Source organism: Vibrio sp. 1151_11 (assembly GCF_029478525.1).
Lineage (GTDB): Bacteria > Pseudomonadota > Gammaproteobacteria > Enterobacterales > Vibrionaceae > Vibrio > Vibrio anguillarum.
On record NZ_SHMN01000020.1, the window covers coordinates 1 to 57,671 of the forward strand.

Below are 57,671 nucleotides of genomic sequence, written 5' to 3' on the forward strand. Positions count from 1 at the left end.
CATTAATTATGTTTAGAGCTTGAGAAACATCCATAAAAAAATCCAAGTGCATTAAATACACTTGGATTTTGACAGCTCTGAAGGATCGTTCAACCGATCACTTTGGCCTTAACTGATCGGCATTACCACTACTGTGTGCCCTAAATACTATTGTGTACTCTAAATACTATTGTGTACTCTAAATAAACTTGTGTGCTCTAAATTAAATAAAGTGGGTTTGAATTAATGGACGGGGGTATCCGTTTCTGTAAAGAATTGTCCAAAATGCTTTTCCAGCACTTCTGGCGTCAGCTTGCCTTCCGCTTCTAGCTGCTTAAGCTCAGCCACAATCGCTTTTTGCTCTTCCAACGAAGGCAGTTTCACTTCAGGTTCACCCGCCACCTGTTGCGACAATTGTGCTAACTCTTTTTCGAAATCACTCATTTTACTTACCTAAACATAAACGTAATGGGGGAAGTGTACCGATTTCCCCCTCATGATTCTAGAGCTTAAAGCTACCCACCATTTTATCTAAACGGCCAGACAGATCACGCAGCTCTTGGCTCGCTTCTGCCAACTCTTCTGCGGTGCTGGTGGTCACTTCATTGATGGCGTTGATCTCTTCAATATTTTGATTGATTGTGTGCACCACCGTTGATTGCTCTTCAGTTGCCGTGGCAACCTGCGTGTTGCGATCGGAAATATCGTGGATCCGCTCTGAAATATTCACTAAAACGTTCACCGCTTCATCGGAAGCGTCAACCCCTTCCTGTGTAACAGCCTTACCAGAAGACATCGCCGAGACCGCATCTTTTACATCGTTTTGTAATTGATTGATCATCTTTTGAATTTCTTCCGTTGAAGAGGCCGTGCGGCTGGCCAAATTGCGCACTTCGTCTGCCACCACAGCAAAACCTCGACCTTGCTCTCCAGCTCTCGCCGCTTCAATTGCAGCGTTTAATGCCAGCAAGTTGGTTTGTTCAGAAATACCACGGATAACACCTAAAATAGAGCCAATATCTTGAGTGGTCGATGCTAGCTGCTCCACCACTTTACCCGTATTTTCGATATCCGCGGCTAAACGACTGATGGCATCTTTGGCTTTGCTTACCACTTCACGTCCTACTTCAGTGTTATCAGCCGCGTGATTTGCTGTTTCAGCTGCCGTCGCCGCGTTAGAAGCAATTTCACTGATAGTCGCCCCCATTTGATTGATCGCCGCCACCACTTGTATAGTTTGGTCACGCTGTTCTTGGCTATTGTCATGAGTTCGCGTCGATTTTTCCGACACCCGACCCGCCGCCGACTGCAATGCATGACTGGTAGAAGCAACTTCTTTCATCGATTGATGAATCTTCTCAATAAAACCGTTGAAGCCCGCTGATAATTGAGCGATTTCATCGCGGCCCAATACCTCAATCCGTTGCGATAAATCACCATCGCCTTTACCTAAATCGGTAAAGCGTTGTGCAATCTGTTTAATTGGGTTGGCAATACTATTAGCGAGAAAAAGACCCATCAAAATAAATAAACCCGCCACAGCTAAGGTTGTGAACAACATTTTTTGCGCAACGGCATTTAATTCTGCGAAGACTTCCGACACAGGTACTGAACCAATCACAAACCAGTCCATCGATTTCACGTAGACACTAGCGACAAAAACATCTTGGTTTTGATAGGTTGTCGAAATCAGGTTGAAGCGGCTTTTATTCAATAGTTGGTTTGCGTTTGAGCCGTACAATTGTGTTAATGAGGCTTTAGCTTTCTCTTTTTGGCGATGGATTTGCACTTCCCCTTTCGAGTTGGTCAAAAAGACAAAACCTGTATCCTCGATTTTAAATCCATTGAGCAGGTTCACCATGTCATCCATTGATTTCGACAAACCAGACATCGTATCGCCACTGACATTTTGGTAGTTGGCAAACATTTTTACTTCGCCACTTGCCTCTTGGAACATACTGACCATGGTCTTTTGTCCCGATTGCGTAAAACCAAAAAACCAGCCATCTTGCTGTTGATTAAGCTGACGCAGAAAACCATTTTGGTTCCAGTAATACGCCGTTTTTCGGTTAGCCACAGAAGCATCATTTAACGAATATTGATCGCGTACATTATTGAGCTGCTTAACCAACATCGCCTCAGCGTCAGCATTAATATCGGTCGTCTGAACGGCTTGCTTGATGAATTCATTATTGGCTAGTTGCTCAGCAGAAAAGAGCAATTGCGATACTTCTCGATCTATCTGGCTACTGATTTGATCAAGTAACGAGGGAAGTTCGATATCAATTAATCGGTGCTCCAGTACCTCTCGAGCTTGACGCTGCGCCATTACACCAACGATAACCGTCGAAGCGAGTACCGCGAACGTAATTCCTAATACAACCTTTTGCTTAATACTCATCGAATTAAGTTTGAACATTATTTGCGCTCTTTATTATTGGCTTGTCATGAATAACTTTTTTGTATCGGCAACAAACCCTCTCTCTTGAGAAATTTATCGATAGAATCGATTTATCTTCACGTAGAATGTGATCACGGCCAACAATGGTTGTTCCTAAGCATAGTCGAGTATGGTGACCAAACATTCTTTCGTTTCGCCAAATGGATAATAATTCGCCAATCAGTTGATGCATCACACTTTTCATGGAACTTTTCGAATCAATAAATTACTAATTCAGCAAAACAGCAGGAGACCCATTCAATGCCATCGCACGCATTTCAATCGCTACAACACTATTTAAATCAGCAAGTCATAGGCCAGACAGGTTTGGTTAAACAGTTATTAGTTGCACTTCTTGCTGATGGGCACATTTTGGTCGAGGGGCCTCCTGGCCTTGCAAAAACCCGTGCCGTGAAATCACTCGCCGATTGCATAGAAGGTGATTTTCATCGAATCCAATTTACGCCTGATCTGCTCCCCGCCGATTTAACCGGTACCGATATCTTCCGCCCTGAAACAGGTGAGTTCACTTTTCAAGCGGGCCCGATTTTTAACTCATTAGTATTGGCTGATGAAATCAACCGCGCTCCAGCCAAAGTACAAGCTGCGATGCTCGAGGCGATGGCTGAAAAACAGATCACGGCAGGTCGAAAAACCTACCCGTTACCTGAACTTTTTTTAGTGATGGCTACCCAAAACCCGATCGAGCAAGAGGGTACTTATCCTCTACCCGAAGCGCAGTTGGATCGTTTTTTATTGCATTTAAATGTTGATTATCCAGACGCTGAAAATGAACTCGCCATTTTACGTTTGAACCGCGGGGAAGCGCAGGGAATTGAGAAAGTCTCTCCGCCAACATTAAGCCAAAGCGATATTTTTAGTGCTCGGCAAGCGGTGCTGAACATTCACATGGCCGAACCTATTGAGCAATATATTATTCGCCTGATCATGGCAACGCGTAAACCCGCAGACTACGATGCCACGTTAGCACAATGGCTAGAGATGGGCGTCAGCCCGCGAGCAACCATCGCGCTTGATCGATGCGCTCGCGCTCATGCATGGCTCAGTGGGCGTGATTTTGTCAGCCCTGAAGATGTTCAAGCGATGGTATTTCCGGTTTTGCGCCACCGTCTATTATTGAGCTACCAAGCACAGGCTGAGGGCGTACATCCCAACCAAGTTATCACTCACTTACTGTCACTGGTTGGTAGTGCTTAGCACTAAGACTAAGGTTTACTATGCAAGAGTCACTTCCACCGTTTAGTACGGGTGTCACACTTTCATTGGCTGAACTGTTGCCTTACAAGCAGCACGCTATTCGCTGGCTGCCACCGGCTAAAAGTTTATGGGCGCAAGTATTGGGGCAGCATCAGAGCAAGCAACTCGGCCGAGGAATGGACTTTGCTGAGGTCAGGCAATACCAAGCAGGAGATGATATTCGCACCATCGACTGGCGCGTTACTGCGCGTACGGGAAAGCCTCATACCAAACTGTTCAGTGAAGAACGAGAAAAACCCGTCATTCTTTACGTTGATCTGAGCCGCTCTATGCAGTTTGGATCGCAGTTAATGCTCAAATCAGTGCAAGCGGCGCACATGGCAAGCTTGCTCAGTTGGTTAAGCATTGCCAACAAGGACCGAGTGGGCGCGGTGATTGATACTGGTTCGACACTGGTTGAGTTAAAACCGACTAGCCGCCAAAAAGGGCCATTACAGCTGTTGCAACAGTTGGTGACACTACAAAACCAACATCTGCTGGAGCTTGATAAAACGAAATCACACAGCATGCAGCGCGGCCTAACTGCGTTGAATCGTTTGTGCCCTAAAGGCAGTGAAGTGATTTTGATCAGTGACTTCGTCCATTTCAATGCCACATTACAACCAATACTCAACCAATTGCATAGACATAATCGTGTAAAAATTGTGCACATTTACGATCCATTAGAGCAAGGAGATACCCAATTTCGCGGTGTAGAACGCGTAACCGATGACCAACAGACGAGCTGGCTCAACTTTTCGGAAAATAGTACGCGCTTAGGGTTAAAAAAAGCCTTTGAATCTCAAAAAGAAAAACTAAAATCATTGAGTCAAACTATGGCAATTTCTTATACCTCACTCTCTAGTGAGAAACCTTTGTTGCAACAACTATCCGGATATAAAGAATGAAGGAATCATCAATAGCTACACTTTTAGATTTAAGCGCGATGCAACTGCCTGAGCTACCCTCTTGGTTTCCCTTGGCTTGGGGATGGTGGGCAAGCGCGGCGGGCATACTGCTCTGTCTGCTGATTCTGGTGTTAGCCATTCGTTGGCGTCGTAAACGCTTAGCCCCGAAAAAAACGGCGCTGCGTTTACTCAACCCCCAATTTGGGCATTTAACTCCTTCTTCAGCGATTGAGCTACTTCGTCAAGCCGCGCTTTGTTACTACCCTCGTATGGAAATCGCACATCTTACCGGCAAAGAGTGGTACACCTTTTTAGATTCACAAATTTCTTACCCTCTTTTTGTTCCCAATGAAACATTGTGGCAGCAAGCGTTATACCAAAAGCAGAAAACAGAAAACAGTCAAGAGTTGATTAATCACTGCTATCAATGGGTTAATGATGCTTTGCCGCCTAAAAAACGGAGATAGCTAGGCTTTGGCAAATATAGAGTTATTGTGGTGGTGGATGCTATGCCTGCTGCCACTCCCGCTGGTCGTTTATCGATTCTTACCACCAGCAAAAGAAAGGGCAGCGATTCACCTGCCCTACCTTCCTAAAGATAATCAGCGTCAAGCACCAAACCAGATCATCGCTAAAATCATTGCAAGCGTTATTTGGTGCTTAGTATTGATCGCCGCAGCCCGTCCAGTGTGGTTTGGCGACCCGGTTATTGCTCAGCCCAAACACCGAGATCTGATGCTGGTGGTTGACCTCTCTTACTCCATGAGCCAAGAAGATATGCTGCTTGACGATCAGTACATTGATCGTTTGAGCGCCGTTAAAAATGTGCTCTCTGATTTTATTGACAAGCGCGAAGGTGATCGCCTTGGGTTAGTCTTATTTGCCGATCACGCCTATCTACAAACGCCTCTGACTCTGGATAGAAACACCATTCGCCAGCAGCTTAATCAAGCCGTCCTTAAGCTGATTGGCACCCAAACCGCTATTGGTGAAGGGATTGGGCTTGCAACCAAAACGTTTATCGATAGTGATGCCCCACAGCGGGTGATGATTTTACTCAGCGATGGCAGCAATACCGCTGGCGTGCTCGACCCAATCGAAGCGGCGAAAATTGCCCAAAAATACAATGCCACCATTTACACAGTCGGTGTTGGCGCGGGCGAAATGATGGTCAAAGAGTTTTTTATGACTCGAAAAATCAATACCGCGGAAGATTTAGATGAGAAGACGTTAACACAAATAGCGACCATGACTGGCGGCCAATATTTTCGCGCACGAAATAGCCAAGATCTGGCCAAAATATACGACACCATTAATCAATTAGAACCCATAAGCCAAGCAAGCCAAACTTGGCGTCCACAAAGCGAATGGTTTGGTTATCCGTTGGCGATGGCGCTCGTGCTATCTATGCTCTTAGCGCTACTAAGGAGAAATCATGTCTGAGTTTGTTTTTCTTACACCTTGGTGGTTAACCGCACTATTCCCCTTAGCACTACTGCTGGGCTGGTTCACTCTGCGTGCCAAACGACACTCTTTGATAGCACCTCATCTGGCTAAGGCGATGGGTTTGAGCGATAAAAAGCATAACGCGGCCATTGTGATCATCAGCATCAGTTGGCTGCTCGCAGTACTGGCGCTGGCTGGTCCGAGTTTTGAATCTCAAACACGCCCCAGTTACAGCAATAGTAACGCGCGCGTATTAGTGATGGACATGTCACTATCGATGTACGCTACTGATATAAAACCCAACCGCTTAACGCAAGCGCGTTATAAAGCGCTCGACTTACTCACGCAATGGCAAGAAGGTAGCACAGGGCTTGTCGCCTATGCTGGTGATGCCTATACCGTTAGCCCATTAACCACCGACACCGCAACCCTAAGCAACTTAGTGCCCAATCTATCGCCCGATATTATGCCCTACCCCGGCGCAGATGCAGCTCGCGCGGTTCAATTAGCCATCGACATGATGAAAAATGCCGGCCTTGCACAAGGTGACATTGTGTTATTGACCGATGACATCGACTCACAAGAGCAAGCTCAGATTGAAACACAGCTTACCAATACGCGTTGGAAATTAGTGATCTTAGGCATTGGTACACAAGCGGGCGCGCCTATTACACTCAGCGATGGCAGCTTACTGAAAAATGCACAAGGGCAGACCGTAGTGGCCAAGACCAACTTTGCCAATATGCAGTCGCTCGCGCAGAATATAAATGGATTATTTACGCCAATCAGCTTAGACAATAGCGATGTCGCAATGATCGCTAAGCTAGACCAAAACGAACAACCACACAGTACAACCAAGAGTCAACAAATGGTGAAAGAGCGCGTTAACAATGGCTATTGGTTAGTGCTGCTCCTCATTATCCCGTGTTTGCTTTTGTTTCGCCGTGGCGTCATTTTTTCTTTATTACTGCTCTTCATCCCTTCACTGCACAGCAATAGTGTACAGGCTTCTCCTTGGCTAAATAGCAATCAACAAGCCAAAAAAGCGTTTGATGCAAAGGAGTATCAAGCGGCCAGTGAACAATTTACAGACTTAGAATGGAAAGGCATCGCTCAATATCAGGCTGGAGAATATCAGGCAGCGGTGGAGACCCTCTCTCAACTGCCACAAGACAGTGTGCGAGTGCAATACAACTTGGCCAACGCCTACGCGCAAAATGGAGAATTGGAAAAGGCCCAAACCTTGTATGAAGAGGTGTTAAAGCGCGACCCAAACCATAAAGATGCTCAGCATAATTTGGAAATCGCAAAAAAAGCGCAGCAACAGCAACAGCAACAGCAACAGCAACAGCAACAGCAACAGCAACAGCAACAGCAACAGCAACAGCAACAGCAACAGCAACAGTCTGGTGAGCCTTCCGATCCAAATCAAGATCAAAATCGGTCGGAAAATAAAAATAATGAACAGAATAAAAACGATGCACAACAACAAGATGGCGAACAAACAGAAGATAAATCTGACGACCAAAGCGATGGCTCACCGCAGAACGACGGCTCTCAGTCTTCGCCTCAATCGGCACAAAGTAAAAATGAGCAAAGTGAGCGCTCCAAGGTCAACACGGCGGATGAATCGCCTGCCTCTCAACAGCCGACTGAAGCGACTCAAACAAATGGATCAATGAACAACGAAGATGAGGTCAGTGACAAAGAAGCCTCTGAGCAGCAAACACAGAAGCAATCGCAACAGCAAAGCGATAGCCAAACTGTTGACCCGCAACTTCGCAAGCTAGAACAAGTCGAAAGTGCACGAGATCCTAGTGGCTTACTCAAAGCACAATTGTTGCTACAAGCAAGACAACGGCAAGAAGACCAAGCACAACCTCCACAAAACAACAGCAAGAAGTGGTAAGTATGAAATCGATCAAGCGTTCATTTTGGGCTGCGATTATCAGCCTAGTTTCTGTTGCTCTACTGAGCTCGGCAGCTAACGCGGCTGCACTTTACGCCAGCGTCAGTAAAAATAAGATCGCGAAAAATGAAGTATTCCAATTACGAATTGTCGCCGATGAAAAAGTATCGACCGATGCGATCGACTTTAAGGTGTTAGAAGGCGATTTTTTTCTCGGCCGCCCAAGTTTTGGTACTTCGGTGAACATCATCAATGGCGATCGCAGCACGCGCAGTGAATGGAATGTATCGTTGGCAGCCAACAAACTTGGCATATTGACCATTCCTAGTTTTAGCGTCAATGGGGCAACGACTCAACCGATCGCAATTCAAGTTATCGCTGATGGTGAATCGCCCAAGCAATCTGACCTTGTTGAAATACAAGCCGATCTAGAACGTAGCAAACTCTACCCGAGTGAAAGCACTTTTCTCAATGCTCGCCTAATCATCAAAGCTGATCCAAGAAGGCTGCAAAATCCACAAATTACACCACCCGCTGTACAAGGATTAGAACTGACGACCGAGGGAGAAGCTAACCAGTACCAAAGCTTATTGGATGGGGTTGAAGTCACCGTTGTAGACCAAAAATTTAGAGTCACGGCCCAAGAGGCAGGAACTTTCACGTTATCCGGCCCTGCGTTTAAAGCTGGCCTCATCTATGGTAACAACCAAACGGGCAGCACCCGCTTGCTGCAAGTCGATATTCCGGCCAAAACCTTTTCGCTCACCGTACTGCCGAAACCAGATAGCTATCAAGGCACTTGGCTACCTACACCAAAACTAACACTCAACCAAACGTGGCGAGATGCCACAGGGCAGATCATCACCGCCGAGAGCTTTAAAACCAAAGTAGGTGAATCGTTGACTCGTGAATGGATTCTGACAGTGAAAGGCCTTACGCAGACGCAGTTGCCTAACCTCTCAGTACAATATCCAGACTCAATTCGGCTCTATGCTGAAAAGCCTCAGTTTAAAAGCTTAGATAATGGCGATGTGCAAATGACGCTAAAACAAGTACTCATCCCAAAAACCGTCGGTAAGGTTGATCTAGCGGATCTCACCGTCAGTTGGTGGGACACCAAAAACGAATCTCAGCAAAGCGCGCAAGCCAAAGGATTAAAGCTAGAGGTTTCGCCAGGTGAATTACTCAACCCATCCACCTCTGTGCTGACACCACCAACAGTACAAACCGTCACCGTTAAAGATGCAGGATACTGGCCCTACTTTACCGCATTTTTTGCACTGTTATGGATGGCGACTATGGTAGTCGCTTGGTCATTTCGTAACGCACCACAAACAGCAACACAGGAAACCAACGCTCATCATCAACCGCTTGAAGGCCACCCATATCAACAGTTAAAAGAAGCGGTACAAAGCCAAGATGGTGCCAAAATAAGCTATTACTTCACCCTCTGGCGCGATTCTGTCGTATTAAGTGACGAAGAGAAAACCGCACTAGATGCACAAGTCAACCAGCAACTTAAAACTTTGTACGCACCTCAGAAAAGTGATTGGGATGGCTCAGCGTTAATCTCTATGATTGATGCCATTCAAAAAAAGCAAACTAAGCGCCAGCATAAAAAGTTAGAATCTCTGGCAAAACTCTAACCGAAAATAGCTGTCGAAATCACAATATCAAATCTAAGGTGTGTTGTTATATCCAAACGACTCACCGCTGTGACTTCAAGTCATTTTGGGACTGTTGCCAACAAAAGGAAAACAAGGCATGCAAATAAAAAGTAGCGCTTCATTGATCATCGGTTTGAGTTTAATACTCGGGCTCGCAACCCTCGGTTACTTTGTGCAGCAAACGGCTGTGAAATATAAAGAGTATGAGCGCGTGGTGACCGTTAAAGGATTATCAGAGCGAGAATATCCCGCCGACACAGTTGTTTGGCCGATCCAATTTAGTGTGGCCGATAATGATTTACCCACCATGTTCAACACGATTGAAAAGCAGAGCCAACTGGTGACCGCATTTTTAGCTCAACAAGGCATTGATGAAAAAAGTGTCTCGCTATCATCGCCAGCGGTGATCGACAAAAAAGCACAGCAGTATGGTGGAGAAAATTTAGTCGAGTTTCGTTATTTAGCGAACCAAACCATTACGGTGTACAGCAATCAAGTTGACCTAGTGCGCGAGGCCATTAATAAGCTCGGCAATTTAGGAAAACAAGGCATCGTTTTTAATCAAGATCCTTACAACAACCGCGTTGATTATTCATTCTCTGGACTGAATGAAATCAAGCCCGACATGATTGAAGAAGCGACCAAACAAGCAAGAGAAGTCGCAGAGAAATTTGCCAAAGATTCGCAAAGCTCACTTGGCAAGATTAAACGTGCTTCACAGGGACAATTTAGTATTGTGGATCGTGATAACAATACTCCTTACATCAAAAAAGTACGCGTCGTTTCAACGGTTGAATATTACCTCTCAGACTGAATAATCTGCTGTTTTCATTATCCTTGCCATGACTCGCCGCGCCAACACTATGAATTTGGCGCGGCGACTTTATCACTTCGAGTATGGTGTTTTTGCTCAGAGTAACCAACGACTTGGTTTCTACCATTATCTTTTGCTTGGTAAAGTGCCTTATCTGCTTTGCTGTACATCTCCTCAAACTTAAGTTCACTGGGAAGGTACTGGGCAATAGTGTAACCAATCGAGACACTTAAGCAGTCACCATCAGGGTTCTCACTATGTTCAATCTGCTCTCGTTCAATACTAAAGCGTATGCTTTCAGCCAACGCTTTCACTTCTGCTGCATCGCGGTTGGCCACCAACAATATAAATTCTTCACCACCAATTCGGCAAAAGAGTTCATTCTCTGCCTGAGCATGTTGGTTGAGAATATGGCCAATACGAATCAAAGCAATATCCCCTTCCAAGTGACCGTAGTAATTATTAAATAAACCAAAGTGATCAATATCAAGCAAAATTAAACCATAACTTACGGTCTCATTTTGTACTCTCGAACCGATGCGTTCCAATAAATGAGCTAACATCCGACGATTTCCAAGGCGAGTTAATGGATCCATTTTGGCCATTAAGTCCAGTTTGTCGTTCACTTTTTGTAACTCATAGGTACGGTTACGCACCTCAATTTCTAAATTCTCATTCAGTTCACTGATCGCCTGCTGAGCACTGGTGCGCATCAATACTTCGGTTAAATTAGAGGCGAACATGCGGATCACTTCTCGCAGTTGTGAGGTCAGTGGTGAGCGGCGGATCAAATTGTCCGCAGCAATAAAAGCAATAGGTTCGCCATTGTTGGTAAGCATGGTCATGGCTGTCCAGCCAAAACCAACAATGTTGCTGTCATGATAAATAGGGACTGACTCTTCAAACACCACCTCATTGGGGTTGGCTTTGGCCATATCAACAATCATATTATTGGTGGTCCCAGAACGAAAATACGATTCATTCACAATGTTGCCTTGGATATCGGTTCCCCACGTTCCCTGAATGTACGAGCAGTGTTTATCGGTCAAAAATACTGCCATCCGATCAATGCCCATGCGGTTAATCGCAAAACTGACCGCCGATTTGCACACGTCACTCACCGTCATACAACGTGACAGTTCAACCATGCTCGCATGCAACATGCGAACATTTTGCTCCTGACGCTTGCGAATATAAATTTGCGCAAGCAATGAACCAAAAGATTCCAACATCTGCTTTTGGTATTCAGTTATGGGCTGTCGATTAATGTAGTTATCAATCGCGATCCAACCAATGGTTTCATTACCATCACGTAGAATTAACATCCCATTCCACCCTTGTCCCACCACATTTCCCGCCGTGTATAGAGGGGCATCGTCGATCAGCACCAAACTTTTAGTATCATCAGAAAGACCGCTTAAATAACTTTCTTCTAGCTGGTGCAAATCGTATTGGGTATGGTGTTCGCTCACCGTTTCTCCGCTTTCATCCGTACCATAAGTTCCGCTAAAACAACGTTTTTTCATATCAAGAACTAAAAAAGCGGCTCGATCAAACCCTAAGCGTGTTTTCGTTACATCAACGGCCGCTCTGTGCAGCGCATCTAAATTGTCTGGGTTAGCCAGTTCAATCGCTAATTGATGAACCAACTTCATGTTATCAATGAACATTTCGCGCTGTTTAATTTCATCCAAATACTTTGCTTCGCGGATATCTCTATTTTTAAACTCCTTTGCCGCTTCAGATTCCGCGCGAAGACATTGCCAACGAGCCGCAATCAGTTGCAAACAATCGAGCTCTCCGGATTCTGTTTTCGCATGAATGTTGACGTTATCAATTGCCTCAAGCAGCAAATAGGTTCTTAAATCAGGGTGGTTATCTAACATAAAAAGATAAGACTCACCGCCCATCACACTACGGTAGTCCCAATTGCAGGTGTTGATCGCTAGTGGAATTAGACCATCAGAGGTGTCAAATTGTGCGGCCCAATTCCAAAAGGTATTTGGATAATTTTGCAGAGCTGTCGGTAAGTTGTACTCAAATAATGGCTCATGGCGCTTGTTTAATGTTGGTGCATGAAAGATCCGCATTGATTTGGGAGAAATGAAACTTTGAAGAAAATCAAACGTTGCTTCCGCGAGCATACGATGGTTGCGAGCAGAAGAAATCTGTTTGAGTAAAGTACGAGAGAACATATGAGCGGCCTGACATTTTAATAATTTTCATTGCAAAATTAGACAAAAGATCATGTGCAATCAAACTCTTAAAAAGGTCGCTGTTAAGTCGGCCGCAAATTTGCACTCTATGTTTTTACATCCTAGAGTTAACCTACATTTTTGAGATTCTGTTTCCATTTATTACATGGTTAGCCCTATTATTTTTAGCATTGTCTTATTTGCAAGACAATATTGACAACTAGCCACGTTCATTCTTCCGCTGCATAATGTCTCTCTATTTGCCACCTTATCAGTACTGACACTCTCTTATGACCCGATACTTTAAGCTACTTTTGTTTCTATGTTTTTCACTCAACAGCGCAGCGGCTGAGATTGATCTGGTCAAAGTGGATAAATCTAAGCGTCGCATGTACTTGATCTCGGGACAGCAGATCATTCAAGAGTATCGAATTGCCTTGGGTAAAGAACCCAAAGGACATAAACAGCAAGAAGGCGATCAACGTACTCCAGAAGGTCGATACTATCTTGAAGCTATCAGTAATGATTCTGGCTATTATCGTTCGATTCATATCAGTTACCCGAATCATCAAGATGAAGTGCATGCACAGCGCTTAAACATCAATCCCGGTGGTGATATAAAAATCCATGGTCTAAAAAATGGCGACAAGCAACGACCAGAATATGTGCAAAGTTTTGATTGGACTAATGGTTGTATTGCACTGACTAACTCAGAAATGGATGAATTTTTGAGCCTAGTCAAAGAAGGCACGCCGATTGAGATTGAGTGGTAAAAGTGACACTTACGCTAAGGTGTGAGGACGTGCATTAAAATAAATCACACAAACTTTGATTAGCGCAGATTTTTGGTTTTTAATATCGAAAAAGTATTTTTAATCAATGGTTGGAATTAACATGTCGTCAGATTTTTATGGTTCAAGTGCCAATTATGCTCGTAAAGAGAGCGGTTACCGAGAAAAAGCACTTAAACTTTACCCTTGGGTGTGTGGCAATTGCGCGCGTGAATTCGTTTATTCAAATTTACGGGAATTAACTGTACACCACAAAGATCACGATCACACCAATAACCCTGAAGATGGCAGTAACTGGGAGCTTTTATGCCTCTATTGTCACGATCATGAGCACTCTAAATATTCAGACCACGACCGATTTGGCGCTGAGCCTGTTGCGAGATTAGACGATCATCAAAGCGCGACCTATAACCCCTTTGCCGATCTCGCCAAACTGATGAAAAAATAACGCGGTTAGCCACTAGATCACATACGCTTTAGTGGCTTAACCACGCTATCCAATCCTTCAATTTTCAACGCTAAGCAAAGTTGCAGCAAACGCCCGAGCTCCCCTTCAGGGAAGCCCTTCTTATCAAACCATAGCAAATACTCTTCTGGTAAGTCGATAAGCGCTCGCCCTGCATACTTACCAAACGGCATTGGCATACGCGCAAGTTTAATCAGGTTCTCTTTTTCTAACATTTTGTGCCTTACAAACTGGCTAAACTTGTTTAAGTCCAACCAGTTTATGTTTCTCAGCCACTTTTGGGTACTGATTTATCGCATAACACTGTAGGTGGATAAAAATATAATCAATATGAATCAGATGCGGTGTAGTAGTTTTCTTTAAACGCTAAGCTTCCCCACATAGCATTGGCATGAGCACGTTTAACCACTTCTGGATCCAACTCTTTTTCTGTCAGGGTATCTGATTTAAAATCATATTGATAAGTAGAAATACCTTGCTCAGGCCGAATAACAACCAGTTGGTTGTCTGCTGTCATATAGCCATAGTTTTTATCTCGTTGCATCATTACTCGCTGCTTTTCTGCAGGAACATCATGAGTTAAATCGAACCCAATCATTGGGTTTTGGCTACTGATACCGGCCAAAGAAAGCAGTGTGGGTGCAAGGTCAATTTGACTAACTAGACGATCGTCAATGCGGTGTTCAATGCCGCCACCAAAAATCACCGCTGGAATTCGAAAGTAATCGACTGGTACAGGCTGATTACCCTGTGTTCTAGCATCATGATCTGCCACAGCAACAAACACCGTGTTATCCCAATATGGTGACTTTTTCGCTTTTTCAATGAACTGTCCAAGCGCATAGTCTGCATATTTCACCGCATTTTCCACCGTTTGCTTTGGCTCATTATACGGTTCAATCACGTTATCAGGGTATTCAAATGGGCTGTGGTTCGATGAGCTAAAAACTAAGCTAAAGAACGGTTTACCTTCACGACTCATCTTCGTAAATTGCTGATCTGCCTTATTGTAGAGATCTCCATCTGACGCGCCCCATGAACCAACATATTTAGGCGACTCAAAAGTTGGGAAATCTTGCATATCGACAAAACCGTTACCTAAGAAGAAACTCTTCATATTGTCAAAGTGGCTTTCACCACCGTAAATAAATTGTGTGTGGTAATTTCGAGACTTTAATAAATCCGCAATTGAAAAGAAATTCGTTTGGCTTTTACCTAACTTGACCACCGAACGTGCAGGAGTCGGAGAAAACCCAGTGGTCACCGCTTCAATACCACGAACAGAACGCGTTCCCGTTGCGTACAAACGGGTGAATGCCCACCCCTCATCAATCAGTTTATCGATATTGGGTGACGCATCGATACCACCAAGACGGCTAACATAACGTGCACCGTGACTTTCAAGCAGAAGGATTACGATATTTTTAGGCTGGCCTTGATAGGTCGCTTGGTGCATTGCCATGCTAGGTTGTTGTGCAGAGACAAAGTCTTTATTGTCGACATTCATGGATGCACGAATTTCTTGGACGATCTCCTCCTTATCTATTTTCGGGTAAAACTCGAAAGCACTCGCTTCAGATTTCATCTGTTTGGCAGCAAAAATCGCTGAAAATGAGGAGTTTAACGTTAAATCATTCACCAAAGGGTCACTAGAAAAAGCCACCATCGCCGGATTTAATGGACGGTGTCCCAGTGAAGAACGCGCCCCCAAAATACCAATAGCCACAACCAAAATAGCAATCAGCGGACGCCAATACCATTTAGGAAAGCTTAAGTTCGAAACAAGCTGCTTGCTCCATTTCCAACCGACAAAAAGTGTGAACGTGGAAACTACGGCACCAAGGAAAAGTTCAAATTTATAGCCACTCCAAAGCATACTGAAAACTTCTTTGGGATAAATGAGATATTCGATAAAAATTCGATTAGGTCGCAGATCGTACTCAATAATAAATGGCGGTGTTGCTGCTTCCATGTAAACAATCAACCACAAACCGCCGGTAATCCACACACGTAAAAACCAATGCCAAACCCGACCGACAGCATGATCGCCAGACAGTAGACTAGATAACAACGCTGGTAAAATGAGCAAATAGCAAAGAGAAACAATATCAACTCGCAGACCACTTAAGAAAATGGTCAGCCATCCACCAGCATCACTCACCCGTTCAAAATGCCAGATAGCCAGTCCTAAACGAGAGACAAAAAAGATAACTAGCCCCACCACGAATACGGCAGCAATCGGATAGAGAGGCCCTAAGTAGGGTTTGATTTTATTGAGCATAAATTTCAACAACTATTAAGATTAAATGAATGATTAGATAATACGTTAAGGCATTGATAAAAGAAATAAGTTCCATTTCATTTTGTAAAACGAAAAACTATCGCCTATTTTATCTTCATGCGTTAAATGTCTTAAGTTTTTCTTAAGATTAATATGGCAAATTCCTTTATCGAACACTGACAGAATTAAGAGTGGCGGGATTTATTTAGATTAATTAAACGACAGAAATCCATTTCAATCTTGATAATATAAACAAAATAGAGGAACGCTAAAATGCCTAAAACTTACAAATGGGATCTATTTGTTCGCTTGACACATTGGATTGTGGCGGGATCTTTCTTAACCAATTACCTCATAACAGAAGAAGGTAGTAAAACACACCAATGGATTGGCTATCTACTGATGATCACGATATGCCTTCGTCTCATTTGGGGTCTTATTGTCCATTCCCCTGCTCGCTTGTCTGCCTTTAAGCCTTCAATACACAATGCGTTTATTCACATAAAGCAAGTAATAGAAACAAAAGAAGATCACCATGAAGGGCACAACCCAGCTGGAGCTGTTATGGTCTGGATCTTGTGGTCTGGCCTCCTCATAACAAGACTTAGCGGCTGGGCAACACAACTGGATATGTTATGGGCAAATGACTGGCTCAGCGAATTGCATGGAGCGCTCGCAAATCTAACGATGCTGGCAACGATAAGCCATATAGCCGCCATTGTGATAATGAGCCACTGGACTGACCACAATTATTTAAAAAATATGCTGTTACATAAAAAATAGAAATATGTTCATTGAACCTGAGTGCTTAGGTTCATCAGGTTTAATCGACTAAGTAACAGGGGTGTCTTTACAAAAAGATCCGTATTTAATGCTCTATTTAACTTTTAATTAGTATTCATGACTGAAGAGGCCGTCTAAATTTTAATCATTACTATGGCGATTTTTGTTAATAGGGATAACATCAACTTTGTATTATTTCAAAAAAGTGACATGGCAATGAATTTTCATATAGAAAAATAATAGATAGATACAGTATGCTACATCCGATAGCACTTTTTAATAAGATGAGAGTCAACTCAAGCTATCGACATTTTTATTATCTCATTATTAACTATTAGGTTACTCACTTTATGAAACCAGGCCGTACAGGAATGAGTCGTTTATTTTACGCTACAGGTTATTCAATGAAAGGCCTTCAGGCTGCATGGAAAAATGAAGCCGCCTTTAGGCAAGAAATCGTCGCTTCTATCATTCTAATTGTGATCACTTTTTTCTTGCCAGTCAATGAATTAGAACAGTTAATGATGATCGGTAGCTTAGTACTGATTGTCATCGTTGAGCTTATGAATTCAGCCGTGGAAGCTGTAGTTGATCGCGTAGGTAGTGAGTGGCATGAGCTCAGTGGCCGTGCGAAGGATATAGGATCAGCTGCGGTTTTGATTGCACTACTTTTTGCTGCATTTACATGGATTTTTATTTTGGTACGCTAAATGAAGTGAGCGTTTGAAAATTATTCGTTTTCTTACGTCGGTATTAGTTTTCTCCTAGCGCTATATTTTGCCACCGCCGTTAACTTGCTTGTTTATTCTGTAGTCGCGGAGTAAATGCTGTTCAAAAAAAGCGCCCCAACCGGAGCGCTTCAACTTCAATATTCGATTATTCCCAATCAAGGATAACTTTGCCAGAAAGCCCGCTGCGCATAGCATCGAAGCCCGTTTGGAAGTCATCAATTTTGTAATGGTGAGTGATGATCGGCGTTAGATCGAGGCCAGATTGGATGAGGCTCGCCATTTTATACCAAGTTTCGAACATTTCACGGCCATAGATACCTTTGATCACCAAACCTTTGAAGATCACTTGGTTCCAATCGATCGCCATATCTGAAGGTGGAATACCTAATAAAGCAATACGACCACCGTGATTCATGGTTTTCAGCATAGAACTAAAGGCACTCGGTACGCCTGACATTTCAAGGCCGACGTCAAAACCTTCTGTCATGCCAAGTTCACTCATGACCTCTTCTAACTTTTGTTCCGCAACATTCACGGCGCGTGTCACGCCCATTTTGCGTGCAAGCTCAAGGCGGTATTCGTTGACATCGGTGATCACCACATGGCGAGCACCAACGTGTTTCGCCACTGCGGCCGCCATGATACCGATTGGACCAGCACCAGTGATCAGCACATCTTCGCCGACTAAATCAAATGACAATGCGGTGTGTACCGCGTTACCAAATGGGTCAAAAATCGAGGCTAGATCATCGGAAATACCATCTGGGATCTTGAAAGCATTAAACGCAGGGATAACTAAGTATTCAGAAAATGCACCAGTGCGGTTCACACCAACACCCACAGTATTACGGCATAAGTGAGTACGACCACCGCGGCAATTTCGACAATGGCCGCAAGTAATATGACCTTCGCCAGACACGCGATCACCTAATTCAAAACCGCGAACTTCTTGACCAATGCCAACCACTTCACCGACGTATTCATGGCCAACCACCATTGGCACTGGGATGGTTTTTTGTGACCACTCATCCCAGTTATAGATGTGAACATCGGTGCCACAAATTGCGGTTTTCTTAATTTTAATCAGCAGATCGTTGTGACCAAGTTCAGGCATTGGCACTTCGGTCATCCAAATGCCTTGCTCTGGTTTGAGTTTGGATAATGCTTTAATTTTCATTTAATGAGCCCCATTTCTTGGCCAACAGCAATAAACGCATCAATGGCGTGGTCGAGTTGCTCGCGGCTATGCGCGGCTGACATTTGTGTACGAATACGAGCTTGGCCTTTGGGCACAACAGGGAACGAGAAACCCACAACATAAATGCCCTTAGCTAATGCTCGTTCTGCAAACTCTGCTGCAACGATGGCATCGCCGAGCATAATCGGGATGATGGCGTGATCCGCGCCACCCATAGTGAACCCCGCGCCTTCCATACGAGTACGGAAATGCGCGGCGTTATCCCAAAGTTGGTCGCGAAGCGCGGCGCTTTCTGCCAGTAAATCCAGCACGCGAATCGATGCTGCAACAATCGCTGGCGCAACCGAATTAGAGAATAAATAAGGACGTGAACGTTGACGAAGCCAATCAATCACCTCTTTTTTACCGGAAGTGTAGCCACCTGAAGCACCACCCATCGCTTTACCAAGGGTACCGGTGATGATATCAATACGGTCAATCACATCATGGTATTCATGCGTGCCACGGCCATTTGCACCCATAAATCCAACCGCGTGTGAATCATCCACCATAACGAGCGCGTTGTATTGATCCGCTAAATCACAAATCGCGGGCAAGTTTGCGACTACGCCATCCATTGAGAATACACCATCCGTTACGATGAGCTTATTACGAGCGCCCGCCGCATCGGCTGCGATCAACTGCTGTTCCAACTCTTGCATGTTATTGTTGGAGTAACGAAAACGCATCGCTTTACATAAACGCACACCATCAATGATTGAGGCATGGTTCAACGCGTCAGAGATAATCGCGTCTTCTTTATCTAAAATAGTTTCAAATAAACCGGTGTTTGCATCAAAACATGAGGTGTAAAGAATCGTATCTTCTTTACCTAAGAATTGAGAGAGCTTCTGTTCCAGTTGCTTATGTATATCTTGCGTACCACAGATGAAACGTACCGAAGCCATACCAAAGCCGTGACTGTCCATGCCTTGCTTCGCCGCTTCAACCAGCGCAGGGTGATTGGCCAAACCAAGGTAGTTGTTGGCACAGAAGTTCAACACTTCTTCACCAGTAGAAATCTCGACCGCCGCTTGTTGTTGCGAAATGATCACACGTTCAGATTTATACAGACCTTCCGCTTTGATTTCCTCAAGCTGGTTTTGGATCTGTTGATAAAATGCAGAAGACATTGCTACGTCCTTATTTTTATATAGCGCAATAGCTATGGTGTAGGGCAGCCTAAACGAAAATAGATCCTTCATTTACACTGTAAAATCGCTTAATGGTATTTTAGTTGATCCCATTTACGACTATTATCCCATGACATGGAAAACCATTCGTGAACTTCAGGCACAAATACAATTATGATCACGCATCGTCTTATCGCCCTGCTGCCTGATTTAGCGGCTTTCATTCTCGTCGTCAATGAAGGTAGCTTTACGGCAGCCGCTCAAAAGCTAGGGGTAACACCTTCGGCATTAAGTAAATTGATTACCCGTTTAGAACAAGCGCTATCAGTGAAGTTATTTGAGCGAACCACGCGCCAACTCTTAATCACTCAGGCAGGAAAGCGCGTTTATGATCAAAGTCTGTTGATGGTCAACGCTGCGCAGCAAGCGGTTGAGCTTTCCACCTCTGACCACACCGAACCTGCAGGCGCACTCACTGTTGCGGCACCTGAAGCATTTTTGAACTCAGTTCTGCAACCCCTTGTGCTTCCTTTTCTAACTCAATACCCTGAAATTCAACTTAAGCTGAGAGCTGCAGATGGTGCGATCGATTTATTCAAACACAATATTGATGTGGCGTTTAAACTGACTGATAAGCCAGATGAAAACTTGGTACTGCGTGAAATTGGCAAAACCCACTTAGTGTTGTGCGCCAGCCCAGAATATATAGCGGCCAGAGGCACGCCCACCCACCCTATCGAATTAACGGATCACGACTGCTTGTATCTTGCCGAAACCGAGCGTGACCATCTCTGGGATTTTCATAAAGAAGATGAGTTCCATACAGTGGCCGTCTCAGGCCGCTATGCAGTAAACCACTCACAAATGCGTTTGAACGGCGTGAAAAATGGCTTAGGTATCGGCATCTTCCATGATTTTGTCATTCAGCAAGCGCTCGTTGAAGGCAGCGTCGTCCGGCTATTAGCCGATTGGACGATCAAAAGTAATTACTACGGCTCGATTGCCATGCAATATCCGCAAACAAAGTACATGCCAGCAAGGCTGCGGGTGTTCATTGATTACGTCACTGAACATTTGGTCAGCCAGCTCAACAAATAAAGGGTAATCATGCTAAAACGAATCCACCACGCGGCAATTATTTGTTCAGACTACGCACGTTCCAAAGCGTTTTATACTCAGATCTTAGGGCTACCTGTTATTGCTGAAAATTACCGCACCGCTCGCGATTCATACAAGCTGGATCTTGCTCTGCCCGATGGCGGACAAATTGAGCTGTTCTCATTTCCAAATACACCACCAAGACCAAGCTTCCCTGAAGCTCAAGGGCTACGACATTTAGCGTTTGTGGTGGACAGTGTCAGTGAAGTCAAAGCGTATTTAGAGGAAAAAGGCGTCATCGTCGAGCCCATCCGCGTTGATGAGTTCACTGGTCGCGAATACACATTTTTCGCCGACCCAGATGGTTTACCGTTAGAGCTTTATTCTGAATAGTGAATAGAGGAAGGAATCAAGGCTATTTTCTAACGCCAGTACAACAGATTAAATAATGGTGGCGCACGAGGAACTTGTTTTTCAAATCGTACACTTAGAGCCAAAAAAGTGTAGCTGTCTGAAACAAACAAGTTCAGTCGTGTCAGTAAAGGTGTCGTTGGAAGTGAATCTTGATGAAAGGTGGAGAAATGAGCAAAGGGACAGGGTTTCGTATGCTGTGTCTGTACTTTTCCCTCTTCAATTTGAACCAGCTCAAAACCATTAATGGTGCACAGTGTGGCCCAAACCCCCGCCGTATTGCCATGCGCATTTATTACAGGCATAAGCGACACCAACACCCAACTGAGCGCGCTGGTGAGCAACATTATTCTGTTAAAACGGTTTAGGCGAATCATAGCAACACTCAATTTTTTCTTGTCGACACTCTATAACGCAATGATAAAAATAACAGTGCGGCAGCGCTAAAAACTTAACAAATACCCTCAAGTTCGCTACAAATCGTTAGCTTAAAGACGACGTTTCAAGATGCATATCAATGTGACTCCATTCACGCTTTGTCTATCAATCTACCCAAACTAGGAAATATTCCTAACTCAGTTAGGCCATGCCCTCAAGTCAATCGCCAAGCCGATTTTTACAATCACTCTATAATGCAGCCAGACGGTTGCTAGCCATTCGACTCTGGTGTGAATTGACTGACAGCAGAGATTTCTTTGACGTGATTTTCTAAGGATTTCACATGCTAAAACTTTTGCAACAGGTTCGGCTACCGACCCTCGATCTCCCCGCAGCAGAACGCCGTAAAATGTGGTTCAAACCATTTTTACAATCATACCTTGTGGTGTTTATTGGCTACATGGCGATGTATTTAGTGCGCAAAAACTTCAACGTTGCACAAAACGATATGATTTCAACCTACGGCTTGTCGATGACACAGCTAGGGCTGATTGGTCTTGGTTTCTCCATCACTTACGGGATTGGTAAGACAGTGGTCTCTTACTACGCCGATGGCAAGAACACGAAACAGTTCCTACCTTTTATGCTGATCCTTTCTGGTATTGCAATGCTTGGATTTAGCATGAGCATGGGCGGTTCAAGCGTCAGCATTTTCCTAATGGTTGCTTTTTATGCGCTAAGCGGTTTTTTCCAAAGTACTGGTGGGCCATCAAGCTACTCCACTATCACCAAATGGACGCCCAAAAATAAACGCGGCACCTACTTAGGTTTATGGAATATGTCGCACAATGTCGGCGGCGCAGGTGCGGCAGGCGTAGCACTGTTTGGTGCAAACTATCTCTTTAATGGTCACGTTGTGGGCATGTTTGTGTTCCCATCAATCATCGCATTAGTGGTGGGTTTCATTGGTTTGCGTTACGGTAGTGACTCTCCTGAAGCATACGGTTTAGGTACGGTCGAAGAGTTGTTTGATGAAGCGGTCAGTGAGGAAGATATTGCTGCGGAAGAAAACCAAATGACCAAACGTGAGATCTTTGTTGAATACATTTTGAAAAACAAAGTGATTTGGTTACTCTGCTTTGCCAACATCTTCCTCTACATCGTGCGTATCGGCATCGACCAGTGGTCTACTGTGTATGCCTATCAAGAACTTGGTTTGTCAAAAGAAGCGGCCATTTCAGGCTTCACTCTCTTTGAAGTGGGCGCATTAGTCGGCACTTTAATGTGGGGTTATCTGTCCGATCTTGCTAATGGCCGCCGTGCTTTGGTCGCCTGTGTCTCTCTGGGACTCATCATTGTTGCGCTCGAATTCTATCAGCACGCCACCAGCGAGTTTATGTATCTCGCGTCACTGTTTGTGCTAGGTTTCCTTGTTTTTGGCCCACAACTACTGATTGGTGTTGCTGCGGTTGGCTTTGTGCCGAAAAAAGCGATCAGTGTCGCCGATGGCGTTAAGGGCACCTTTGCTTACTTAATTGGTGATAGTTTTGCCAAACTTGGCCTAGGTATGATCGCCGACGGTACACCGATTTTTGGCCTCACCGGCTGGAAGGGCACCTTTGCTGCGCTCGACACTTCAGCGATGATCTGTATCGTACTGCTGATTTTTGTCGCGATCGCAGAAGAGCGTAAGATCCGCCATGAGAAAAGGCTAAAGCTGGCCGCAGCTGCCGCTTAGCTCCCAGCAAAATCAAACGCGATATTCTCTTTTATGAGTGTGTCGCGTTTTATTGTGCCACCCCTTCCTTTTTGACGCGCTAGACTCCTCTACAATGGCATCCATAGCAAAGGGATATATTGCTTGTTTAATTGTCTCTGTGGCGTTAGTTTAAGCTCCCTTTTTACTCAGGCAATATAAACAGCGGGGGTTGTGATGATCAAAGTAGCACTAGTGGATGACCATATCGTGGTACGTTCAGGCTTTGCCCAACTCATGAACCTTGAAGACGATATCCAAGTTGTCGGCCAATTTAGCTCGGCGGCCGAAGCGCGCGCAGGGCTTCCCGGCACGGGGGCAAACGTCTGTATTCTTGATATTTCAATGCCTGATGAAAGCGGGCTGTCGCTGCTTCAAGATCTCCCCTCTGGGATAGCATGCATTATGCTGAGCGTTCACGATTCCGCGGCCATGGTCGAAAAAGCCTTGGAGGCTGGAGCAAGAGGCTACTTAAGCAAACGTTGTAGCCCAGAGGAACTCATCCAAGCCGTACGGACCAGCGCCCATGGTGGTTGCTACTTAACACCCGATATTGCGCTTAAACTCACCTCTCCCAAGCGCGAGGCAAAGCTATTAGCACAGTTGACCAAACGTGAGCGGCAAATCAGTGAAATGCTGGCTGCCGGGCTGGATGTGAAAGCGGTCGCCAATGAGCTTGGACTTAGCCACAAAACCATTCATGTCCATCGCGCCAATGCCATGGATAAGTTAGGTGTGAGCAATAACGTGGCCTTAGCGAAATATTTTTCTGACTCATTCTAATGCCACGCTATTTTATTACGTCACTCTGCGCTTGGTTTCTGCTCTCTTGCAGTTGGTTTTGCTTGTGGGTTATCGCCTACTATTTTGTCAACGATCCGGAACTGGCGATCTTCTTCTTTCCTTTTGCTCTGCGTTTAGGTACTGCGCTGCACAGTCCACAACGTTACTGGCCCGCGATTTATGGTGCAGAATGGTGGCTGACGATTGCGCTCGCCATGCTAATGGAACAACCTCAATGGCTGACCGTACTCGCCGCCAGTATCGCAACGCTGCCCTTAAACCTGCTCGCCCAGCGCTACTACCACGGAAGTCAGTGGCGTCGCTTTATTGTGATGGGCGGGTTGATCCTCGCCAGCGCTATCATTAATACGCTGGCCACCACCTACCACGGCCATGCCGCGTCAATGGTGATGTTAGTCAGCATCACAGCTGGCTTAATGATTGTGCCAAGCTGCTATTTGATATGGAATTATCTTTTCCAAAGCACTTGGGTTCCACTGACGGCGAACTTAGTCTCTCGTCATATCGAATTTCGCACGCGTCACGTCTTACTCTACTCTTTACTATTTATTTTAAGCATTGCGCTGCAAATTGGTTTACCTGATGAGCTTCGGCGTTTTGCGCCATTTTGTTTAGCCATCCCGATCATTTTGCTCGCTTTTCGCTACGGCTGGCAAGGTGCATTGCTCGGCACTCTGCTCAATAGCATTGCATTGATCGCGGCTCGTAGTGGTGTCTCTAATATGGAAGTCACTGATCTCCTGCTCTCTCTTTCAGCACAAAGTTTAACCGGCATTTTGCTGGGAATGGGTGTGCAGCGACAAAGAGATCTCAACACCAAGCTGCGCCAACAGCTTGATCGTAACCAAAATTTGTCTCGCCAATTAGTCAAAGCTGAAGAATCTGTTCGGCGCGATATTGCTCGCGAGCTGCACGATGAGATCGGTCAAAACATTACCGCTATCCGTACTCAAGCCAGCATTATTCAACGCGTCGAATCTCAGCCCGTCACCAGCAATTGTGCTAAAACCATTGAATCTCTCTCTTTAAATGTTTACGACACAACTAAAAGTTTGCTAACCCGTTTACGCCCTAAAACCTTAGATGATTTAGGCCTAGTCGAAGCACTGGATCAACTGCTGCGTGACCTTGAATTTGAGACGCACGGCATTCAAGCCCAAGTGGTTTGGACGGGGAACTCAACCACTCAACTGCAAAAGTTAAGTGATGCCACCAAGGTGACCCTTTATCGATTGTGCCAAGAGGCGCTCAATAACGCCTTAAAATACGCGGAAGCTAGCCACATTGTGATTGAGTTTTCGTTGGCAAGTGATGTCACACTGCGCATTCACGATGATGGCATCGGTTTCAAAGCACAAGCGCAGCTGAACGGCTTTGGTTTACGGGGGATGCGTGAGCGAGTCGAGGCATTGGGTGGCCACTTTCAGATTATTAGCCACTGTCAGTCTACAACAGCCAACCACGATCTAAGCGAGAATGGCACTCAGCTTACCGTCACACTGCCCCACTTATAATCGTGGAATATAAAGCACTATGATAAATTTTCTACGCTCTCAACCACCGAAACCGCTTCTTGCATCAGCGCAGGAGGTTAATCAGCAGTACCGTTATTGGCGCTTTCACATCATGATGGCGATGTATGTCGGTTATGCGCTTTTCTACTTCACGCGTAAAAGTTTGAATTACGCCATGCCCGCGATGATTGCTGACCTCGGTTTAGATAAGAGTGATATTGGCATCATGGGCACGTTGTTTTACATCACCTATGGTATCTCAAAATTTCTGTCTGGGATTTTGTCGGACCGCTCCAACCCGCGCTATTTTATGGGCCTAGGGTTAATGGCAACGGGTTTTATCAATATTCTGTTTGGCTTTTCAAGCTCAATCAGTATGTTCATCTTACTCTGGGTGCTCAATGCTTGGTTCCAAGGTTGGGGATGGCCTTCTTGCTCTAAACTCCTGACAACTTGGTATTCGCGCTCTGAACGTGGTTTTTGGTGGGCGTTATGGAATACCGCTCATAACGTGGGGGGCGCGTTGATCCCATTACTGGTTGGCTTTCTCACTTTCCATTTTAGTTGGCGCGAAGGTTTTATTGTACCGGGCTGTTTAGCCGTTATTGGTGGGGTTTTCTTATGTTGGCGATTGCGTGATAAACCAATGACCCAAGGTTTACCCAGTGTTGGTCAATGGCGTAATGACGCCCTTGAACTGGCGCAAGAAAATGAAGGCCTCGGCCTTAGCACTAAACAGATCTTGCACAAATATGTGTTAGGAAATAAGTACATTTGGTTACTCGCCTTGAGCTATGTACTGGTTTACATAGTACGTACTGCCATCAATGATTGGGGAAATATCTACCTTACCGAGCAACAAGGCTATAATTTGATCACGGCTAATGGCGCGCTTTCGCTGTTTGAAGTCGGTGGGTTTATTGGATCGTTAGTCGCAGGCTGGGGCTCAGACAAACTGTTTGGCGGCAACCGTGGACCAATGAATCTGATTTTTTCAATGGGCATTTTTCTTTCGGTGGCAGCGCTGTGGCTGATGCCGTTAACGGGGTTTGTATTCCAAGCCGCTGGCTTTTTTACGATTGGCTTTTTTGTCTTTGGCCCACAAATGTTAATTGGTATGGCCGCCGCGGAATGTTCTCACAAAGATTCGGCTGGCGCAGCAACTGGGTTTGTGGGGTTATTTGCGTATATGGGCGCAGCGCTCGCTGGTTACCCGTTAGCCATTATTGTCGAGCAATTCGAATGGCGAGGCTTTTTTGTCACCATTTCTGTTTGCGCCGCTGTGATCGGCTTACTACTGCTGCCTTTCTTACAAGCTCAGTTTTCAGGCAGCGACCACCCCACGAACCATTGAACGTTATAACCAATCCAACGTTATCGTGAGGGGGCCACAAAGCTGATTAACCAAATAAGCGCTTCCAGATACTTGGGTTACGCTGCTCGTGGTATTCAACACGCAGTTCGTCTACCGTCCGCAGCGTTTGTTGAGCTTGCTCTAAATTTCCTTGCTCAAGATCCACTTCGATTTTGTCTAATGCCACTGAAAGCTTATTAAACCCTTCTAAATAGAGATCTTGCTTCTCCGGTGGATAATTTCCTCGTTTTGACTCTTCAACCAACTGACTTAATCTCTCAATGGGTGCTTGCATTGTTTCAACGCTGGTCGCTTCTGCCGCTTGTTTAAATTCAAGCTTCATTTGTTTCATGTTCTGTTTTAAGTCAACATTAGCCGCCGACACGCTAGCCGCAAATAATGCGCAAGCTGTTAATATCATTATTTTTTTCATAATTATTTCTTTTTATTCTGGCAAGAAGTGCCAAGTTTAATGGATCTCAAGATAAAAGAGGGACAAATTTTTGTCATTTTTTATGACCTCTTTACGGCTTATAGTGTTTGATATTCTGCGATCGCTTTTCGCCCGCGCAGTGCTAAAAAGGCCAGAAACTGCTCGACACTGTGCGTAATCACTTTCTCAGCAGCAATACCAACGTTCTCAAGCAGTTCACTTGCCAGTTGAAGTTGGCCGATATCTTGACAAAAATGAGCATCGCTGCCAGTGGTAACATAAGCACCATGCGCTTTCGCCACCTTAGCAATTTCATAACAGCGATCGACACTCCCTACCCTGCTGTGTCCTTTTAAGGTGCTGTTATTAATTTCTATCGCAACGTGATGCTGGGCGGCGCAGGCGATCACCTCATCAAAATCAAAATCGAAATTAGGGTTACCTAAGTGCCCTAGCGCATCCACTCGTCCACCTTTAATCACATTGATCAACGCTTCGGTATGCGCTGCTTTATCGGCAGGCTGAAATACGGGCTCATGAAAACTGGCGATAACCCAATCTAAGTTTTGATCAACCGAAGGGTGAACATCAATCTCGCCAGCACGATTCATGATGTTGGACTCAATGCCTCGGATAATGGCAACACCGTCTAAAAAGCGCGGCAAAATACGTTGATTGGAGAAGAACCAATAATGCGGCGCTCCAGGCATCGACTGCGCATGATCGGTTGTGCAAAACATTGCTAATCCATTTTCTTTAGCTGAACGCGCGTTTTCAATGAGCGTGCTGTAAGCGTGACCACTTGCATAAGTGTGGGTATGAGTATCAACGACAAGATTCATTTTAATTATTCCATTCCAACAGCGATGCTTCAGTGTAACAGCCTCGCTGATGGCACTTCAATCTAAGGGCGATATATTCACCATATCGACACTTTTTGACCGGATGAAAACACACCGATGTGAAATGGTTTTTTGCAACTTACCCACATTGAACAATACTTAGCAATGTCATCCAATTCGGAGTTGGTTATGAAACGACGTCGTTACTCACTGAGCATTCACATTACGAGTCTCTTTTTAGTGCTCGCCATGGTGATCGGCATTGTATTGATTGGCATAAGTTATCACCATAGTCAGCAACTACTGACGGTAAGTGCACAAGGATTAAGTAGCGAAAACAGCAAAAAACTGGAATCAGCATTTAAACAAAGTGCCGCACCTATCTTGACTACGCTCGATTTTTTAGCTTTTAGTAACGTAATTGATCAACCGGATAAAGTCATCTCGGACCCACGCCAACTCGCCACCGTTTGGCTGACCTTCCAACGTAATCCACAGTTGGTCGCGCTCTATTATTGTGACGAAGCTGGAGCTTGTACTACATTTCGCTCGCTGAGCTTTGATAAAGCCAAACAGCGTTTTGATGCCCCCGCGCAAGCTCAGCTATTGGCCCATTACACTCAAGTTGATGGCACTAACCGCTTTATCTATTTAGACCAGAACCTTGAAAGCCTGCTCGACAAACAAGATAACAATAATAAATTTGATCCTCGCGTGCGTCCTTGGTTTACCTCGGCAAGTCAAGATGGCGCGATACGCTTAACGGAACCTTATTTCTTTTTCTTCCTACAAACGAGTGGCGTCACACTGTCACGTAGATCGGCCGATGGAAAGAGTGTGCTTGGCGCCGATTTCACGCTTGACTCACTGTCAAAACAGATGAGTACGATGGGTTTTTCTGACAGTGCTCAGCTCATTTTGTTCGATAATCAATTTAGACCACTCGCCCAACACAATACTAAGTTCGAGCTACAACAAGATCCCTCACAGATTGCACAGCAACTACAGCAAAGTACTTTTGCACCAATATTGAATCGGGTCAGCAGCCAAACTTTGTATGAAACGGTCAATATGAATGGCACAACGTGGTCGGTGACGTTAACGCCGGTACTTTTAAACGACAATGTACGCTTGTTGCTGGCAGAAGCGGTACCGCAAGACGATTTGATCGCAGATTTGCTCTCGATGCGAGATCAGCAGATTTTTGTCGCGTTAATCATGCTCGCTATCGCTTTTGCAGTGGTTGGTTTTGTGGCGCAAAGGCTCGCCAGCCCTTTAGGTAACCTAGTGCAATTGACCGACAACATCACGAGCTTTGAATTTAAAAAGACACGCTACCCAAAAAGCCGGATCCGCGAAGTTGCCAATTTAACCCAATCGATAGAGCTCATGGAGCATACACTGCACGACTTGCTGCGACTATTACGCGAAACCGCCAGCAATCAAGAATTCAGTGTGTTAGCCAAAACGATTACCCATCAAAGCTATTTGATCACTCGAGCTGAAACTATTTTGCTCTACACTTACGCCAACGAAAATAACCAATTTATCACCGCAGCAAACCACGCCATCATTCCCTTTAAGCTTGATATCAACCAGTTGTCTCAAGAGATGCCGTGGCTACTTTCTGAACTGCGCAAAGGCCAAACGGTTCATTTATCTAAAACCGATAATTCGATGCGTAAGCATAAAGATGAGCTGTATAATTCTGATCTTTATCTTTTCCCACTGCTCAACCGAGACAAGCAGTTAGTTGGCGTATTAAACCTCGGCTACGAACGGGCCATCACTCCCGATCAGCAAGACAAACATGCATTTTTACGAGAGCTGCTCAGTTTTGCCGAAATCGCTAAAGACAATATCGACAAAATGCAACGGCAAAAGGAGATGCTCAACTCGTTTATTGAATTGATCGCATCAGCCATTGATACCAAATCCCCTTACACGGGCGGCCATTGTCAGCGAGTTCCTGAATTAACCAAAATGATCACTAAAGCAGCGGAAAACGATCGCACCTATTTCCCACAATTTTCCATGACCAATGAAGAGTGGGAAGAGCTCACTCTCGCCGCTTGGCTGCATGATTGTGGAAAAGTGACCACGCCTGAATATGTGATTGATAAAGCGACCAAATTAGAAACGATCTACGACAGAATTCACGAAATTAGAATGCGTTTTGAGCTGCTCAAATGTCAAGCTGAAACGGACTACTGGCAAGGTGTTGCGCAGGGTAAGAACGAGCCAGATCTCAAGCAGCAGTTGCTGACGAACCAACAAATCCTCGATGAGGAATTTGCTTTCGTCGCGCAGTGTAATATTGGCAGTGAGTTTATGAGCGATGATGACCTTTCCCGCTTAGAGCGAATTGCGCAAAGAGAGTGGAAACGGACTTTGGATGATCAACTCGGTACTTCTTGGATAGAGAACCAACGTGCAGGAGAGTCAAAACCATTGCCCACTATGGAGCGCTTGCTTGATGATAAACCCGTACATCAGTTGCACTGGGTGAACGGTTGCCGTCCACAAGATCTGTGGCAAGAAAACTTTATTTTACAACCGGGAGAACTGCGCTATAACCGAGGTGAGCTCTATAATTTGTCCATTCGCCGTGGCACGCTCACTAACGAAGAACGCTTCATGATTAATGATCACATTGTGCAAACCATCATGATGCTCAAGCGGCTACCTTATCCTGAACATATGAAAAACGTTCCTGATATTGCGGGAAGCCACCATGAACGAATGGATGGCGCGGGTTATCCAAGAGGTTTAAATGAAGAGCAGCTTTCCATCCCCGCTCGAGTGATGGCAATAGCCGATGTGTTTGAAGCACTGACCTCTAGCGATCGCCCCTATAAAAAGGCCAAAACGCTCAGCGAATCGATCGCGATCATGACCACCATGGCCACCACAGGCCATATTGATCCGAAGCTTTACTTACTCTTTTTAGAAAAAGAGATTTATCAAGACTATGCGGATCGGTTTTTACACTCCGATCAGCACAGCCCAATTGATAAAGAAGCACAGATAAAAAAAGTAAAAATGAGTTTGAAAAAGACTTTTTAAAGACCGCGAATATCTAACTCATTCTGGATCAGCACAATGCACTGCGAGGCAAACAGCATTCGAGGCCCAAGGCTGATTTTCTGTGTATTAAGGCGCTTTAAACTGTTCCAACTTTTTTTCGGCATCGGGATGTGGTCAGTAAGTAAAAAGCAGCTGTCGTCAGAAAATTGATGCTCACGGACACTTTCGCCTTTTTTATCCAGTAAATACAAGTGGTAACTTTCAGAAAGGCGTTGCACCAACTTTTCAAAACTGATGGTTTCAACCGTGAGTCCTTGCTCGACCTCTCGGGTTTGCTCTTTGCCCATACCCACGGAAACGTCTAAAGCGTGGCCTATTTTGGTCAGCAAGGCTTGCTCGTGAAAGCCACCGATATTGTGCAACTGGCTCGACTCAAAGCATAAAGTCCGCGAGAAATCTTGCGTACTTTCCAGCACTAAGTAGACCACCACGTCATCACGATGCGACTGCGCAGTAAAAATAGCGTTCATGAGTACGTGGGCCAAAATTTCGGTGTGGGCTTCTTGCCCAACAGAGGCTAAAAAAGTCTGTTTATCCGTGGAAGCGGCACGGGCCCTTACAACAAAAGCTCTCATGTGACTGACTCAATTCATTCAATAAAGCACGGACTCTATCACAATCTCCATCTACTGGAATAGTGATCTACTGGTGAAGCTACGGTTCGCTCGTCAACACAGCTTTGCTTTTCGGGAGCCCCAATGAAATGAGAGTGGTCAGCAGCAGAAAACCAAACGAAACCCACAAACACGCCGCTAATCCCCAAAGTTGGAAAACCCACCCGGAAAGCACGGTACCGATTAAACGCCCCATCGCGTTTGCCATGTAGTAAAAACCAACATCAAGCGATACACCATCCCCCTTGGCATAGCTCACGATCAAATAGGAATGCAGCGATGAGTTAATCGCAAAGACCGCGCCGAAAAGCAGTAACCCCGCGATGATCACGACTTCCGGATGCCACTGCGCTTGAATGCTGTAGGCGATCAAACCGGTAATCAGCGCCAGTAGCGCCGCCCAACCGAGCGCAGATCGCCCATCCGGCACTTGGTCTGAAGCACTGCCCGTTATTTTAGGAGCAAACCCTTGGATCACGCCGTAGCCAATCACCCAGAGCGCTAAAAAGCCGCCCACGGCACTGTGATCCCAACCAAAAACGCTGCCCAGATAAATGGGTAAGGCAATCACAAACCAAACGTCTCGCGCGCCAAATAAAAATAGGCGAGCCGCCGATAAAATATTCACGCTGCGCGATTTGGAGAAAATCTCTGAAAATTTCGGTTTGGTTTTGGCTTTACCAATATCGGCTTGCAAGCTAAGCAAACTGCCGATAAAAACCAACAGCAATACCGCCGCCATAGCCGCTACCGCATATTGAAAGCCGATCCAAGAGAGCAAGACACCACCGAGAAAAAAGCCGGCCCCTTTTAGAGCGTTTTTTGAACCCGTAAGAATGGCTATCCACTTGTAGAGTGCGCCTTGTGCATTTTCAGGGACTAACGTTTTGATCGCACTTTTTGCACTCATTTTATTGAGATCTTTTGCGATGCCCGATAACGCCTGCGCCGCCATCACCCAAGGAATGGTTAACCATGCAGCAGGTACAGCAAGCATCAAGAGCGCGAATATTTGCATGCCAAGGCCAATATTCATGGTGCGATTCAGCCCTAAACGCGCACCAAGCCAACCGCCAATCAGGTTAGTGACCACGCCAAAAAATTCATAAAAGAGAAACAAAGACGCAATCGCTAAGGTCGAATAACCCAAATCATAAAAATACAACACCACCAACATGCGCAGCGCGCCGTCAGTGACGGTAAAATTCCAATAATTAAAAGTCACTAGCATGTACTGGCGAACGTTTTGGTTGAGTTGAGACAACATAATCACTCTCTTTGCCAAAGAGCCGCCTAAGGCAGCTCTTTGGGACTGTTATTGATTAACAAATTGTTTGATGTACTCAACTTGTACATCTTTGGTAAATGCACCCGGCCTTAATGATTGAACTTGAGTAATAATGTTTTGCAGTTCCCAACCTTTCTCCAGCAATAAATGAGCAGCAAGTAAACCAGTACGACCCGATCCACCCATGCAATGCATGGCAATCTTATCTCCCTTGGCAAGCGCCTGATGAAGTGAAGGGGAGATACTTTGCCAATGCGTTTGAAACTGATGGTCGGGCGCGCAATCATCTTCAATCGGGGCGTGAAACCATTGCAGCCCCGCTTGCTCAACCACTTTAGGCAAGTCACCAACACCTTTCTCTTGCATCTCTTCGTGACTTAGAGCCGTCACCACAACGGTAACACCTTGAGACTTCAATTGTTCAATACTCTCAACCAGAGGAAGATCTTTTGTCCCCGGGCAAGGCGTCAATACCAACCCAGCGCTGTTTTCTGTAACGGGCAGTTCCCATGTAGGATGTGTCATTTCTTTGCTCCTTTATGCCAAACCGACTTTGCGTACTAATTCTGCGGTACGGGTTGCGTAACCCATTTCGTTATCGTACCAAGCGTAAATTTTCACCATGCGCTTTCCCACCACCATGGTCGAGAGTGCGTCGACAATCGTTGAGCGTTGGTCGCCTTTATAATCAATCGATACCAATGGCCGCGCTTCAAAACCGAGAATGCCTTTGAGCTCATTTTCTGAAGCGGCTTTAAGTAGCGCGTTGACTTCTTCCGCGCTGGTATCGCGTTTCACATCAAAAATAATGTCGGTTAACGACGCATTAGCCAGCGGCACACGCACCGCGTGACCGTTAATTTTGTTTTTCAGATCGGGGAAGATTTCCACAATCGCTGTCGCAGAACCTGTAGTTGTTGGGATCAAACTCATACCACAAGCACGCGCACGACGTAGATCTTTATGCGGTGCATCCAAAATGGTTTGCGTGTTGGTCAAGTCGTGAATGGTCGTAAACGAGGAATGTTCAATACCCAGTTGCTCATGAATCACTTTGACGATAGGCGCAATGCAGTTGGTGGTGCAAGAAGCGGCCGTAACAATCTGATGTATTTGTGGATCAAAGATGTGGTCATTGACCCCAACCACGATATTGGCAATACCCGCTTCTTTTACCGGGGCCGATACCACCACGCGTTTTACACCTTGTGCTAAATACTGATTCAAAAACTCAGACTTGCGGTGTTTGCCTGTTGCTTCGATGACCACATCGCAACCAGACCAATCGACGTCACTGATCGCTTTTTGTTGTGAGGTACGAATAACCTTACCGTTGGCAATGATCGCATTACCGTCGCTTGTCACTTGGTGATGCCAACGGCCTTGTATTGAATCAAATTCGAGCAAATGAGCCAAGGTCGCCGCGTCTCCCGCAACGTCGTTAATCTGCACAAATTCGATCTCAGGCCAATCAAATGAGGCTCTTAATGCTAAACGACCAATGCGGCCAAATCCGTTAATTCCGACTTTAATCGACATCTTTATTTCCTTTTATCCCTTCTAAACACAGCATTCTGGGCGAGATTCCATCTCTGCCAGCCTTTGCATATCTTGTTGGTATTCTTTTTTCAGGCAGTTGGATTCCACCAGCCCTTGAATTTGTTTTTTCATCCATCCGGGTAACTGCTCTGATAGCCGATAAAACACCCATTGTCCTTGCCTTGTATCAACCACCACGCCACTGGAACGAAGTAGAGCCAGATGGCGAGAAATTTTCGGTTGGCTCTCATTTAACGCTTGTGTCAACTCGCCGACACACACTCGTTGCTCACGTGCAATCATGAGTAAACAGCGCACCCGCGTTTCATCGGACAGCAATTTAAAAAACTGATGAGGTAGCATTTTACTTATCTCTGCATATGCGGATGTACATATGTATCATATAAAAAGAAATCGCTGTCAATAGAAAAGTTACCGCTAAATAAAAGTTACCGCTGACTTCAGAGAACAATGCTAAAGCGAGCAGTAAAATAGCTGATGGTATGTTGCAGGGCTTTTGTGGCATTTTGATTACAATCGATTTCCCAATAGATCTATTTTTGATACGCCGATCATACCCCGATGCATCGCAACATTGGGATCAAGAGTTCGTGCGTAGCAGAACATAGATGACGTTTCTAACTCATTCACAAACATTTCACATTTTTAAAACAGTCTACGGTTATGAAATTTAATGAGAAAAATATCCTGAAGTTCGGACTCAGAGAACGCTAGTATTTCTTTTTCATACGCAGCGCGACGTTGACCAAGGCAATCAACACCGGCACTTCAACCAAGGGCCCAATCACACCCGCAAATGCTTGATCGGAATTTAAACCGAACACGGCAATGGAGACCGCAATCGCCAGTTCAAAGTTGTTGCCTGATGAGGTAAAAGCAATTGAGGCATTTTGATCGTAAGGAATGCCCAGTTTTTTACCAATGAAAAAGCTGACAAAAAACATCACTAAGAAGTAAATCACTAAAGGGATGGCAACGCGTATCACGTCCATCGGCAGTTCAATGATCATCTCGCCTTTCAGGCTGAACATCAAAACTATCGTCGCTAGTAGTGCCACCAGCGTAATCGGTGAAATACGCGGAATAAATACCTCGTTGTACCATTGCTCACCTTTCGCGGCCACCAACCATTTGCGGCTCAAAAAGCCAGCTAAAAATGGGATACCTAAATAAATCAGTACACTTTCGGCGATATCGAGAATGGTAATATCAACTACAAAACTCTCTAGCCCAAAATATGGCGGCAAAACAGTAATAAATAGCCACGCCATAAAACTGTAGGTGACGATTTGGAATGCGCTATTGAGCGCCACCAACGCTGCGCCGTACTCTTTGTTCCCACCGCTGATATCATTCCACACCAATACCATCGCGATGCAACGCGCCAGACCAATTAAGATCAGTCCGACCATATAACCGGGATAATCGCGTAAGAAAATGATCGCCAATGCAAACATCAAGATAGGCCCGATAATCCAGTTCATCACTAAAGAGAGTGTGATGGCGCGTTTATCACGAGTCACTTCACCTAGTAGGCTGTAATTCACTTTTGCCAGTGGTGGATACATCATCAAAATCAAACCGATCGCCAGCGGAATATTGGTCGAACCGACCGACATGCTCTCATTCCACTGCGCCACTTGCGGAAAGAAGACACCGATCGCTACCCCTAACCCCATCGCAAGGAAAATCCACAAGGTTAGATAGCGATCGAGAAAACTCATTTTTTCGGCTGCAGAGGCTTCTGCGCAGACAGGTAATTCACTCATACATCACATCTCTCGGTAAGTCTAACAAGGGAGCCGCACACAACTTTCTACTTACAGCCATGGCGAAATAGCAACGCTAAAATTTCATTCATTTTGACAAGATGGTTGAGCAATGCGCGTTAGCTCTTGCGCAATCAATGCAGCATTGTGGTTCAGCGTGATGTCCAATATCTGCACCATCCAACTTTCCAGCTCAGGATTGATTTGGTAGTACACCCACTTGCCGCGACGTTCATCAATCACTAGCTCATTTTTTCTCAGTTCAGCTAAATGACGGGACACTTTGGGCTGACTTAATTGCAACGCATTCATTAAATCACACACACACAACTGCCCTTTGTGCTTCATTAACAGCAAGGATTTAAGCCTCGTTTCTTCAGACAAGGATTTATAAAAAGATAAACTGCGGCACATAAACAATACATATGGAATATCGAATATGTTCAAGTGTAAGGAGCAAAAGAATAAAAGTCAAACACCAGAACTATCCTCGCGTACGACGGGCAGCGCTTGAAAAACACCGTGACAACGGGAGGAATCGACGACTGCAATACAAATAGTGATCGTTTGGTTGACCTACACCACATCAATGATTAGGATCACATTTTTAAAATCAACCAAGAGATGTTGCGAATGCTGCTTACGCCGCCCTAGATTGATCTTTACCTCTCACAACTCACCTTTTTATTTCATTTTTTAGAGATTAAGTATGCTACAAAATATTAAGCGCGATTGGTTTTCCAATGTGCGAGGGGATGTTCTAGCTGGCACTGTCGTTGCGTTAGCATTAGTTCCTGAGGCAATAGCCTTTTCTATCATCGCAGGTGTAGACCCTAAAATCGGCCTTTACGCTTCATTCAGTATTGCCGTGATCATTTCAATTGTCGGTGGACGACCCGGCATGATCTCAGCAGCCACTGGAGCAATGGCACTCTTGATGGTCACTTTAGTCAAAGAGCATGGCTTGCAATATCTACTGGCAGCCACTGTTTTGACCGGGGTTCTACAAATACTGGCCGGTTACCTCAAACTGGGCGATTTGATGCGTTTTGTATCACGTTCGGTCGTGACGGGGTTTGTTAACGCGCTGGCGATTCTGATTTTTATGGCGCAATTACCAGAGCTAACCAATGTAACATGGCACGTTTATGCCATGACGCTCGGTGGGCTGGCGATTATCTACCTATTCCCCTACGTTCCTGTGGTTGGCAAATTGCTACCTTCGCCATTAGTGTGCATTATCGCCTTAACTCTGATTGCTATCAGCTTTGGCATTGATATTCGCACTGTGGGCGATATGGGGGAATTACCAGATACTTTGCCGATATTTTTATGGCCAGATGTTCCGCTCAACCTTGAAACCTTATGGATAATATTTCCTTATTCAGCCGGATTGGCCGTTGTCGGTTTATTAGAATCAATGATGACAGCAACCATTGTTGACGATTTAACCGATACCAGCAGTGATAAAAATCGTGAATGTAAAGGCCAAGGTATCGCCAACATTGCCACTGGCTTTCTTGGCGGCATGGCCGGTTGTGCGATGATTGGCCAATCGATCATCAACATTAAATCCGGTGGACGCGGCAGACTCTCTACTTTTTGCGCCGGTATTCTACTGATCATCATGGTGGTGTTTTTAAGTGATTGGCTCAAGCTCATCCCGATGGCGGCTTTAGTCGCGGTCATGATCATGGTTTCCATTGGGACCTTCTCTTGGAGTTCGGTAAAGGATCTCAAAACTCACCCACTTTCTACCAGCATCGTGATGATCGCGACCGTTGTTGTTGTTGTTGCAACCCATAACTTAGCGATCGGTGTCGGTGTCGGCGTGCTGCTTGCTTCTCTCTTTTTTGCTAACAAAATTGGCCGCTTCATGGTGGTTAAAAGTGAACTCTCTGAAAATGGAGAAGAGCGTACCTATCGTGTTGTTGGGCAAGTCTTCTTTGCTTCGTCAGATCAATTTATGAACGCGTTTGACTTCAAAGAGGTCTTAGAGCGTGTCACTATCGACCTCTCTGCAGCGCACTTTTGGGATATTACTTCGGTTTCTTCGCTAGATCGTGCTGTTATCAAATTCCGACGCGAAGGGACCGATGTAAACATCATCGGTATGAATGAAGCAACGGCAACGATTGTCGATAAATTCGGCGTGCATGGTAAGCCAGAAGAAGTTGAAAAGCTGATGGGCGGACATTAAGGAAAAGATTATGACCAATATTATTGCTTGCATCGATGGATCGATTTATTCACAGTCGGTCGCCAATTTAAGCGTGTGGGCCGCCAAAAGCTTACACGCACCGTTAACCTTATTGCACGTACTTGATAAGGCGGCCAATCAAACCGAAAGTGAACTGTCTGGTAACATCGGTTTAGGCAGCCGAGAACAGCTGTTGAAAGAGCTTATTGAACTAGACGAAAAGCGTTCTAAACTAGCCTTAAGGCACGGTAAAGCGTTACTCAATGAGCTAGAAACTAAAGCTCATGAACAAGGTTTACAAGATGTGCATAAACTGCAAAAGCACGGAAACCTGCTGGAGACTTTGCTTGATCTTGAAAACGAAATTCGTGTATTGGTGGTCGGTAAATCAGGTGAAGTGCACCAAAACGACGCCATGGCTGTTGGATCTCAATTAGAGAGTATCGTGCGTACAATGAAGTCGCACACCTTAGTGGCAACGGGTGATTTTACGCCACCACAAAGTTATCTATTAGCCTTTGATGGCAGTGAAATTAGCCAGAAATTAGTGGATAAAGCGATTAAAACACCGCTGCTAAAAGGGCTGGAGTGCCATTTGGTGATGGTGGAAGATAACCACGATAAAGCGAGCGCGTTTAAAGCTGCCGCCGAGAAATTATGTGCGAACGGTATTCACGTTGTGGAAGCGTGCTTATCTGGCGAAGTTCATAAGGCGATTCTTCAGTACCAACAACAAAACCAACTTGGCATGATCGTCATGGGCGCGTTTGGACACTCTAAACTTCGTCAGTTCTTCGTTGGCAGTAACACCACTCGGCTCTTAGCCGAATCAAGCGTACCGATGCTATTGATACGATAATAATTGATAAATTAACCATATAGATAAAGCCTTCTTCGGAAGGCTTTTATTATAAAACTCTGTTGTGAAGGGTAAGTGCAAGTAGTAAACTTGCTGCGGATATGCAACTGGTACTTAGGATGTTAGGTACAAATAAAATCGCGGTTACTGGTACTAACTGACGTGACGCCAAATACTCTCCTAAATCAAAGTCTCATTTACTGGAGCCTATCTAATAAAACTAATAAAAAATAATTAAATAAACCTAGGCTAGGTTAACTCTATGAAAATAATATCATCTTTAGGCTCACGGCTGACAAGCAGTCTGCCTATTGAAAAAAAACAGCGGGCTCTGGTAGAGTTCGTCATCAATACTTATCAACCACAGCAACGGGCTGATCTTTTCCGCGCCGTTACAGATCACCGCAAAAACCAATTACTCAACCTATTTCCTGAACATCACAATAAAAGCTTCTCAGTACTGTTTGAATTGATGGACTACCGAGAGCTCATCCGGCGCTATCCGAATACATTAGATGAAGAGATAGCATATCTTGAGCAAGCCGTCAGCGAGTGCTATTCGCATTGGCTAGATTTCTGGTGTGAATGCGAAATTGCGGCTATAAAAACACTATTCCCTATCGAAGCGGATGCTCCTCCTCGTATCGAACTGCCACTTAAAGACTGTGCTTACCGTGGTTTTTTGATCGACCAGATAGAGGATTCTGAACTTTGGGTCACAACGCCCAGTCACCCGCAAAAAATGCCTATCAAAGATGCGATCACCTTGAGCAATCTTGAGCTATTTATTAAAGGCGAAAAGTGGTACGAGATGCTGCCTTTATTGTCCTTATCACAAAAAGGGAAGCACTTTGTTTTACTCAAGCATCCTGATAACGAAGCATCTCCTACACTAGTCGCTTCAATGTTGGTGCAAGATTGGTCAGTAAATCAGACTTGGCTTAGTTACGCACAACAATTCAGTAACGAACAGTGGCAATTCTGTTTACCCGATCATAGTTACGATGTTTTGATGGAATTACAGCTTTTCAAACCAGCACTGTCGAAATGCGACTCTCTCCCAGAATTCGATCATCAATTTCGGCGACAATTGACTGGTACGCAAGCGGTCTGTGAAGTGCTGCGTTTAACCGTCAGTGGTAACGCTCAACAAAAGCTCTATTTTCTCTACCTTGCTCAAAAAAAGCTCATCCAAATACTAAATCAAATGGGGTATAAAATTGGTTTCACCATTATCGAACAACCTTTCATACTCAATTTTTATCAAACTATCGAACCAAAATCGTATTTCCGTTCTGGATATAACGACTTAAATAATAACGGAAAACAAAGTTATCGTGGATTCTGGATTATTGAAAGGATGGATAAGGTTTTCAGTGATACCAATTTTCGTGACTATCGACATGCAGTTTCTCAGCGTAGGAAGTACGATTTAACCAAAAGGAAAGAGAAAGAGTATGCTTAACCTCAACTTAGATCCAATTCTCTATCCCAAAGCGATAACGCTTATCGCAGCAGTAGCCATGGTGCTCGTTTGGTTAACTTACTATTGCTATCGTCTTAAACAAAAAAATGAAGTAATTTTTGGCACACACCACGCCTCCTACATCGCTTATTCCTCGTGTATCATCGCTTGGATAGGAAGTAATGCATATTTCCATACTGATTGGCTAGTTGAGCTTGGTGTAAATAGAGCAATCTTTATGGCAGAAATTGCCAATATTTCTGCATCCCTTGCATTTGTTTTTGCTTACTATTTCTCATGTCAGCTCTCTGCCGAACAAAGAAAAGGCAAAGTACACCTTTGGCAACGGCTGATATTTATTACTATAGCGGCCTACTCCGTACTTATTAACTTGCAATCTAACCTCACGGTGAAACATGTTGATATTGTCGGACCGAGCGAGTTTGTCATTGAATTTGGGCCCCATACGCCTTACTTCTTTAATGCCATGCTATGTTCAGTGATACTGACGTTATTCAACTTGGTCGTAATGCGAACCAATAGTAGTAAGCTAGCACTGGCCAAAACCAATTATATTATTGCAGGTATATTGGTATACATGCTTTCAACACTAGTTATCCACATAGGAATCACCTTTTTCTTTCAAGATTTCTCACTCTCTTGGCTACCTCCGGCACTCTCCATTAGCGAAATGATGTTTGTTGGCTATGCTCTTATCACTTCACGCTTCTACAGTGTGAAATACCTTGCTTACCTGTGTCTCAATACTGCGTTAGTATGTGGGGTTTTATTCATACCGCTCGGCGCAATCTTCATCCCTCTCACCGACAGCAACCAATGGCTGATGGCAATACCACTTTGTGCGCTTATTGGTATTACTTGGAATCCACTCTACAAACGCTTGAGCCGTTACGCCTCTTTACTCATTTACGGCAATCAGCAGACTCCTGTAGAGCAAATTCTCGCTTTGGAAGACGATTTCAAACGGTCAATTGATGATGCGATGCGCCGTTTAGGCCAGTTATTATACATCGCCGATGATAAGCTGCAGTTCGTTAATAGTAACTATAACGAAACCGTCTACGAACGTTACCTTTCATCCAAACAAACCGCACTAGTGTTTGATGAATTGTTTGAAAAATTAGACAACAAAACCGCGGCAAAAAACTCGATCAAAGCCCTTTATGACAAAATGAGCTCAAACAATACGGCCTTGGTCATGCCACTGTTTGGGCACAGCAAATTGGTCACACATTTATTAATCTCGCCACACAAAATCAATAATCAGATGTTTTCTAATGAAGAAATCGCTGCACTTCAAACCTTGCTAACACGAATACAAAGTATTATTGAAGCGGATAGACGTGTCTGCCAAAGTCGCGCATTAGCGAATTCAATTGCGCATGAAATGCGTAACCCGCTAGCTCAAGTACAATTGCATTTTGAAATTTTAAAGCAACATATTGATAGTCAAGCGCCGGCACAACAAATTAAACAGGATATTGAGAACGGCCAAGCGGCTATTCAACGTGGGCGGCAGTTGATTGATATTATCTTGCGCGAGGTCAGCGATAGTTCGCCTGAACACGAACCGATTACGATGACGTCGATCCACAAAGCCGTTGATCAGGCGGTCAGTCAATATGGCTTTGAGAACGAGAAAGTAATTGAGCGAATTCACTTACCACAACAAGATGACTTCGTAGCAAAACTCAATGAAACCTTATTCAACTTTGTTATTTTCAACTTGATTCGTAACGCAATTTATTATTTTGATTCCTACCCAAATAGCCAAATTGAGATCACAACTCAAATCGGTACTTATGAAAATATTTTAATCTTCAGAGATACAGGCCCGGGGATTGACGACGTCATTTCTTATAAGATTTTCGATGACTTCTTCTCTTATCAAAAAAGCGGAGGCAGCGGTCTGGGGCTCGGCTATTGCCAGCGTGTCATGCGCTCTTTTGGCGGCCGAGTTGAATGCAAATCGAAACTGGGGGAGTTTACGGAATTCCACTTATACTTTCCTATGGTACCCAATGCCCCCCAAGCCGACTCGCTTCGTACTCCTGATTTCAAAAGTTGGCAACAACCTAAACCTAATACCGAGCAAAGAACCGTTGACAATATACAACCAATCGATAAGCCATTTCTAATCAATAACAAAGCCCCCACGGTGCTCATCGTTGACGATAAAGAAGTACAACGCTCACTAGTTCAAATGTATCTGAACCAACTTGGTGTTAACAACTTGCAGGCAAACAACGGTGAAAATGCAGTAGAAATCTTTAAAGCGAATTCCATCGATTTGATCTTGATGGATATTCAAATGCCAGTTATGAATGGTTTTGAAGCCAGCCAAATCATTAAGGCGCATTCTCCGCAGGTTCCGATCATTGCGCTGTCAGGTGAATCTGGCGAACGTGAGCTAGAAATGATTAGCAAGCTGATGGACGGTCGTTTAGAGAAACCGACGTCATTAAATGCGTTACAGCAAGTAATCAGCCATTGGTTAAATAAAGACGTTGTACCCAATGCTCATACAGCAAAGAGTGGAACGGTTATTTGACGTAATTGAAGATACCAACATCTAGATAAAACTCAGCCAGTACCAAAACCATTTCAGTGCTGGCTGACATTTTAAAACCGCATAATCTATTATAAACCGTCTACTACCTACACTCGCCAAGCCTTGACCTCAGCGACCCCAAGTGGTTCTAGCTGAATATCTAGTGAACCCATGCAAGTTATACATGCAATAATTACATATGCACCTTGTTTCAAGTCTCATTTCATGAACGACAGGGTTGAGCACCTCACCTTTTCAGTCTATTGTTTGTAGCGAAAGACAGGTTCGACTTAAACAACACCTTTGCTTGCACACTTTTAGCCGCCTATTTTTGGCGGCTTTTTTCTTACTAGGCAATTATTTCCTTTTTAACAGCGCAATACACTCTTCGTAGTGAGGGGCATAATTAATCAGAGCCGCAAAAGCGGCTCTGATTAATTATAGTTTGTTGATGCAACCATAATGTGATATTTCATAATACTTTACAATCAGTAACTTAACCACAAAGCAACCATATATTGATCTCACCCAAAACAACCATAAGTTGATATTTTTGTGACACGCAGTATCGAGACCAAATTTTTATGTAGGAAACTTTCTTACAGAGAAATACCCCCACATCCCCTCATCTCACCGACAAATTCAGCCGCTAGTTAACATATGACAAAGTTGCTTGGTAATTAAGGTACGACAGAATCGCTCGATGATCACAAAGTCTTGACCATCCGCTGAAACACGTTTCTGGACAGAACTTTCTCAGCGATTTGACTAAATTAGCATTTAATTAAATACACAAAGTATTGCAAAACCTCTAATTGAGTGGCTAATTAAATTCATCCACTACATAGGTGTTAAGATGCAAAAAACGAAAACGCTTATAAGAATTTAGCCAACTGTACTAATACCTTATCGATTGCATTAGCTACCTGAGCTAGCACTTTAACCTTGTCTTCCGCGCTCTTTAAAGCTTCCTTCGCTCCTTTCGCTTGATTGATAAGCTCCTTAAGACTTCCTTGTCCTTTAGCGAGTGTGACCGAATTGTTTTCTAGTATGACCACATTGTAGGCATAAATTTGGTCACCCAGTTGTTCGCATTGTAGTAACAACGGCTCATCTTCTGGATCTAACATGACGGAGTCAAGGTAGCTTTGAAGTTCGTCATACATACTTTCCAATTCAGCGTATACAGTGTTGTGGCTATGGTCCATTAGTTAGTCCTCTAGGCTATCGCGAAACTCTTTGATCGCATCGATCTGTGTCTTAGTAGATTTGAGCGCTTTCTTGGCCGCGTCCTTCGTTAAGTCGTCATCATTTTTTAAAGATATGACTATCGATTGGTTCAACTTTTGAATATCCACTAAGGCACGTTCAAGTTTTGCAAACTTCGCATCTAGCTCGTTTATACGTACTCTGATCTCATAAGCTTTCTTGTAAGCATCAGCTCGCTCTTCAAGTGAATGATAGAACGTCACACAGCGTATGTTGTCACTGGTTTCACAGCGATTGGGGTTGTTGAGTAGATACAGGCGAATACGCAGTTCTTTTTCCAAAGAAATCCTTGTCGCTTTCTTCCAAGAGTCCAATTCACCCTCTAATGATTTAAATGCGCTTTGAACTATATTCTCTGAATCAATGACGATTTTCTTTAATAGGTCATAACGCTTTTTCTCCGTATAAGCACGCGCGATTGCATTCACGCTAGTTGAGAGTAATTCAACGTCGTTTACATCAATCTCTCCGACTTGGGGCATCCGGGATAGAGATACCAACGACGAATTTAGCTTCTCCGAGTATTTATCCAGAGCTTCGCTTCTATCGTCGGTCGCAAGCAGATAAATACTCTGGGAAAATGTATTCAAGTTTTTGAGTAGAGCCTCTTGACCGGCATTGTTGATGGTAGAAATATTTAGGTCTGAGCCAGTGACACCATCCCGTGTTGCTTTCATCAGTTCAGCGTTAATGCGCGCGTCATCGGCAGATTCATATACAGCGATTAGCGCGTCTTGAACTTCTGTAGATTGCTTGGCGTACTCTCCCACCATTGTAATCGATTCATTCGATGCACAGCCACTAAGGCCTATCACTACCAGCGAAGCCGTTGTGATAAACCTCAACCTTGTAACAGCGGAGACTTTAAACCATTTAGTCATGTATTTTCCCTTTTACTATTAAGGAGTGGACGCACTAAGCGATACAAATCCCGTACTTAGGTAGGACATCTCTGATCACTTCTATGCGATAGGTTTTGAGCGCATCATGAAAGAGTTTCCAGTCTGAATTTAAAAAGGATGACGAGTAGCGATAAACAAATTTACCGTCTTGTGTAAAACCTTGCCCCCTCGCCTGTTGCTTCCAACTGTTCTCTCCATCCTTGTCAAACGACAAATCGACTGCAGCAAAGCCAAATTTTCCTTCTCGCAGCCACTCAAGCCACTTGGTATGGCGAGCTTCACCATCTTCATCATCTATGGTTGTTAAAGCGTGTTCTATTAAAGAGCGCTGCTGCGTGGTCAAACCTGGTTGATTATCGATATTGATCTCGGCGTCACCATGTTTCCAACATTGCAATGCTTTGCACATCGCATCCGCGGCTTGTAGAAATATCAAGGTATTGTCTCTTACTACGTGTTCCCCTTCTCCATTTAGATAATTCCAAGAAGTGTAAGGTCTATCAGGAAAAGATAGGGCCGCACCATGGCCAAGAGGAGAAGCAGCAGATACCCCACCACTAAACAAATCATCTTTAATTCGTTGTAACAGAGAGCTGGAGGACGATTCGAGGTTATCTACTTTGTTGTAGTCGTGGATCACCCCAGCAAAACCTTGATGGGCGAAAGTATCTGCATAAACATGCATGGCAATCCCCATCAGATGAACGCCGTAGGGCTTATACCAATGTGTTGCCACCATTCTCAGCATATCTCTTGCAACAGCGCTGTCTGGTTTGCAAACTAGCCGATGTATAAACCTTCCATCTGGTTTAACGTTTGAAGGAAAGCCTTGGTTGCCTGGAAGAAAGTGAAATGGTATCCATACCTTATGATTTGCAAGCTCTTGCGTGTTTCGATAGTCGAGCATTTTGTGAGCAGATACAATACGGTCGTACATCGCACCATTATCAAAATGGATTGGCTTATCATTTGTGGCCTCATCTACATATTGAGCCGAATACGCTACTTTTTCAGCGTCGGTATGCTCAATCCCCGCATACCGAGCGATAACGTAAGTTAGAGTATGATGTCCATCTATTTGCATTCGGGCCTCCATTGGCATGACTATTACATTAAGCATGCTGCAGCGAATAGAGTCACAACCGCCGAATGGCTAAACAGTATCAATCTCGGCTTACTTGCGTTTTTTGAACGGTCTGTTTGTCACTGCATACTGAATATGAAACTCTGGAAATATAACAATACTGAAGTCGAATTCATATGAGAAATAAATATGTAAACGAGGTGGGTCACAAATAGTTATGTACTTTAATCAAATGTTTGATCGAAGTAGGCTAGCGCTAGAAAAATAATTTTCCTAGAACGTAACCGTGATGGGGAAATGTTTAACAAGTAACGTTCTGGAATATAGGAAACAATATCATTCGATAATATCAACAGAGGCAATACAGGAGCTTTTCGCCAATCACACATTATTAACTGACTCGAAATTGGACAAAAATGTTTTAGAACTGATTGCTCTATAGCATTTCTGTCAGTTTAAAATCAAAATGATAGCAGGCGTCACACTCTAGAGTAGATTCTACCGTAATCCTCTTACCCATCTTTACACTGACATAACGATGAATATTTTTTCCACGAGATTTCGTTAGGTTACGAGCGGGAGTATGGAATGCATACTCTAAAGCAGAAGTCGTAATTGCTGAGGGCGCAGGTAAGCTTGTCATGAAATTGCCTCTTCACGATTTTGTCGTAAACTTACATAAGTCTAGACTATGAAGAGGCAATATCAAATTATGGTTGTACCAAATATCAATATATGGTTGTAAATATCAATTTATGGTTGTTTCAACAATTATGGTTGTTAAAACTATTGATTTACTCTCGGCCAAACACGTTATTTTCTTGCTCTTGTACGCGGATAAATGTAGTGCGCTTAGTTAACTCTTTTAACTTAGCTGCACCGACATAAGTACAAGTTGAACGCACACCACCAAGAATGTCAGAGATGGTGTCGTGAACGCTGCCACGGAAAGGTAGCAATACGGTTTTGCCTTCCGCTGCGCGGTATTTTGCAACGCCGCCAGAGTGCTTCGCCATTGCAGACTGTGACGACATGCCATAGAACTTCATGTAGCTCACGCCATCTTTTTCAAACACTTCGCCGCCAGACTCTTCATGACCTGCAAGCATGCCACCAAGCATGACAAAATCAGCGCCACCACCAAAGGCTTTAGAAACGTCACCTGCGCATGTGCAGCCACCATCACCAATGATACACCCACCTAATCCATGCGCCGCATCGGCACATTCAATAATGGCTGAAAGCTGAGGATAACCAACACCTGTTTTCACGCGAGTGGTACAAACCGAGCCCGGGCCGATACCAACTTTTACGATATCCGCACCCGCTAGAATGAGCTCTTCGCACATGTCTCCGGTGACAACATTACCAGCTGAGATCACTTTATCTGGAAATTGCGCACGCACGCGTTGTACGTAATCGACCAAGTGCTCAGAGTAGCCGTTAGCAATATCAACACAAATGAAAATCAGATCGTCACTAAGCGCCATGATATCTTTGGTTTTTTGAAAATCAGCATCAGATGTGCCAGTTGAAACCATCACATGCTTAAGTGTTGATGCATCGGCGTTTTTAACAAACTCAGCCCAATCAGCTACTGAGTAATGTTTATGAACCGCTGTCATTACCTCATGTTCAGCAAGTGATTTTGCCATAGCAAAACTGCCTACCGAGTCCATATTCGCCGCAATAACAGGCACGCCGGACCATTGACGCCCACTATGCTTGAATGTAAAATCGCGGGTTAAATTTACTTGAGAACGGCTTTTTAGTGTTGAACGCTTAGGGCGAAACAGGACATCTTTAAAACCTAACTTAAGTTCTTGTTCGATACGCATTATGTAATTCCTTGATTAATTGACCATTTGTGTCTCTTTTGCAGAGTGCGTAGTACCTTCGTTGGCAGACGTCAGTACATTTTGGACACAAAAAAACCGGAGCGTTGGCAGACGCTCCGGTTTTCAGCATTATAGGCCCGGATTTCTTATCGGCAAGTCTGATATTTGCATTTTTTTTGTGGTACTATCTCGAAACTTTCATATCCGACACTTCTCAAGTCCATCTCTCTCAAATACTCATCGTGTAAATTTTTATTTTTCAATACGTTATTAAAGAACGCATCATTTTAGCGAAAGCTTTCATACAATAAGCAAACGTTACCTTGTTCAGCATTGCGCCGAAAACGTGAGAGAAATCACGCTCACAAAAGAGGTGACTCAGACATTTCTATCGGCGATTTTTACAGATTGTGGTGAATGTTTATCATTAATCCGTCCGTTTTCGATTTTAGTGACATCCCCCCGCAACTCCTACCATCCCAAAGACATAGTTATTTTGTGGTTTATTTTCTGTGATATTAGGCGTATTTATAGTGAAAATTATAAGTCTAATTAGGAAGAGAACATGATCAACATTGCATTTTTCAGCGCAAAATCTTATGACGCGAGTTCTTTCTCAGAGGTCAGTGATACAAAAATCTTCTCGCTGCACTTTCACGATTTTCGACTCACCCCAACCACAGCTAAAATGGCCCAAGGATGCACTGTGGTGTGTGCCTTTGTGAATGACGACTTAAGTCGCCCAGTATTGAGCCAATTGTATGAAAATGGGACGAGGCTTATCGCAATGCGCTGTGCCGGATTTGATAAAGTCGATCTCGATGCCGCAAAAGAGCTGGGTATTCAAGTGGTGCGAGTGCCCGCATATTCACCAGAATCGGTGGCAGAGCACACGGTAGGAATGATGATGTGTTTGAATCGCCGCTTTCACAAGGCGTACCAACGTACCCGAGACGCTAACTTCTCATTAGAGGGGTTGGTCGGGTTTAACTTCTTCGGTAAAACCGCGGGAGTTGTTGGCACAGGAAAAATTGGTATTGCCACAATGCGCATTTTGAAAGGGTTGGGAATGAAGGTACTGTGCTTCGACCCTTATCAGAACCCTCTGGCGATTGAACTCGGTGCAACTTACTGCAGCCTTAAGGAAATCTACCAACAAAGTGATGTGATTACGCTTCACTGCCCAATGTCGCCAGAGAACTACCATTTACTCAACAGTCACGCATTTTCCCAAATGAAAGATGGCGTGATGATTGTAAACACCAGCCGAGGTGAATTACTCGATTCAGTTGCAGCAATTGAAGCACTGAAACAAGGTCGTATCGGCGCTCTTGGTTTAGATGTTTACGACAATGAAAAGGATCTTTTCTTCCAAGATAAGTCGAATGATGTGATTGTCGATGATGTATTCAGACGCCTATCGGCTTGCCACAATGTACTATTTACGGGACATCAAGCCTTTTTGACTGAAGATGCACTACACAATATCGCTCAGACAACTTTGGATAACATTCGTGCCTTTGCAAACAATCAACGTTGCGGAAATGAGCTTGTAACGCTTGATTAATTAAACCCATCGATAATATGAAGCCTCCTTGATGAAACACCAAAAGGAGGCTTCGAAATCATCAACACCCTGATTCTATCAACGTATTTGTAAAGAGGCTAACGCTTCAGATGTGGCATCCTGTATTGATAAAAACAATGAGTTAATTTTACCCGTCGTGGTTCGCATCGGGTTTAAAGTAATGCTTTGGTACATATAATCGGCTTGCTGAGTGACAGGACGAACATTACGACATTTGAAGAGATATGGGCGCTGCTGCCAAGTAATAAAACTACGACAACCTAAGTCATACACAGGTTTAGTTTTGAGCTTAAACCACTCTTGGGGGATTTCAGGAAACAGTTCAAAAATGGTTTTACCAATCGCATCGTGCCCTTGAATACCGCTGTGGTGTGTCATGAATCCATTCCACACTTGCACTTCGTAATCACGATTAATCACGATCAGCCCCATATCGACATTCTGCACCATATCCACCATCCAGTGGAACTGTTCAAATTCTGCAGGGAGATTCATCGTTAAAAATCCTCCATCAAGTACGCTAATTTACTGTCTAGCAACGGAAGAGACTCATCGACAAACATAAAGAGCAAGTCACAGCGGATCGTCGTTTGATCAATGTTGTAGCTCACTTCAAACGTCATCGTTTTTTTAAATGATCCAGCGGTGGAATTGATCACAGAGTCAATGGAGATGTGTTGCCCAAGCAATACTGGAGAGCTTTGAAAAAAACGCACCTCCGATTGCTCGCCTAATCCATTCAGAAAAGAACCAACTAATATGTTTGATACATCCATTAACAGTTCTAATTCTTCAAGCTCTTCACTGTCTGCTGGCACTTTCATTAATTTTTTCAGATCAGAAACACTGGAATCACTCAAGAGCACCAGTGCTTCACCTGCAATGCCTTCACCGCTGAAGCCTTGACATACACCAGAAACTTGATCATTTTCCGCCAAGTCACGAAGTGCCATATGTAGCTCACTCACTTCAAAAATATTGACGTTTGGTAGCGGTAAATGAACAAATACATCAAAGTGCCGCGCCAGAGCATCAGCTGCTCGACCAATCGAAACGTTCGCAACTTCCATATAGATGTCACGACGTTTTAAGATGGGTAGTTCAACGGAGATAGGCGTAACGATACGAGGCTGTGTTGGCGGTTCGACTAACTCTCGTAGTACGCTATTTAACACGTCCTTATCAATCGGCTTTTGAATAAAAGCACGCGCCCCTAACGCCAATACTCGCTCTTTCGCTTTCGGCTGTATATCACCAGAAACAACAACAACAGGCGTTGTCATCCCTCTGCGTTGCATCTCTTCTAGCGTTCCGTAGCCGTCCAGTTCAGGCATAGTTAAATCGAGGAACATTAATTTAAAATCATGCTCTTCAAGATTTTTGATGCCATCTAAACCATGGACTGCGAAAGTAATATCGGCGTTTAGAGAGGCGGGAAGTGAACGAGCCATCTGCTTCCGAGCTAGTGCAGAGTCATCACAGATGAGTACGGGGAAAGACATGTAATCACCTTCTATTTATTAATTCGATAAATAGAGTGTATACCTAAACCTCGCGTAGATGCGAGTTGCGCAAAAAATTAATTAAAAAGTTTTAGGGATTATAAAAGGCTACACACTCAAGCGAAACATCGGTTAGCAAACAGCAATGTTCGCTCATTTCAACCTCATAGTGAGGGCCAGAAGGTCAGTACAGCAATCCGCAACACAATAGCGGTAACAATGAATGCCACTCCCAAGCGGTACCACTTATATTCCTCAATTGACATGGGAATGCGACGATAAAACATCGTGATGACACCTTTCCAGTCATGGCTACGTTTACCATACCGCACAATACTCGTCAGAATAAAAATGATGCCCAGTATTAAGATAACTTTCTCTGCCCAAAATAATCCGATGCCCATAGTACTTCCTTGTTCAGGAGATAAATAATCATTGCCAACAGTGTATATCGAAAAGATGAGTGCCACTCTTGGACAAAAGTCTAAAGTGCAAAAGCACCAAAAGGGCCCAGTGAGGAAGCCCTTTTGCATTAACAGAAATAATTTAGTTCACTATCACATTAACTATCTTACGCGTAAGTTACGCATAAAGACGCTATGTATTAAGTGCGCTACGCGTGATGCGCCGTTGTTTTAGAGATTGCAGATGTTAATTTATCTCGATAACTGAACCAGATGTATGTCACGACAATAGAGAAGAAGAGATACGACAAAGCAAAGATAAAAGGCGATGTGATCAATTGCGCCGATATCCCCCACGCAACACCGATAATGGTCACTGTCAATTTAGCAAGAAGCCCACAGATGAGAAGAAAAAGGGCAAACTCCGGCACTTTAGTACTTCGAAACGCAAACCAGTAACAACTGCCTACTGCGAGTGACGAGATGTAAAGCCCAAGCAAAAATGAATGAAAGTGATCAGCAGAGGCCACACCCGCCGAGACAGACGCCATTAAAATCAGTATTAGTTTCATGTTGTAAACCTCTCTTTTTATGAGAAAGTATCCATTCATTTTCGAAAACTCAGTTTACATACATTTTCCTCCATTAAATAAGAATTTCAAGTTCAAAAAACAAGCAATTTTTCCTTATTGGCTTAGAATAAAACAATTGTTAATCAGTGGTTAACAACAGAAAACCCGAAAATTAGATGGGACATGGCATTACCCAAAAAAACACTTCAAAATGGAACTAATTGTAACAATTATTTAACCGAGTAAATATTTCATTGAAAGTGCAAATTTGTGATGTGTACAGCGCAACGTTCCGAGTTGTCGCCAAAACAACTTGAAGATGCTATTTGATAGGGAAAAATTTCCTCAGTTTTGAGGAGAGTCATTCAGCCCAAAAAGAGAGCCATTAAATAGGAAAGTAAACCTAACCCTTCTCCTCACTCAATGAACGCTGGCCAGTAATAAACGGCTTCAACCATCGAACTCATCTGACCACTAACTCTGGCTAAAACTTCAACTATGTCAATGGGTAATAGAATAGTAATGTTAATTTCAAGCCTCATCATAAGAAAATGCAACATAGAGCATAAAACCTAACAATTTTAAGAAAGTTTTTCGAGTTTTATCGAGTTATGATTGACAAGATAAAAGTTTGAACTAGACTTTGCACTAGCTAGAAAGCAGTTCTTTGTATACACATACGTCTCGTTGGATTACTTGTAACTCCCCCGTCGTGTCGTACGCAATAGCAATCTACTTTTCCACGCTATCCGCGCCGTATTCGGCTGTAAAATTTTTTTTGATTTTGGGTATAAAAATGGCTAACACAGTTACTGGTACAGTAAAATGGTTCAACGAAACTAAAGGTTTCGGTTTCATTCAACAAGAAAACGGTCCAGACGTATTCGCACACTTCAGCCAAATTAAAGGTGACGGTTTCCGCACTCTTGCTGAAGGTCAAAAGGTAGAGTTTGAAGTAGCTCAAGGTCAAAAAGGCCCTCAAGCTGAAAACATCCGCCTAGTATAATTTTTTACTAAGTATTCTAATAGCCAGCAATTTGCTGGCTATTTTCGTTTTTACCTCTTGGCATTCTTCCAATGGCTCTTAAACCGACAATCTATAAGTTCCGTATTGCGCTGACGGATACTAATCGCGATCATTATGACTCTTTAAATCTCACCATTGCTCAACATCCTTCAGAAAGCAACGAACGAATGATGGCGCGCATTTTGGCGTTTTGTCTTAATGCTTCACCCGAGCTAACATTCACTAGAGGACTTTCTTCCATTGAAGAACCTGATCTCTGGCTAAAATCATTAGATGACCAAATTCAGCTCTGGATTGAAGTCGGAGAACCCGATGCTGATCGCATTAAAAAAGCCACACGGCTTGCACAACAGGTGAAAGTCTACAGCTTTAACACGAAATCACAGGTTTGGTGGGAGCAGAACAAGGGAAAGTTCTCTCACCTCAATGTCGATCTATTTCGCTTTGATGCTGCAGCGATTGAAAAACTCTCTACTTCCTTGAACCGAGGTATGGATATTTCAGTGATGATTAGTGGGTCTTCTATCTTTATTGATAGCGATAGCCATTCCGATGAAATTACTTGGCAAGCACTACAAATAAAAAGTGAGCATTAATTCCCAGCTCACTTTTCAGTATCTATACCCAAACAACTTGAAGTTGCAGGTAGACGGCAAGTGAGCTCATCCCCATGAGCATAGATGAACTATGTGATTGGGGTAAGCGAACGTAACCAACACCGCTGCAGCTTTAAATGGGAAGGGTATAGGCCCTTAAAAGAGCCTAGATTGAGATAAAGCTTTATACTTTATAAATAGGCGTGTGGACCAAAGACTTCGTAATGGATACGCTCTCTTGCTACGCCAAGCAATTCAAGCTGCTCAACAATGAACTGCATAAAACTGACGGGGCCACAGATATAAAAATCCCCCTGTGTTAGCGGCAGTTGCTCGCAAACTTCATGCAAGATCATAGAACCTTGCTTGACTGGTGTTTGCTCACTTTCCAGATACCAGACCACTTGCTGCCATGATGGATGCACCGCCATTAATGTCGCGGTTTCATCAATAAAGGAGTGTTGTGATAAATTGTTGCAAGCATGCAGATACGTCACCTCTTTTTTTCCTACTGACGCAAGCTGTTGAAGTATGGCTTGCATCGGTGTTGCCCCGACACCTGCAGAGATAAGTACAACGGGAGCGAGCTTCTCAACATAGAAAAAATCTCCCGCTGGCGCATAAAGTTTCACTCGACTGCCTTTTTCAACATAATCATGTAAATAGTTAGAGACTGTCCCAGGATGTTCAGTATCCACGCCTTCACGCTTCACAGAAATGCGGTAGTTTTTTCCATTAGGTTTTTGTGACAAGGAATATTGACGAATTTCACTGTATGGCGCACCTTCCGGCTTAAGTTCAACCCCAATATACTGACCTACCTGATAATCTAATACCGCTTTACCATCAGCAGGCTCAAAGATAAAGCTAGTGACGAATTCAGACTCTTTCACTTTATCTTGCAACACAAACTCACGCGCATTCTCCCAACCACCGATCGCCTGCTTACGCTGTAAGTACAACTCTCCTTCTCTATCAATGAAGACTTGCGCTAAAAAGAGATAAGCCGCCGTCCATGCTGCTTCAACGTCAGGAGTAAAGGCATCGGCAGCAAGCTCTCGCAACGTTTCAATAAGGTGATGACCGACGATTTGATAGTGCTCTGGCTGAATGTTAAAGCTGGTGTGCTTTTGGGCAATACGTTCCACTGCACTGGTTAATGCGGCGAGATTTTCAATATTTTTCGCATACGCGGCAATCGCCTCAAACAGTGCAACGCCCTGACGGCCAGTATGTTGATGGGTCATATTAAAAATATCTTTTAGCTCAGGATTGTGAGTAAACATTCTCTGATAGAAATGAGCTGTAAGCGCTGGCCCGGCAGATTCAAGCAAAGGAATGGTACTTTTGACAATGGCGATGTGTTGATTATTGAGCATATTAAGCTTTCTCCTCAGATTTTATAAATGGCGAATTAGATTCGCTCTGATACTGAAGGTTTGTATAGCACAAAGCATACCAACATTAATCTATTGATTTTTAAATGAAAAATAAAAAAATCATTAAATAATCAGGTCAAAATAACACTTCAAAAAATGTCATTTTGACACTATAATATCCAAAAACATCACCAGAGTGCTTACCATGCAAGATTTTTCCATCTCTACCTTGATTGAAATGACCATAGGACTCGCAAGTGGTTTGAACGATCAAGATAGATTCAATCGCCTGCTTGATGCGATTCGTAAAACCATTCAATGCGACTGTGTGATGTTGCTTTCACGCCAAGGTGATTTATTAATCCCCCTTGCGATGCAAGGCTTGACTCGCGATACCTTAGGCCGACGCTTTTTAATTGATGAACATCCCCGCTTTCGTGAGATTTGCCACGCTGATGGGCCGGTTATTTTCGATGCGAATTCATCACTACCCGATCCTTTCGATGGTTTATTAATGGATCATGATGGCGACCTTCCCATGCACTCTTGCATGGGCCTACCCCTTTTATTTGGTGATAAACTGCTCGGTATCTTGACGCTTGATAGCCTTAATCCCAACATGTTTGAGCATATTCCCAAACGCAGCCTAGAAGCGTTGTCGGCAATCGCGGCCTCTACCTTGAAAATGGCACTGACCTTTTCTCAACTTGAAGCACAGGCCAAACAATCCCAGCAACGCTTAGAAGAGCTGAATGAAGAAGCATGGGACAGAGAAGGTGGAGAGATCATCGGTTCAAGTGCGTCGATGCTGGCCATGAAAGCCGATTTGGAAGTGGTCGCCCCTTCTAATTTCAACATTTTAATCCATGGTGAAACGGGTGTCGGTAAAGAGCTGGTCGCACGAACACTGCACCAACTATCAGCGCGTAAACGCCAACCTCTTATTTATGTCAACTGCGCCGCAATTCCAGAAAACTTGGTCGAAAGTGAACTATTTGGCCATGTCAAAGGAGCCTTTACTGGAGCAGAACGGCATCGCTTAGGCAAGTTTGCATTAGCCGACGGTGGAACCTTATTTCTCGATGAAATCGGTGAACTGCCACTGGCTGCCCAAAGCAAGATTTTACGTGCATTGCAGAACAATGAAATTCAGCCCGTAGGACAAGATCATGTCCAAACCATTGATGTACGAATATTGGCAGCGACAAATCGAGATTTAAAGCAAGAGGTGGAAGCGGGAAGATTCCGAGCCGATCTTTACCATCGACTCAGCGTATACCCTGTTCATATCCCTCCGCTAAGAGAGCGAAATGGTGACGTTACCTTGTTGGCAGGTTATTTTTTAGAGCAAGCGCGTCGCAAGCTCGGTATCACACAGCTCAAAATCGATCCCAACGCGCTGGCTGGGTTACTCAACTACTCATGGCCCGGTAATGTTCGCGAATTAGAACACGTGATCAACCGCGCAG

The 57,671-nt window shown here is 44.2% G+C and carries 52 protein-coding genes and 1 pseudogene (1 of these 53 running past the window's edge); 26 read left to right on the forward strand and 27 right to left on the reverse strand.

What is annotated here, in order from left to right:
* Nucleotides 1–222: 222 nt before the first annotated feature.
* The gene (locus EXZ60_RS14035; RefSeq protein WP_013867995.1) at nt 223–423 is read right to left on the reverse strand and encodes a restriction endonuclease subunit S; all 201 of its coding nucleotides are present in this window, start codon (nt 421–423) and stop codon (nt 223–225) included.
* A gap of 58 nt (nt 424–481) precedes the next feature.
* Complete coding sequence (locus EXZ60_RS14040) at nt 482–2,398, reverse strand: methyl-accepting chemotaxis protein (RefSeq protein WP_088733465.1); 1,917 nt, start codon at nt 2,396–2,398, stop codon at nt 482–484.
* 282 nt (nt 2,399–2,680) lie between these two features.
* Here EXZ60_RS14040 and EXZ60_RS14045 point away from each other — a divergent pair, with 282 nt between their 5' ends.
* From EXZ60_RS14045 to EXZ60_RS14075, 7 genes are all read left to right on the forward strand, one after another.
* Complete coding sequence (locus EXZ60_RS14045) at nt 2,681–3,637, forward strand: MoxR family ATPase (protein ID WP_064626305.1); 957 nt, start codon at nt 2,681–2,683, stop codon at nt 3,635–3,637.
* A 20-nt stretch (nt 3,638–3,657) separates the two neighbouring features.
* Nucleotides 3,658–4,584, forward strand: a complete 927-nt coding sequence (locus tag EXZ60_RS14050) for a DUF58 domain-containing protein (protein WP_277435869.1) — start codon at nt 3,658–3,660, stop codon at nt 4,582–4,584.
* Nucleotides 4,581–5,051, forward strand: coding sequence for a DUF4381 domain-containing protein (locus tag EXZ60_RS14055; protein ID WP_013867999.1), 471 nt, complete (start codon nt 4,581–4,583; stop codon nt 5,049–5,051). Before EXZ60_RS14050 ends, EXZ60_RS14055 begins: the two co-directional genes overlap by 4 nt.
* 7 nt (nt 5,052–5,058) lie before the next feature.
* Nucleotides 5,059–6,027 (forward strand): VWA domain-containing protein, encoded by a 969-nt coding sequence (locus EXZ60_RS14060; protein ID WP_277435870.1) that lies wholly within the window; start codon nt 5,059–5,061, stop codon nt 6,025–6,027.
* Nucleotides 6,020–7,939 (forward strand): VWA domain-containing protein, encoded by a 1,920-nt coding sequence (locus EXZ60_RS14065; RefSeq protein ID WP_277435871.1) that lies wholly within the window; start codon nt 6,020–6,022, stop codon nt 7,937–7,939. Before EXZ60_RS14060 ends, EXZ60_RS14065 begins: the two co-directional genes overlap by 8 nt.
* Nucleotides 7,933–9,585: a BatD family protein gene (locus EXZ60_RS14070; protein WP_346780466.1), complete on the forward strand. Its 1,653-nt coding sequence runs from the start codon at nt 7,933–7,935 to the stop codon at nt 9,583–9,585. Before EXZ60_RS14065 ends, EXZ60_RS14070 begins: the two co-directional genes overlap by 7 nt.
* A 118-nt stretch (nt 9,586–9,703) precedes the next feature.
* Complete coding sequence (locus EXZ60_RS14075) at nt 9,704–10,420, forward strand: SIMPL domain-containing protein (RefSeq protein ID WP_026027736.1); 717 nt, start codon at nt 9,704–9,706, stop codon at nt 10,418–10,420.
* Between the two features lie 47 nt (nt 10,421–10,467).
* On the opposite strand, the gene EXZ60_RS14080 is transcribed toward EXZ60_RS14075, so the two are convergent.
* Nucleotides 10,468–12,615, reverse strand: a complete 2,148-nt coding sequence (locus EXZ60_RS14080; protein WP_277435873.1) for a GGDEF domain-containing protein — start codon at nt 12,613–12,615, stop codon at nt 10,468–10,470.
* A gap of 290 nt (nt 12,616–12,905) precedes the next feature.
* Here EXZ60_RS14080 and EXZ60_RS14085 point away from each other — a divergent pair, with 290 nt between their 5' ends.
* Nucleotides 12,906–13,388, forward strand: a complete 483-nt coding sequence (locus EXZ60_RS14085) for a L,D-transpeptidase family protein (protein WP_277435874.1) — start codon at nt 12,906–12,908, stop codon at nt 13,386–13,388.
* 121 nt (nt 13,389–13,509) lie between these two features.
* On the forward strand, nt 13,510–13,854 hold the full coding sequence (locus tag EXZ60_RS14090; protein WP_010318547.1) for a YajD family HNH nuclease: 345 nt from the start codon (nt 13,510–13,512) through the stop codon (nt 13,852–13,854).
* A gap of 17 nt (nt 13,855–13,871) precedes the next feature.
* Here EXZ60_RS14090 and EXZ60_RS14095 read toward each other — a convergent pair whose 3' ends face one another.
* Nucleotides 13,872–14,087, reverse strand: coding sequence for a DUF3820 family protein (locus EXZ60_RS14095; RefSeq protein WP_026028221.1), 216 nt, complete (start codon nt 14,085–14,087; stop codon nt 13,872–13,874).
* Nucleotides 14,088–14,197: 110 nt separating this feature from the next.
* Nucleotides 14,198–16,153 (reverse strand): LTA synthase family protein, encoded by a 1,956-nt coding sequence (locus EXZ60_RS14100; protein ID WP_194567306.1) that lies wholly within the window; start codon nt 16,151–16,153, stop codon nt 14,198–14,200.
* Between the two features lie 273 nt (nt 16,154–16,426).
* Between EXZ60_RS14100 and EXZ60_RS14105 the strand changes: the two genes are divergently transcribed.
* A complete protein-coding gene (locus EXZ60_RS14105) occupies nt 16,427–16,936 on the forward strand; it encodes a cytochrome b/b6 domain-containing protein (RefSeq protein ID WP_277435875.1) in 510 nt (169 codons plus the stop codon).
* 350 nt (nt 16,937–17,286) lie between these two features.
* Nucleotides 17,287–17,646, forward strand: a complete 360-nt coding sequence (locus EXZ60_RS14110; RefSeq protein WP_088729695.1) for a diacylglycerol kinase — start codon at nt 17,287–17,289, stop codon at nt 17,644–17,646.
* Nucleotides 17,647–17,812: 166 nt separating this feature from the next.
* Here EXZ60_RS14110 and tdh read toward each other — a convergent pair whose 3' ends face one another.
* Nucleotides 17,813–18,844 (reverse strand): L-threonine 3-dehydrogenase, encoded by a 1,032-nt coding sequence (gene tdh / locus EXZ60_RS14115; protein ID WP_088733474.1) that lies wholly within the window; start codon nt 18,842–18,844, stop codon nt 17,813–17,815.
* Nucleotides 18,841–20,037 (reverse strand): glycine C-acetyltransferase, encoded by a 1,197-nt coding sequence (locus tag EXZ60_RS14120; RefSeq protein ID WP_277435876.1) that lies wholly within the window; start codon nt 20,035–20,037, stop codon nt 18,841–18,843. Before EXZ60_RS14120 ends, tdh begins: the two co-directional genes overlap by 4 nt.
* Nucleotides 20,038–20,211: 174 nt before the next feature.
* Here EXZ60_RS14120 and EXZ60_RS14125 point away from each other — a divergent pair, with 174 nt between their 5' ends.
* Entirely contained in the window at nt 20,212–21,135 is a 924-nt protein-coding gene (locus tag EXZ60_RS14125; protein WP_013868013.1) for a LysR family transcriptional regulator, read from the forward strand.
* 9 nt (nt 21,136–21,144) lie between these two features.
* Nucleotides 21,145–21,528 (forward strand): VOC family protein, encoded by a 384-nt coding sequence (locus EXZ60_RS14130; protein ID WP_013868014.1) that lies wholly within the window; start codon nt 21,145–21,147, stop codon nt 21,526–21,528.
* A 29-nt stretch (nt 21,529–21,557) separates the two neighbouring features.
* Here EXZ60_RS14130 and EXZ60_RS14135 read toward each other — a convergent pair whose 3' ends face one another.
* Nucleotides 21,558–21,923 carry a hypothetical protein gene (locus EXZ60_RS14135; protein WP_026028259.1) on the reverse strand — a complete coding sequence of 122 codons (366 nt, stop codon included), beginning with the start codon at nt 21,921–21,923 and terminating at the stop codon, nt 21,558–21,560.
* 344 nt (nt 21,924–22,267) lie between these two features.
* Between EXZ60_RS14135 and uhpT the strand changes: the two genes are divergently transcribed.
* From uhpT to EXZ60_RS14155, 4 genes are all read left to right on the forward strand, one after another.
* The gene (uhpT, locus tag EXZ60_RS14140; protein ID WP_013868016.1) at nt 22,268–23,662 is read left to right on the forward strand and encodes a hexose-6-phosphate:phosphate antiporter; all 1,395 of its coding nucleotides are present in this window, start codon (nt 22,268–22,270) and stop codon (nt 23,660–23,662) included.
* Nucleotides 23,663–23,857: 195 nt separating this feature from the next.
* On the forward strand, nt 23,858–24,463 hold the full coding sequence (gene uhpA, locus EXZ60_RS14145; protein ID WP_029189714.1) for a transcriptional regulator UhpA: 606 nt from the start codon (nt 23,858–23,860) through the stop codon (nt 24,461–24,463).
* Nucleotides 24,463–25,998 (forward strand): signal transduction histidine-protein kinase/phosphatase UhpB, encoded by a 1,536-nt coding sequence (uhpB, locus tag EXZ60_RS14150; RefSeq protein ID WP_277435877.1) that lies wholly within the window; start codon nt 24,463–24,465, stop codon nt 25,996–25,998. The genes uhpA and uhpB overlap by 1 nt, the downstream gene beginning before the upstream one ends.
* A 19-nt stretch (nt 25,999–26,017) precedes the next feature.
* Nucleotides 26,018–27,352, forward strand: coding sequence for an MFS transporter (locus EXZ60_RS14155; RefSeq protein WP_277435878.1), 1,335 nt, complete (start codon nt 26,018–26,020; stop codon nt 27,350–27,352).
* A 46-nt stretch (nt 27,353–27,398) separates the two neighbouring features.
* Here the strand turns inward: EXZ60_RS14155 and EXZ60_RS14160 are convergent, their stop codons facing one another.
* Together EXZ60_RS14160 and EXZ60_RS14165 are read right to left on the reverse strand one after the other, a co-directional pair.
* Complete coding sequence (locus EXZ60_RS14160) at nt 27,399–27,785, reverse strand: cytochrome b562 (protein WP_013868020.1); 387 nt, start codon at nt 27,783–27,785, stop codon at nt 27,399–27,401.
* Nucleotides 27,786–27,883: 98 nt separating this feature from the next.
* The gene (locus EXZ60_RS14165; RefSeq protein ID WP_013868021.1) at nt 27,884–28,627 is read right to left on the reverse strand and encodes a phosphatase; all 744 of its coding nucleotides are present in this window, start codon (nt 28,625–28,627) and stop codon (nt 27,884–27,886) included.
* A 189-nt stretch (nt 28,628–28,816) separates the two neighbouring features.
* On the opposite strand from EXZ60_RS14165, the gene EXZ60_RS14170 reads away from it, so the two are divergent.
* On the forward strand, nt 28,817–31,693 hold the full coding sequence (locus tag EXZ60_RS14170) for an HD domain-containing phosphohydrolase (protein WP_346780467.1): 2,877 nt from the start codon (nt 28,817–28,819) through the stop codon (nt 31,691–31,693).
* On the opposite strand, the gene trmY is transcribed toward EXZ60_RS14170, so the two are convergent.
* The 7 genes from trmY to EXZ60_RS14205 form a co-directional block, all read right to left on the reverse strand.
* The gene (gene trmY, locus EXZ60_RS14175) at nt 31,690–32,289 is read right to left on the reverse strand and encodes a tRNA (pseudouridine(54)-N(1))-methyltransferase TrmY (protein WP_013868023.1); all 600 of its coding nucleotides are present in this window, start codon (nt 32,287–32,289) and stop codon (nt 31,690–31,692) included. The two genes, EXZ60_RS14170 and trmY, sit on opposite strands and share 4 nt — an antisense overlap.
* Before the next feature lie 79 nt (nt 32,290–32,368).
* A complete protein-coding gene (gene arsJ, locus EXZ60_RS14180) occupies nt 32,369–33,601 on the reverse strand; it encodes an organoarsenical effux MFS transporter ArsJ (RefSeq protein ID WP_094124586.1) in 1,233 nt (410 codons plus the stop codon).
* Between the two features lie 42 nt (nt 33,602–33,643).
* Nucleotides 33,644–34,141 (reverse strand): cyclin-dependent kinase inhibitor 3 family protein, encoded by a 498-nt coding sequence (locus tag EXZ60_RS14185; protein WP_277435880.1) that lies wholly within the window; start codon nt 34,139–34,141, stop codon nt 33,644–33,646.
* A 12-nt stretch (nt 34,142–34,153) separates the two neighbouring features.
* Entirely contained in the window at nt 34,154–35,155 is a 1,002-nt protein-coding gene (locus tag EXZ60_RS14190) for an ArsJ-associated glyceraldehyde-3-phosphate dehydrogenase (RefSeq protein ID WP_277435881.1), read from the reverse strand.
* 21 nt (nt 35,156–35,176) lie between these two features.
* Nucleotides 35,177–35,518: a metalloregulator ArsR/SmtB family transcription factor gene (locus EXZ60_RS14195; RefSeq protein WP_277435882.1), complete on the reverse strand. Its 342-nt coding sequence runs from the start codon at nt 35,516–35,518 to the stop codon at nt 35,177–35,179.
* Between the two features lie 368 nt (nt 35,519–35,886).
* Nucleotides 35,887–36,945 (reverse strand): ACR3 family arsenite efflux transporter, encoded by a 1,059-nt coding sequence (gene arsB / locus EXZ60_RS14200; protein ID WP_277435883.1) that lies wholly within the window; start codon nt 36,943–36,945, stop codon nt 35,887–35,889.
* Nucleotides 36,946–37,029: 84 nt separating this feature from the next.
* Complete coding sequence (locus tag EXZ60_RS14205; RefSeq protein WP_019280807.1) at nt 37,030–37,359, reverse strand: metalloregulator ArsR/SmtB family transcription factor; 330 nt, start codon at nt 37,357–37,359, stop codon at nt 37,030–37,032.
* Nucleotides 37,360–37,654: 295 nt separating this feature from the next.
* Here EXZ60_RS14205 and EXZ60_RS14210 point away from each other — a divergent pair, with 295 nt between their 5' ends.
* From EXZ60_RS14210 to EXZ60_RS14225, 4 genes are all read left to right on the forward strand, one after another.
* The gene (locus EXZ60_RS14210; RefSeq protein ID WP_017048956.1) at nt 37,655–39,145 is read left to right on the forward strand and encodes a SulP family inorganic anion transporter; all 1,491 of its coding nucleotides are present in this window, start codon (nt 37,655–37,657) and stop codon (nt 39,143–39,145) included.
* Nucleotides 39,146–39,155: 10 nt separating this feature from the next.
* Complete coding sequence (locus EXZ60_RS14215) at nt 39,156–40,004, forward strand: universal stress protein (protein WP_013868031.1); 849 nt, start codon at nt 39,156–39,158, stop codon at nt 40,002–40,004.
* A gap of 262 nt (nt 40,005–40,266) precedes the next feature.
* Entirely contained in the window at nt 40,267–41,469 is a 1,203-nt protein-coding gene (vanM, locus tag EXZ60_RS14220; RefSeq protein WP_019281871.1) for an acyl-homoserine-lactone synthase VanM, read from the forward strand.
* Nucleotides 41,462–44,041 (forward strand): hybrid sensor histidine kinase/response regulator, encoded by a 2,580-nt coding sequence (locus EXZ60_RS14225; protein ID WP_277435884.1) that lies wholly within the window; start codon nt 41,462–41,464, stop codon nt 44,039–44,041. The genes vanM and EXZ60_RS14225 overlap by 8 nt, the downstream gene beginning before the upstream one ends.
* A gap of 875 nt (nt 44,042–44,916) precedes the next feature.
* On the opposite strand, the gene EXZ60_RS14230 is transcribed toward EXZ60_RS14225, so the two are convergent.
* The 5 genes and pseudogenes from EXZ60_RS14230 to EXZ60_RS14250 form a co-directional block, all read right to left on the reverse strand.
* Nucleotides 44,917–45,249, reverse strand: coding sequence for a hypothetical protein (locus EXZ60_RS14230; protein WP_017046104.1), 333 nt, complete (start codon nt 45,247–45,249; stop codon nt 44,917–44,919).
* Between the two features lie 3 nt (nt 45,250–45,252).
* Entirely contained in the window at nt 45,253–46,191 is a 939-nt protein-coding gene (locus EXZ60_RS14235; RefSeq protein ID WP_094124122.1) for a hypothetical protein, read from the reverse strand.
* Nucleotides 46,192–46,225: 34 nt separating this feature from the next.
* On the reverse strand, nt 46,226–47,296 hold the full coding sequence (locus EXZ60_RS14240) for a DUF6765 family protein (protein WP_094124121.1): 1,071 nt from the start codon (nt 47,294–47,296) through the stop codon (nt 46,226–46,228).
* A gap of 454 nt (nt 47,297–47,750) precedes the next feature.
* Nucleotides 47,751–47,939, reverse strand: a pseudogene (locus tag EXZ60_RS14245) (endonuclease); the annotation flags it as partial.
* A 151-nt stretch (nt 47,940–48,090) separates the two neighbouring features.
* Nucleotides 48,091–49,134 carry a GMP reductase gene (locus tag EXZ60_RS14250; protein ID WP_094132994.1) on the reverse strand — a complete coding sequence of 348 codons (1,044 nt, stop codon included), beginning with the start codon at nt 49,132–49,134 and terminating at the stop codon, nt 48,091–48,093.
* A gap of 565 nt (nt 49,135–49,699) precedes the next feature.
* Here EXZ60_RS14250 and EXZ60_RS14255 point away from each other — a divergent pair.
* Complete coding sequence (locus EXZ60_RS14255) at nt 49,700–50,701, forward strand: 2-hydroxyacid dehydrogenase (protein ID WP_277435886.1); 1,002 nt, start codon at nt 49,700–49,702, stop codon at nt 50,699–50,701.
* 78 nt (nt 50,702–50,779) lie between these two features.
* Here the strand turns inward: EXZ60_RS14255 and EXZ60_RS14260 are convergent, their stop codons facing one another.
* From EXZ60_RS14260 to EXZ60_RS14275, 4 genes are all read right to left on the reverse strand, one after another.
* Nucleotides 50,780–51,217: a PAS domain-containing protein gene (locus EXZ60_RS14260; RefSeq protein WP_017046017.1), complete on the reverse strand. Its 438-nt coding sequence runs from the start codon at nt 51,215–51,217 to the stop codon at nt 50,780–50,782.
* Nucleotides 51,218–51,219: 2 nt separating this feature from the next.
* Nucleotides 51,220–52,224 carry a response regulator gene (locus EXZ60_RS14265; RefSeq protein WP_017046016.1) on the reverse strand — a complete coding sequence of 335 codons (1,005 nt, stop codon included), beginning with the start codon at nt 52,222–52,224 and terminating at the stop codon, nt 51,220–51,222.
* A 164-nt stretch (nt 52,225–52,388) separates the two neighbouring features.
* A complete protein-coding gene (locus EXZ60_RS14270; protein WP_017046015.1) occupies nt 52,389–52,628 on the reverse strand; it encodes a hypothetical protein in 240 nt (79 codons plus the stop codon).
* A gap of 209 nt (nt 52,629–52,837) precedes the next feature.
* Complete coding sequence (locus tag EXZ60_RS14275; RefSeq protein ID WP_026029065.1) at nt 52,838–53,200, reverse strand: hypothetical protein; 363 nt, start codon at nt 53,198–53,200, stop codon at nt 52,838–52,840.
* Nucleotides 53,201–53,996: 796 nt separating this feature from the next.
* Here EXZ60_RS14275 and EXZ60_RS14280 point away from each other — a divergent pair.
* Nucleotides 53,997–54,206: a cold-shock protein gene (locus EXZ60_RS14280; protein WP_010318975.1), complete on the forward strand. Its 210-nt coding sequence runs from the start codon at nt 53,997–53,999 to the stop codon at nt 54,204–54,206.
* Between the two features lie 71 nt (nt 54,207–54,277).
* Entirely contained in the window at nt 54,278–54,823 is a 546-nt protein-coding gene (locus EXZ60_RS14285) for a YaeQ family protein (protein WP_088733503.1), read from the forward strand.
* Between the two features lie 191 nt (nt 54,824–55,014).
* Here the strand turns inward: EXZ60_RS14285 and hmpA are convergent, their stop codons facing one another.
* A complete protein-coding gene (hmpA, locus tag EXZ60_RS14290; protein ID WP_254918592.1) occupies nt 55,015–56,220 on the reverse strand; it encodes an NO-inducible flavohemoprotein in 1,206 nt (401 codons plus the stop codon).
* Between the two features lie 187 nt (nt 56,221–56,407).
* Here hmpA and norR point away from each other — a divergent pair, with 187 nt between their 5' ends.
* A protein-coding gene (gene norR, locus EXZ60_RS14295) for a nitric oxide reductase transcriptional regulator NorR (RefSeq protein ID WP_194663441.1) crosses the window boundary here: on the forward strand, nt 56,408–57,671 show its 5' portion. Its footprint extends 323 nt past the window's final position; the window shows 1,264 of its 1,587 coding nt (coding positions 1–1,264); the start codon lies at nt 56,408–56,410; the stop codon falls past the right edge of the window.

Bases quoted from the DNA above. Each gene is read 5' to 3' on its own strand.
- trmY (WP_013868023.1), bottom strand. From the start codon at position 32,289: ATGAGAGCTTTTGTTGTAAGGGCCCGTGCCGCTTCCACGGATAAACAG.
- uhpB (WP_277435877.1), top strand. From the start codon at position 24,463: ATGCCACGCTATTTTATTACGTCACTCTGCGCTTGGTTTCTGCTCTCT.
- EXZ60_RS14205 (WP_019280807.1), bottom strand. From the start codon at position 37,359: ATGTGCCGCAGTTTATCTTTTTATAAATCCTTGTCTGAAGAAACGAGG.
- EXZ60_RS14040 (WP_088733465.1), bottom strand. From the start codon at position 2,398: ATGTTCAAACTTAATTCGATGAGTATTAAGCAAAAGGTTGTATTAGGA.
- uhpT (WP_013868016.1), top strand. From the start codon at position 22,268: ATGCTAAAACTTTTGCAACAGGTTCGGCTACCGACCCTCGATCTCCCC.
- EXZ60_RS14075 (WP_026027736.1), top strand. From the start codon at position 9,704: ATGCAAATAAAAAGTAGCGCTTCATTGATCATCGGTTTGAGTTTAATA.
- uhpA (WP_029189714.1), top strand. From the start codon at position 23,858: ATGATCAAAGTAGCACTAGTGGATGACCATATCGTGGTACGTTCAGGC.
- EXZ60_RS14170 (WP_346780467.1), top strand. From the start codon at position 28,817: ATGAAACGACGTCGTTACTCACTGAGCATTCACATTACGAGTCTCTTT.
- EXZ60_RS14215 (WP_013868031.1), top strand. From the start codon at position 39,156: ATGACCAATATTATTGCTTGCATCGATGGATCGATTTATTCACAGTCG.
- EXZ60_RS14275 (WP_026029065.1), bottom strand. From the start codon at position 53,200: ATGAAACTAATACTGATTTTAATGGCGTCTGTCTCGGCGGGTGTGGCC.
- EXZ60_RS14085 (WP_277435874.1), top strand. From the start codon at position 12,906: ATGACCCGATACTTTAAGCTACTTTTGTTTCTATGTTTTTCACTCAAC.
- EXZ60_RS14210 (WP_017048956.1), top strand. From the start codon at position 37,655: ATGCTACAAAATATTAAGCGCGATTGGTTTTCCAATGTGCGAGGGGAT.
- tdh (WP_088733474.1), bottom strand. From the start codon at position 18,844: ATGAAAATTAAAGCATTATCCAAACTCAAACCAGAGCAAGGCATTTGG.
- EXZ60_RS14050 (WP_277435869.1), top strand. From the start codon at position 3,658: ATGCAAGAGTCACTTCCACCGTTTAGTACGGGTGTCACACTTTCATTG.
- EXZ60_RS14065 (WP_277435871.1), top strand. From the start codon at position 6,020: ATGTCTGAGTTTGTTTTTCTTACACCTTGGTGGTTAACCGCACTATTC.
- EXZ60_RS14285 (WP_088733503.1), top strand. From the start codon at position 54,278: ATGGCTCTTAAACCGACAATCTATAAGTTCCGTATTGCGCTGACGGAT.
- EXZ60_RS14095 (WP_026028221.1), bottom strand. From the start codon at position 14,087: ATGTTAGAAAAAGAGAACCTGATTAAACTTGCGCGTATGCCAATGCCG.
- EXZ60_RS14035 (WP_013867995.1), bottom strand. From the start codon at position 423: ATGAGTGATTTCGAAAAAGAGTTAGCACAATTGTCGCAACAGGTGGCG.
- EXZ60_RS14130 (WP_013868014.1), top strand. From the start codon at position 21,145: ATGCTAAAACGAATCCACCACGCGGCAATTATTTGTTCAGACTACGCA.
- EXZ60_RS14160 (WP_013868020.1), bottom strand. From the start codon at position 27,785: ATGAAAAAAATAATGATATTAACAGCTTGCGCATTATTTGCGGCTAGC.
- vanM (WP_019281871.1), top strand. From the start codon at position 40,267: ATGAAAATAATATCATCTTTAGGCTCACGGCTGACAAGCAGTCTGCCT.
- EXZ60_RS14090 (WP_010318547.1), top strand. From the start codon at position 13,510: ATGTCGTCAGATTTTTATGGTTCAAGTGCCAATTATGCTCGTAAAGAG.
- EXZ60_RS14265 (WP_017046016.1), bottom strand. From the start codon at position 52,224: ATGTCTTTCCCCGTACTCATCTGTGATGACTCTGCACTAGCTCGGAAG.
- EXZ60_RS14260 (WP_017046017.1), bottom strand. From the start codon at position 51,217: ATGAATCTCCCTGCAGAATTTGAACAGTTCCACTGGATGGTGGATATG.
- EXZ60_RS14225 (WP_277435884.1), top strand. From the start codon at position 41,462: ATGCTTAACCTCAACTTAGATCCAATTCTCTATCCCAAAGCGATAACG.
- EXZ60_RS14230 (WP_017046104.1), bottom strand. From the start codon at position 45,249: ATGGACCATAGCCACAACACTGTATACGCTGAATTGGAAAGTATGTAT.
- EXZ60_RS14165 (WP_013868021.1), bottom strand. From the start codon at position 28,627: ATGAATCTTGTCGTTGATACTCATACCCACACTTATGCAAGTGGTCAC.
- EXZ60_RS14125 (WP_013868013.1), top strand. From the start codon at position 20,212: ATGATCACGCATCGTCTTATCGCCCTGCTGCCTGATTTAGCGGCTTTC.
- arsB (WP_277435883.1), bottom strand. From the start codon at position 36,945: ATGAGTGAATTACCTGTCTGCGCAGAAGCCTCTGCAGCCGAAAAAATG.
- EXZ60_RS14105 (WP_277435875.1), top strand. From the start codon at position 16,427: ATGCCTAAAACTTACAAATGGGATCTATTTGTTCGCTTGACACATTGG.
- EXZ60_RS14280 (WP_010318975.1), top strand. From the start codon at position 53,997: ATGGCTAACACAGTTACTGGTACAGTAAAATGGTTCAACGAAACTAAA.
- EXZ60_RS14055 (WP_013867999.1), top strand. From the start codon at position 4,581: ATGAAGGAATCATCAATAGCTACACTTTTAGATTTAAGCGCGATGCAA.
- EXZ60_RS14235 (WP_094124122.1), bottom strand. From the start codon at position 46,191: ATGACTAAATGGTTTAAAGTCTCCGCTGTTACAAGGTTGAGGTTTATC.
- EXZ60_RS14100 (WP_194567306.1), bottom strand. From the start codon at position 16,153: ATGCTCAATAAAATCAAACCCTACTTAGGGCCTCTCTATCCGATTGCT.
- EXZ60_RS14250 (WP_094132994.1), bottom strand. From the start codon at position 49,134: ATGCGTATCGAACAAGAACTTAAGTTAGGTTTTAAAGATGTCCTGTTT.
- EXZ60_RS14135 (WP_026028259.1), bottom strand. From the start codon at position 21,923: ATGATTCGCCTAAACCGTTTTAACAGAATAATGTTGCTCACCAGCGCG.
- EXZ60_RS14110 (WP_088729695.1), top strand. From the start codon at position 17,287: ATGAAACCAGGCCGTACAGGAATGAGTCGTTTATTTTACGCTACAGGT.
- EXZ60_RS14120 (WP_277435876.1), bottom strand. From the start codon at position 20,037: ATGTCTTCTGCATTTTATCAACAGATCCAAAACCAGCTTGAGGAAATC.
- EXZ60_RS14045 (WP_064626305.1), top strand. From the start codon at position 2,681: ATGCCATCGCACGCATTTCAATCGCTACAACACTATTTAAATCAGCAA.
- EXZ60_RS14190 (WP_277435881.1), bottom strand. From the start codon at position 35,155: ATGTCGATTAAAGTCGGAATTAACGGATTTGGCCGCATTGGTCGTTTA.
- EXZ60_RS14155 (WP_277435878.1), top strand. From the start codon at position 26,018: ATGATAAATTTTCTACGCTCTCAACCACCGAAACCGCTTCTTGCATCA.
- EXZ60_RS14255 (WP_277435886.1), top strand. From the start codon at position 49,700: ATGATCAACATTGCATTTTTCAGCGCAAAATCTTATGACGCGAGTTCT.
- EXZ60_RS14270 (WP_017046015.1), bottom strand. From the start codon at position 52,628: ATGGGCATCGGATTATTTTGGGCAGAGAAAGTTATCTTAATACTGGGC.
- EXZ60_RS14195 (WP_277435882.1), bottom strand. From the start codon at position 35,518: ATGCTACCTCATCAGTTTTTTAAATTGCTGTCCGATGAAACGCGGGTG.
- EXZ60_RS14185 (WP_277435880.1), bottom strand. From the start codon at position 34,141: ATGACACATCCTACATGGGAACTGCCCGTTACAGAAAACAGCGCTGGG.
- EXZ60_RS14240 (WP_094124121.1), bottom strand. From the start codon at position 47,296: ATGCAAATAGATGGACATCATACTCTAACTTACGTTATCGCTCGGTAT.
- EXZ60_RS14080 (WP_277435873.1), bottom strand. From the start codon at position 12,615: ATGTTCTCTCGTACTTTACTCAAACAGATTTCTTCTGCTCGCAACCAT.